The sequence below is a fragment of the Methylobacterium nigriterrae genome (assembly GCF_037106235.1).
Lineage (GTDB): Bacteria > Pseudomonadota > Alphaproteobacteria > Rhizobiales > Beijerinckiaceae > Methylobacterium > Methylobacterium nigriterrae.
Map to the genome: position 1 here is coordinate 57672 of NZ_JBAWTG010000001.1, position 54255 is coordinate 111926.

The 54255-nt window shown below is 70.7% G+C and carries 58 protein-coding genes (2 of these 58 running past the window's edge); 38 read left to right on the plus strand and 20 right to left on the minus strand.

Going from position 1 to position 54255, the window contains the following annotated elements:
• The 3 genes from WDW90_RS00245 to WDW90_RS00255 form a co-directional block, all read left to right on the plus strand.
• Window positions 1–50, plus strand: partial view of a hypothetical protein gene (locus WDW90_RS00245; RefSeq protein WP_336485242.1) — the 3' portion only. The gene continues 598 nt to the left of window position 1, outside the view; only the last 50 of its 648 coding nucleotides appear in the window; its start codon lies beyond the left edge, outside the window; its stop codon occupies window positions 48–50.
• Between the two features lie 79 nt (window positions 51–129).
• A complete protein-coding gene (locus WDW90_RS00250; RefSeq protein ID WP_336485243.1) occupies window positions 130–981 on the plus strand; it encodes an AAA family ATPase in 852 nt (283 codons plus the stop codon).
• Between the two features lie 81 nt (window positions 982–1062).
• Window positions 1063–1584, plus strand: coding sequence for a SixA phosphatase family protein (locus WDW90_RS00255; RefSeq protein ID WP_336485244.1), 522 nt, complete (start codon window positions 1063–1065; stop codon window positions 1582–1584).
• A gap of 8 nt (window positions 1585–1592) precedes the next feature.
• Here the strand turns inward: WDW90_RS00255 and WDW90_RS00260 are convergent, their stop codons facing one another.
• Complete coding sequence (locus tag WDW90_RS00260; RefSeq protein ID WP_336485245.1) at window positions 1593–2579, minus strand: alpha/beta fold hydrolase; 987 nt, start codon at window positions 2577–2579, stop codon at window positions 1593–1595.
• A 181-nt stretch (window positions 2580–2760) separates the two neighbouring features.
• Between WDW90_RS00260 and WDW90_RS00265 the strand changes: the two genes are divergently transcribed.
• A complete protein-coding gene (locus tag WDW90_RS00265) occupies window positions 2761–3234 on the plus strand; it encodes an Hsp20 family protein (protein WP_336485246.1) in 474 nt (157 codons plus the stop codon).
• A gap of 63 nt (window positions 3235–3297) precedes the next feature.
• Here the strand turns inward: WDW90_RS00265 and WDW90_RS00270 are convergent, their stop codons facing one another.
• Window positions 3298–3594 carry a hypothetical protein gene (locus WDW90_RS00270; protein ID WP_336485247.1) on the minus strand — a complete coding sequence of 99 codons (297 nt, stop codon included), beginning with the start codon at window positions 3592–3594 and terminating at the stop codon, window positions 3298–3300.
• A 68-nt stretch (window positions 3595–3662) separates the two neighbouring features.
• Window positions 3663–4115 (minus strand): RNA polymerase subunit sigma-70, encoded by a 453-nt coding sequence (locus tag WDW90_RS00275; protein WP_336485248.1) that lies wholly within the window; start codon window positions 4113–4115, stop codon window positions 3663–3665.
• 222 nt (window positions 4116–4337) lie between these two features.
• Here WDW90_RS00275 and kdoO point away from each other — a divergent pair, with 222 nt between their 5' ends.
• The 5 genes from kdoO to hemC all read left to right on the plus strand — a co-directional run bounded on the left by kdoO (window position 4338) and on the right by hemC (window position 7495).
• Window positions 4338–5204: a Kdo hydroxylase KdoO gene (kdoO, locus tag WDW90_RS00280; protein ID WP_336485249.1), complete on the plus strand. Its 867-nt coding sequence runs from the start codon at window positions 4338–4340 to the stop codon at window positions 5202–5204.
• Between the two features lie 18 nt (window positions 5205–5222).
• Window positions 5223–5522 carry an antibiotic biosynthesis monooxygenase family protein gene (locus WDW90_RS00285; RefSeq protein ID WP_336485250.1) on the plus strand — a complete coding sequence of 100 codons (300 nt, stop codon included), beginning with the start codon at window positions 5223–5225 and terminating at the stop codon, window positions 5520–5522.
• A 105-nt stretch (window positions 5523–5627) separates the two neighbouring features.
• Window positions 5628–5816, plus strand: coding sequence for a hypothetical protein (locus WDW90_RS00290; protein ID WP_336485251.1), 189 nt, complete (start codon window positions 5628–5630; stop codon window positions 5814–5816).
• Window positions 5817–5970: 154 nt separating this feature from the next.
• A complete protein-coding gene (locus WDW90_RS00295; RefSeq protein WP_336485252.1) occupies window positions 5971–6510 on the plus strand; it encodes a DUF4188 domain-containing protein in 540 nt (179 codons plus the stop codon).
• 61 nt (window positions 6511–6571) lie between these two features.
• On the plus strand, window positions 6572–7495 hold the full coding sequence (gene hemC, locus WDW90_RS00300; protein ID WP_336485253.1) for a hydroxymethylbilane synthase: 924 nt from the start codon (window positions 6572–6574) through the stop codon (window positions 7493–7495).
• Between the two features lie 197 nt (window positions 7496–7692).
• On the opposite strand, the gene WDW90_RS00305 is transcribed toward hemC, so the two are convergent.
• A complete protein-coding gene (locus WDW90_RS00305; protein WP_336485254.1) occupies window positions 7693–8760 on the minus strand; it encodes a GSCFA domain-containing protein in 1068 nt (355 codons plus the stop codon).
• Between the two features lie 104 nt (window positions 8761–8864).
• Here WDW90_RS00305 and WDW90_RS00310 point away from each other — a divergent pair, with 104 nt between their 5' ends.
• Complete coding sequence (locus tag WDW90_RS00310; protein WP_336485255.1) at window positions 8865–9908, plus strand: WcbI family polysaccharide biosynthesis putative acetyltransferase; 1044 nt, start codon at window positions 8865–8867, stop codon at window positions 9906–9908.
• Between the two features lie 21 nt (window positions 9909–9929).
• Here WDW90_RS00310 and WDW90_RS00315 read toward each other — a convergent pair whose 3' ends face one another.
• Entirely contained in the window at window positions 9930–10325 is a 396-nt protein-coding gene (locus tag WDW90_RS00315; protein WP_336485256.1) for a response regulator, read from the minus strand.
• 71 nt (window positions 10326–10396) lie between these two features.
• Here WDW90_RS00315 and WDW90_RS00320 point away from each other — a divergent pair, with 71 nt between their 5' ends.
• The 6 genes from WDW90_RS00320 to glmM all read left to right on the plus strand — a co-directional run bounded on the left by WDW90_RS00320 (window position 10397) and on the right by glmM (window position 17626).
• Window positions 10397–10780 carry an Hpt domain-containing protein gene (locus tag WDW90_RS00320; protein WP_336485257.1) on the plus strand — a complete coding sequence of 128 codons (384 nt, stop codon included), beginning with the start codon at window positions 10397–10399 and terminating at the stop codon, window positions 10778–10780.
• Window positions 10781–11067: 287 nt separating this feature from the next.
• Window positions 11068–11568, plus strand: a complete 501-nt coding sequence (pal, locus tag WDW90_RS00325; RefSeq protein ID WP_336485258.1) for a peptidoglycan-associated lipoprotein Pal — start codon at window positions 11068–11070, stop codon at window positions 11566–11568.
• Between the two features lie 119 nt (window positions 11569–11687).
• Window positions 11688–12650 carry a tol-pal system protein YbgF gene (ybgF, locus tag WDW90_RS00330; RefSeq protein ID WP_336485259.1) on the plus strand — a complete coding sequence of 321 codons (963 nt, stop codon included), beginning with the start codon at window positions 11688–11690 and terminating at the stop codon, window positions 12648–12650.
• A 117-nt stretch (window positions 12651–12767) separates the two neighbouring features.
• Window positions 12768–13937, plus strand: a complete 1170-nt coding sequence (gene tilS, locus WDW90_RS00335) for a tRNA lysidine(34) synthetase TilS (protein WP_336485260.1) — start codon at window positions 12768–12770, stop codon at window positions 13935–13937.
• A 26-nt stretch (window positions 13938–13963) separates the two neighbouring features.
• Window positions 13964–15886, plus strand: a complete 1923-nt coding sequence (ftsH, locus tag WDW90_RS00340) for an ATP-dependent zinc metalloprotease FtsH (protein WP_336485261.1) — start codon at window positions 13964–13966, stop codon at window positions 15884–15886.
• A 399-nt stretch (window positions 15887–16285) separates the two neighbouring features.
• On the plus strand, window positions 16286–17626 hold the full coding sequence (gene glmM, locus WDW90_RS00345; RefSeq protein WP_336485262.1) for a phosphoglucosamine mutase: 1341 nt from the start codon (window positions 16286–16288) through the stop codon (window positions 17624–17626).
• A gap of 13 nt (window positions 17627–17639) precedes the next feature.
• Here the strand turns inward: glmM and WDW90_RS00350 are convergent, their stop codons facing one another.
• The 3 genes from WDW90_RS00350 to WDW90_RS00360 all read right to left on the minus strand — a co-directional run bounded on the left by WDW90_RS00350 (window position 17640) and on the right by WDW90_RS00360 (window position 18594).
• Window positions 17640–17912, minus strand: a complete 273-nt coding sequence (locus tag WDW90_RS00350) for a hypothetical protein (protein WP_336485263.1) — start codon at window positions 17910–17912, stop codon at window positions 17640–17642.
• A 99-nt stretch (window positions 17913–18011) separates the two neighbouring features.
• A complete protein-coding gene (locus WDW90_RS00355) occupies window positions 18012–18350 on the minus strand; it encodes an MmcQ/YjbR family DNA-binding protein (protein WP_336485264.1) in 339 nt (112 codons plus the stop codon).
• 1 nt (window position 18351) lies between these two features.
• On the minus strand, window positions 18352–18594 hold the full coding sequence (locus WDW90_RS00360) for a hypothetical protein (protein ID WP_336485265.1): 243 nt from the start codon (window positions 18592–18594) through the stop codon (window positions 18352–18354).
• Window positions 18595–18829: 235 nt separating this feature from the next.
• Between WDW90_RS00360 and WDW90_RS00365 the strand changes: the two genes are divergently transcribed.
• The 3 genes from WDW90_RS00365 to WDW90_RS00375 all read left to right on the plus strand — a co-directional run bounded on the left by WDW90_RS00365 (window position 18830) and on the right by WDW90_RS00375 (window position 21434).
• Window positions 18830–19807, plus strand: a complete 978-nt coding sequence (locus WDW90_RS00365; RefSeq protein ID WP_336485266.1) for an outer membrane protein — start codon at window positions 18830–18832, stop codon at window positions 19805–19807.
• A gap of 335 nt (window positions 19808–20142) precedes the next feature.
• Entirely contained in the window at window positions 20143–21054 is a 912-nt protein-coding gene (locus WDW90_RS00370) for an outer membrane protein (protein ID WP_336485267.1), read from the plus strand.
• A 53-nt stretch (window positions 21055–21107) separates the two neighbouring features.
• Complete coding sequence (locus WDW90_RS00375) at window positions 21108–21434, plus strand: hypothetical protein (RefSeq protein WP_336485268.1); 327 nt, start codon at window positions 21108–21110, stop codon at window positions 21432–21434.
• A 4-nt stretch (window positions 21435–21438) separates the two neighbouring features.
• On the opposite strand, the gene WDW90_RS00380 is transcribed toward WDW90_RS00375, so the two are convergent.
• A complete protein-coding gene (locus WDW90_RS00380) occupies window positions 21439–21987 on the minus strand; it encodes an HNH endonuclease (RefSeq protein ID WP_336485269.1) in 549 nt (182 codons plus the stop codon).
• A gap of 681 nt (window positions 21988–22668) precedes the next feature.
• On the opposite strand from WDW90_RS00380, the gene WDW90_RS00385 reads away from it, so the two are divergent.
• Both WDW90_RS00385 and WDW90_RS00390 read left to right on the plus strand, forming a co-directional pair.
• Window positions 22669–25443: a DUF3772 domain-containing protein gene (locus WDW90_RS00385; protein ID WP_336485270.1), complete on the plus strand. Its 2775-nt coding sequence runs from the start codon at window positions 22669–22671 to the stop codon at window positions 25441–25443.
• A gap of 26 nt (window positions 25444–25469) precedes the next feature.
• Window positions 25470–25985, plus strand: a complete 516-nt coding sequence (locus WDW90_RS00390; protein WP_431310948.1) for a CAP domain-containing protein — start codon at window positions 25470–25472, stop codon at window positions 25983–25985.
• 21 nt (window positions 25986–26006) lie between these two features.
• On the opposite strand, the gene WDW90_RS00395 is transcribed toward WDW90_RS00390, so the two are convergent.
• Both WDW90_RS00395 and WDW90_RS00400 read right to left on the minus strand, forming a co-directional pair.
• Window positions 26007–26837, minus strand: coding sequence for an OmpA/MotB family protein (locus WDW90_RS00395; RefSeq protein WP_336485271.1), 831 nt, complete (start codon window positions 26835–26837; stop codon window positions 26007–26009).
• A 29-nt stretch (window positions 26838–26866) separates the two neighbouring features.
• On the minus strand, window positions 26867–27640 hold the full coding sequence (locus tag WDW90_RS00400) for a motility protein A (protein ID WP_336485272.1): 774 nt from the start codon (window positions 27638–27640) through the stop codon (window positions 26867–26869).
• A 259-nt stretch (window positions 27641–27899) separates the two neighbouring features.
• Between WDW90_RS00400 and WDW90_RS00405 the strand changes: the two genes are divergently transcribed.
• Window positions 27900–29672 carry a glucan ABC transporter ATP-binding protein/ permease gene (locus WDW90_RS00405; RefSeq protein WP_336485273.1) on the plus strand — a complete coding sequence of 591 codons (1773 nt, stop codon included), beginning with the start codon at window positions 27900–27902 and terminating at the stop codon, window positions 29670–29672.
• A gap of 171 nt (window positions 29673–29843) precedes the next feature.
• Here WDW90_RS00405 and WDW90_RS00410 read toward each other — a convergent pair whose 3' ends face one another.
• The gene (locus WDW90_RS00410) at window positions 29844–30728 is read right to left on the minus strand and encodes a YihY/virulence factor BrkB family protein (RefSeq protein WP_336485274.1); all 885 of its coding nucleotides are present in this window, start codon (window positions 30726–30728) and stop codon (window positions 29844–29846) included.
• Between the two features lie 212 nt (window positions 30729–30940).
• Here WDW90_RS00410 and WDW90_RS00415 point away from each other — a divergent pair, with 212 nt between their 5' ends.
• The 4 genes from WDW90_RS00415 (at window position 30941) to WDW90_RS00430 (ending at window position 35860) form a co-directional block, all read left to right on the plus strand.
• Complete coding sequence (locus WDW90_RS00415; RefSeq protein ID WP_336485275.1) at window positions 30941–31825, plus strand: DMT family transporter; 885 nt, start codon at window positions 30941–30943, stop codon at window positions 31823–31825.
• A gap of 118 nt (window positions 31826–31943) precedes the next feature.
• A complete protein-coding gene (locus WDW90_RS00420) occupies window positions 31944–33626 on the plus strand; it encodes an acyl-CoA dehydrogenase family protein (RefSeq protein WP_336485276.1) in 1683 nt (560 codons plus the stop codon).
• A gap of 299 nt (window positions 33627–33925) precedes the next feature.
• Window positions 33926–34633, plus strand: a complete 708-nt coding sequence (locus WDW90_RS00425) for a C1 family peptidase (RefSeq protein ID WP_336485277.1) — start codon at window positions 33926–33928, stop codon at window positions 34631–34633.
• Window positions 34634–34666: 33 nt separating this feature from the next.
• Window positions 34667–35860 carry a hypothetical protein gene (locus tag WDW90_RS00430; RefSeq protein WP_336485278.1) on the plus strand — a complete coding sequence of 398 codons (1194 nt, stop codon included), beginning with the start codon at window positions 34667–34669 and terminating at the stop codon, window positions 35858–35860.
• A gap of 74 nt (window positions 35861–35934) precedes the next feature.
• Here WDW90_RS00430 and WDW90_RS00435 read toward each other — a convergent pair whose 3' ends face one another.
• A complete protein-coding gene (locus tag WDW90_RS00435; protein ID WP_336485279.1) occupies window positions 35935–36120 on the minus strand; it encodes a hypothetical protein in 186 nt (61 codons plus the stop codon).
• A 99-nt stretch (window positions 36121–36219) separates the two neighbouring features.
• Window positions 36220–37491, minus strand: a complete 1272-nt coding sequence (locus tag WDW90_RS00440; RefSeq protein WP_336485280.1) for a glycosyltransferase family 4 protein — start codon at window positions 37489–37491, stop codon at window positions 36220–36222.
• A gap of 111 nt (window positions 37492–37602) precedes the next feature.
• On the opposite strand from WDW90_RS00440, the gene WDW90_RS00445 reads away from it, so the two are divergent.
• The 4 genes from WDW90_RS00445 to WDW90_RS00460 all read left to right on the plus strand — a co-directional run bounded on the left by WDW90_RS00445 (window position 37603) and on the right by WDW90_RS00460 (window position 42337).
• Window positions 37603–38889 (plus strand): glycosyltransferase, encoded by a 1287-nt coding sequence (locus tag WDW90_RS00445; protein WP_336485281.1) that lies wholly within the window; start codon window positions 37603–37605, stop codon window positions 38887–38889.
• A 308-nt stretch (window positions 38890–39197) separates the two neighbouring features.
• Window positions 39198–39551: a phasin gene (locus WDW90_RS00450; protein WP_336485282.1), complete on the plus strand. Its 354-nt coding sequence runs from the start codon at window positions 39198–39200 to the stop codon at window positions 39549–39551.
• 177 nt (window positions 39552–39728) lie between these two features.
• Window positions 39729–40742: a phasin family protein gene (locus WDW90_RS00455; RefSeq protein ID WP_336485283.1), complete on the plus strand. Its 1014-nt coding sequence runs from the start codon at window positions 39729–39731 to the stop codon at window positions 40740–40742.
• 134 nt (window positions 40743–40876) lie between these two features.
• Entirely contained in the window at window positions 40877–42337 is a 1461-nt protein-coding gene (locus WDW90_RS00460; RefSeq protein ID WP_336485284.1) for a Do family serine endopeptidase, read from the plus strand.
• A 12-nt stretch (window positions 42338–42349) separates the two neighbouring features.
• On the opposite strand, the gene WDW90_RS00465 is transcribed toward WDW90_RS00460, so the two are convergent.
• Complete coding sequence (locus WDW90_RS00465; protein ID WP_336485493.1) at window positions 42350–43267, minus strand: M48 family metalloprotease; 918 nt, start codon at window positions 43265–43267, stop codon at window positions 42350–42352.
• Window positions 43268–43421: 154 nt separating this feature from the next.
• Here WDW90_RS00465 and WDW90_RS00470 point away from each other — a divergent pair, with 154 nt between their 5' ends.
• The 8 genes from WDW90_RS00470 (at window position 43422) to WDW90_RS00505 (ending at window position 51601) form a co-directional block, all read left to right on the plus strand.
• Window positions 43422–44735 carry a replication-associated recombination protein A gene (locus WDW90_RS00470; protein ID WP_336485285.1) on the plus strand — a complete coding sequence of 438 codons (1314 nt, stop codon included), beginning with the start codon at window positions 43422–43424 and terminating at the stop codon, window positions 44733–44735.
• Between the two features lie 8 nt (window positions 44736–44743).
• Entirely contained in the window at window positions 44744–45073 is a 330-nt protein-coding gene (locus tag WDW90_RS00475) for a GlpM family protein (protein ID WP_336485286.1), read from the plus strand.
• 73 nt (window positions 45074–45146) lie between these two features.
• Window positions 45147–46394, plus strand: coding sequence for an Hsp70 family protein (locus WDW90_RS00480; RefSeq protein ID WP_336485287.1), 1248 nt, complete (start codon window positions 45147–45149; stop codon window positions 46392–46394).
• Window positions 46395–46453: 59 nt separating this feature from the next.
• Window positions 46454–47845, plus strand: coding sequence for an RluA family pseudouridine synthase (locus tag WDW90_RS00485; RefSeq protein ID WP_336485288.1), 1392 nt, complete (start codon window positions 46454–46456; stop codon window positions 47843–47845).
• A 138-nt stretch (window positions 47846–47983) separates the two neighbouring features.
• Complete coding sequence (locus WDW90_RS00490; protein ID WP_336485494.1) at window positions 47984–48391, plus strand: hypothetical protein; 408 nt, start codon at window positions 47984–47986, stop codon at window positions 48389–48391.
• Between the two features lie 22 nt (window positions 48392–48413).
• Entirely contained in the window at window positions 48414–49112 is a 699-nt protein-coding gene (locus WDW90_RS00495) for an HAD-IA family hydrolase (protein WP_336485289.1), read from the plus strand.
• 50 nt (window positions 49113–49162) lie between these two features.
• On the plus strand, window positions 49163–49957 hold the full coding sequence (locus tag WDW90_RS00500; protein WP_336485495.1) for an ATP12 family chaperone protein: 795 nt from the start codon (window positions 49163–49165) through the stop codon (window positions 49955–49957).
• A gap of 111 nt (window positions 49958–50068) precedes the next feature.
• A complete protein-coding gene (locus tag WDW90_RS00505) occupies window positions 50069–51601 on the plus strand; it encodes an acyl-CoA carboxylase subunit beta (RefSeq protein WP_336485290.1) in 1533 nt (510 codons plus the stop codon).
• A gap of 46 nt (window positions 51602–51647) precedes the next feature.
• Here the strand turns inward: WDW90_RS00505 and WDW90_RS00510 are convergent, their stop codons facing one another.
• The 5 genes from WDW90_RS00510 to WDW90_RS00530 all read right to left on the minus strand — a co-directional run.
• Entirely contained in the window at window positions 51648–52109 is a 462-nt protein-coding gene (locus WDW90_RS00510) for a hypothetical protein (RefSeq protein WP_336485291.1), read from the minus strand.
• Window positions 52076–52516 carry an ABC transporter ATPase gene (locus tag WDW90_RS00515; protein WP_336485292.1) on the minus strand — a complete coding sequence of 147 codons (441 nt, stop codon included), beginning with the start codon at window positions 52514–52516 and terminating at the stop codon, window positions 52076–52078. Before WDW90_RS00515 ends, WDW90_RS00510 begins: the two co-directional genes overlap by 34 nt.
• 73 nt (window positions 52517–52589) lie before the next feature.
• A complete protein-coding gene (locus WDW90_RS00520; protein ID WP_336485293.1) occupies window positions 52590–53519 on the minus strand; it encodes a metallophosphoesterase in 930 nt (309 codons plus the stop codon).
• A 231-nt stretch (window positions 53520–53750) separates the two neighbouring features.
• Window positions 53751–53960 carry a hypothetical protein gene (locus tag WDW90_RS00525; RefSeq protein ID WP_336485294.1) on the minus strand — a complete coding sequence of 70 codons (210 nt, stop codon included), beginning with the start codon at window positions 53958–53960 and terminating at the stop codon, window positions 53751–53753.
• Between the two features lie 252 nt (window positions 53961–54212).
• Window positions 54213–54255, minus strand: the final stretch of a protein-coding gene (locus WDW90_RS00530) for an aminotransferase (protein ID WP_336485295.1). Its footprint extends 1355 nt past the window's final position; only the last 43 of its 1398 coding nucleotides appear in the window; its start codon lies off the right edge, out of view; its stop codon occupies window positions 54213–54215.

Below are 54255 nucleotides of genomic sequence, written 5' to 3' on the forward strand. Positions count from 1 at the left end.
TCGCGATCCTGGCCTCCAACTGCGTGTGGTTCGACGGGAAGTCGCTCTGAGGCCGGCCCGGCTTCGCCCTTGCGAGCTGAGGCGCCGCCGCGTAACTCGGCGGCTCGACCGATCAGCCCCGAGACGCCGATGCGCTTTTCCGGAACCGATTCCTACGTCGCGACGCCCGATCTGACGATCGCGGTCAACGCGGCGATCGTCCTCGAACGGCCGCTCCTCGTGAAGGGCGAGCCCGGCACCGGGAAGACGGTGCTGGCGGAGGAGATCGCGAGGGGCCTTGGAGCGCCGCTCCTCACCTGGAACGTCAAGTCGACCACCAAGGCGCAGCAGGGGCTCTACGAATACGACGCCGTCTCGCGCCTGCGCGATTCCCAACTCGGCGATCCACGTGTCTCGGAGATCGGCAACTACATCCGTCGTGGCAAGCTGTGGGAGGCGTTCACGGCGGCCGAGCGGCCGGTGCTCCTGATTGACGAGATCGACAAGGCGGATATCGAGTTCCCGAACGATCTGCTGACAGAACTCGACCGCATGGAGTTCCATGTCTACGAGACCGGCGAGACCGTTCGGGCGGCGCGGCGCCCGGTGGTGATCATCACGTCGAACAACGAGAAGGAATTGCCGGACGCATTCCTGCGCCGGTGCTTCTTCCACTATATCAAGTTTCCGGACGCCGAGACCCTGAAGGCGATCGTCGACGTTCACTATCCGGGTATCAAGCACCGCCTCGTCGAGGAGGCGCTGCGCATCTTCTTTGAGGTGCGCGAAGCGCCCGGCTTGAAGAAGAAGCCTTCGACGTCCGAGTTGCTCGACTGGCTCAAGCTCCTCGTTTCCGAGGATATCGGGCCGGACCAATTGCGCGAGCGCGATCCTCGCAAGCTCATACCGCCGCTGCACGGGGCGCTTCTCAAGAACGAGCAGGACGTGAGCCTTTTCGAGAAGGTCGCCTTCATGATGCGCCGGGAGAACCGAGGCAGCTGACGCGGCCGCGGTCGGTCGGGCGCCGAGGCCAAGTCGCAGACAGACCGCCATCCCCTCATCGGCTTCAGCTAAGGCAATCCCATGCTCCGCCTTCTGCTCTTGCGCCACGCCAAGTCCGATCGCCCGGCCGGTGTCGCCGATCTTGATCGGCCGCTGAACCCGAGGGGCCGCAAGGCGGCTCCCCTGATGGCGGCCTACCTGGCAGAGCAGGAGCTGAGGCCGGACCTCGCCCTCGTTTCCCCGGCAAGGCGCACGCGGGAGACCTGGGAGCCTGTCGGGCAAGCGATCGGGCAGGCCCGCGTGGAACTCGTGGACGGCATCTACGAGGCGCCGGCTTCCGCGCTTCTCGCCGTGATCCGCGACGCTTCGGACGCACGCAGCCTAATGCTCGTCGGGCACAATCCGGGCCTGCAGAACCTCGCGATCAGGCTTGCCGGGGCAGGGTCGCGCGAGGATCGCGCGCGTCTGCGCACGCAGTTCCCGACGGCGGCCCTCGCGGTGATCGATTTCGAGGCCGACGCCTGGAGAGAGATCGGATGGGGCGGCGGCCGCCTCGAACGCTTCCTCGGGCCGAGGGACATCGCGCGCGGCTCCGACGACTGAGTCCGATCTCAGCCCGTCGCCGCGAGCTGATTCTGGGCAGCGTCCTCGAGCACGGGGCTTCCCGGCATGAAGGCGTCGAACGCCGCCCAGAAATCCTCTCGGATCGCGTCGCGTTCCGAGAGGATCTCGTGCCGGGCATCTGGCAGCACGAGGATGTGGCCGGCCTTGAGGCGTGCCGCGAAGCGTTCCGTGACGGGCGTCCCGCAGACGGGGTCGGCACCGGCCGCCACGATCAGCGTCGGAACGTCGATCCGCGGCGGCACGCGCGGATCCCGCAGCCGCGCCATCGCCCGGAATGCGCTCGCGAGCCAGGCGACGGTCGGATCCCCCACGGCGCCCGCGCCGACCGCGTTGGCGGCAGCGGCGTTGCGCGCGTAGCGGGCAGGGTCGCGTGAGAGGCGATTGCCCGGATAGGGCTTCGTCGCAATCGACACGGCGCTGCCGAACGGCACGTAACGGCGGCCGAGCCGCAACCGATGCAGCCCCCGCGAGAGGACCGAGACGGCCGTGGGCCACTTGACCATGCGGATCGACAGCATCGGCGCGACCGTGACGATGCGCCGGAAGGGCAGCCAGCCTTCGAGCGCGCCGGTGAAGGCGACGCAGCCGCCCATCGAGTGGGCAAGGCAAAGGTGCGGGTGCGGCATGAGCGGCACCAGGATCGCGTCCTCGACCGCCTTCAGATCGAGCCTGTAATCGTCGAAGCGGGCGACGTGGCCCTTGTGCGGGTCGTCGACCTGCCGGGCGGACTCGCCCTGCCCGCGCCAGTCGAATGCCACGACGGCAAAGCCCCGCTTCCGCAGATCGCCGATCGTCTCGTAATATTTCTCGATGAATTCGGCCCGGCCCTGCAGGAGGCAGACCGTGCCCTTCACGGCCCGGCTCGTCGGGCGCCAATGAGCGGCGCGCAGGTCGCAGCCATCCGAGGTGCGCACGGGGACGAGAACGCCGCCGGGCGGGACGGGATTGTCCGGGGTCGAGCGCAGGGTGAGCATCGGCGGTGCGGCCTCAAGAGGAAATTCGAAAATCTGGGTGCCTCAGCAGCATTCAGGGCCTTGAACCGTCTTAGGGCCGTTCCGATATCCAGTCTGCGCCGGCCATCAGGCGGCGCGACACTGGTCCGGCCCATGGGCGGACCTGTCGTGAATGCATGTTGCTTCTTGCGGAGGATATGTCATGCGTCAGTTCGATCTTGCTCCCCTCTACCGCTCCACCGTTGGCTTCGACCGCCTGTTCTCGGCCCTCGACCAGTTCGTGAGCGCCGAGACAGCCCCCAGCTACCCGCCCTACAACATCGAGCGCACCGGCGAGAACGCCTACCGGATCACGGTCGCGGTCGCCGGCTTCACCGAGGCCGATCTCTCTATCGAGGTCAAGGAGAATGCGCTGACCCTGAAGGGCGATCGCAAGCCGGATGCGACGAAGCGCACCGAAGTGCTGCATCAGGGCATCGCGGCCCGTGGCTTCGAGCGTCGGTTCCAGCTCGCCGACTACGTCCAGGTGACGGGCGCGGTGCTCGAGAACGGCCTCCTCCACATTGATCTCGTCCGCGAGATTCCGGAGGCGAAGAAGCCGCGCCAGATCCAGATCGCGACGGGTCGACCCGCCGAGGCGCCCGCGATCGAGGGCTCGGTGCAGCAGGCCGCCTAAGTATCCCGCGAAACGGGAAACGGAGCGCCCCGGCCAGTGGTCGGGGCGTTTTCATGTGCGATGTCAAAAATCTCCGAACCAGTCGGTCGCGCTTGGCTCGAAGCAGGTGTAGCCGATGAAGCAGCGCGGATCGTCGCGCGTCGGCGCGAAGGCGGCGCGGGTGAACTCGGTCGGCTCGCAGAAGCTGCGGTCGCGCACGAAGCGGTCGTAGGTCTGCCCGCCGGTCCCGAGCACGATGGCGCCGGCACGGCTGACGACGCTGCGCGCCTGCTGGCAGGTCAGGGCCGTCGTCGAGGGCCGCTGAGCCTGCACCGCGGTGGCGGCGAGGATCAGCGCGAGGGCGGGGAGGTGAGGGCGCATCGTCGATCCCGAGCGAAAAGTCTCGGCCAGACAACGCGTTGTGGGGCATTCACGCCCCTGCCTGCCCGTCAGAGGTCACCGAACGTGAGCTGGCCCTGGCGGGAGGCGCGGCGCTGGGCCGGCGCGGTCTTGTCCTTGCCGGCCGCCGCCTTCGCTGCGGGCTTACCCGCCTTGCGGGGCCTCGGATCGCCGCGCATCCGGGCGAGCGCCCGATCGCGCGCGACCGCCTCCGGTGCGTGAGGATCGTCCGTCAACCACTTGCCGCGCTTGATGACTTCATTGACGCGGCCCTGATTCACCCCGACCTTGAAGGCGATCTCCTGCTGGGTCATGCCCGTCGTGGCGTGCAGGTCGAGGATGGCGCGGGCGAGGTCCGGGGTCATCTTCTGGCCGGTGAGGCGGCGGGCCGGCTTGACGGTGCGGGTCGCCCGATCGCGCTCGCGCAGGCGCTCGAGGAGGGCGAGCGCCATGTTCATGCCGTGCTCGCGCAGGGCCTCCTCGAATTCCTTGAGCGTCGCCATCGGCGGCCAATCCTTCGCGGGCCGGACGCAATCATCCGGAACAAACCATGTCATGGTGCCGACGCGAACGGGTTGCGCCGGCGCGTTGGCCGATGTTGGTTTGTTCAATGGCCGGCTGACAACCCCGCCGCTGCCTCATCCACCGCGAAAACCGGCTCGCTTGGCAGGATGCCGGGCCCTCGGCTACACCGCGCCCGAGCTTTGCGGCGCGAGGAATCCTGCATGATCAGCCCGATCGTTTCCGTCTCCCGCGAGGGCAGGGCCCCCGGCGTGGCCTCGCTGGTCGAGGCGCTGGAGGGCGGCGCGGTCCTGATGTTCCCCGGTCTCGACTTCCCCTTCAGCCCGTTCGAGGAGCGCTTCGTCGAGCGGCCCTTCGCGGACGGCAAGGCGAAGAACGTGAACATCCGGGGCGGGGCAGCGGAGCTGCGCGGGGCGTCCGGCTCGGCCGAGGAGCAGGAGGCGCTGCGCCAGCTTCTGATCCGCTACCGGCGCTTCGCCGAAGGTCTGATCGACCGCTACCTGCCGGCCTATACCGGCAAGGTCGCGCTCGCCGGCACCTCGTACCGGCCGTTCGACGTGGACCGGCGAAAGCTCAGCTGGCGGCGCGACGACACGCGGCTCCACGTCGACGCCTTCCCGTCGAACCCGATCGGCGAGAAGCGCATCCTGCGGGTGTTCCGCAACATCAACCCGAAGGGCGAGCCGCGCCGCTGGCGGGTCGGCGAGGATTTCGGCTCGATGGCCGAGAAGTTCCTGCCGCGCCTTCCCGGCTACTCGCCGCTCTCCGCGCGGCTGCTGGCGGCGCTGCGCGTCACCAAGGCGCGCCGCTCCGAGTACGACCACCTGATGCTCCATCTGCACGACGCGCTGAAGCGGGACATGGAGTACCAGGCGAAGGCGCCGCAGGCCGACGTCCATTTCGCGCCGGGCCAGACCTGGGTGACCTTCTCGGACCTCGTGATGCACGGCGCCATGGGCGGTCAGTACATGCTGGAGCAGACCGCCTACCTGCCGGTTGCCGCCCAGGTCCATCCCGAGAAGAGCCCGCAACGGATCCTCGCGGCCAAGCTCGGGCGGCCGCTGCAATAACCCCCAAGGAAACGCGCCATGATCCTCGAAATCGCACAGATCGACGTGAAGCCCGGCTCGGAGGCCGAGTTCGAGGCCGGCATCGCCAGGGCCGCGGACATCTTCCGGGCCGCCAAGGGCTGCCGCTCCTTCGCCGTGCGCCGCTCGGTCGAGAAGCCGCAGCGCTACCGCCTGCTCATCGAGTGGGAGACGCTCGAGGCCCACACCCGGGACTTCACGGGCTCGCAGGCCTGGAAGGATTACCGCGCGATGGTCTCGCCGTATTTCGAGAGCCCGCCGAGCGTCGAGCACACCGAGCTGACGCTGAAGGCGTTCTGACGGAATGCCGCGGAACCCGCCTCTCCCGGCGGCGAGGGAAAGGACCGAAGGTTCCCGTTGAACTCATCCCGTCCGCGCCCGTTCTGCTCGGAAACGGAGCGAGCGATGGCCGACGAGCGCGAGACGAAGCCGACGGACGACCGCGAGGGGCTTGCCGACCTCAGCGTCGGCACGAGCCGCAGACCGGCGGGGTCGCCGCCCGGCGGGCCGCCCGAGGGGCGGGCGAGCCGGGAGGGCGCGGCCGGCACCCCCGGCGGTGAGCCCCTGGAGGACCAGCAGGCTCCGCGCGAGTGATCCGGCGGGACCCGCCTCGTCGCGCTGCCACGGGGGTCAAGACCGGCGCGTGACGCCCCGCGTTGCTTCACAAAAGGCAACGACGAACGGCGTGGCCTCGGCGCGGGGCGTCGCCCTATGCTGGCGGCGTCCTGAGGTGCTGCCGGAGGCGTCGATGCAGAACCGGAAGAAGACCCAGGTCGTGCCGGGTTTCTCGCGATATCCGGATCTCGTTGTGATGTATCTCGGCATGCGGGTGCGCGCCCTGTCCGGCGTCAAGACGCTGCTGGGCTTCGGGCCGCCGATCGAGCGAGCCGGCGCCGACCGGCCGGACGGCCTTCTCCACTACGAGAACGGCGTCATCTTCTCGCTCTTCCCGCTCCATGTCGGCATGCGCTGGTACTGGCGCGACATGGCGAGCCTCGAGGCCTGGTCGAGATCCGAGCCGCACCGGCAATGGTGGAAGGACTTCCTGAAGGATACGCGCGGCGCCGGCATCTGGCACGAGACCTACCACATGCGCGGCGGCATGGAGGCGATCTACGTCGACGTGATGAAGCCGGTCGGCTTCGGAGGCTTCATGCCCCTGCAGCCCGCACGGGGAAGCATGGCGACACGGCACGGGCATCACGGCGCCTCCGATCTGAGCGCGCTGCCCGCCGAGCCGAACCTGCCGGATGCGCGGGAGCCGGCCGATCGCGCCGGCGCAGCTTGAGTGACAGGGGCCCGGCAAGCGGCTAGGACAGCGGGGTATCCGCAGGACCGCTCGCCTCCTCATGATCCAGCGCCCTCTCCGCATCGGCACCCGCGGCAGCCCGATGGCTCTTGCGCAGACCGGCATTGTCCGCGACCGGATCGTCGCGGCCAATCCAGGCCTGGAGACCGAGATCGTCGTCATCACCACGGTGGCCGACAAGGTGCTCGACCGTCCGCTCTCAGAAATCGGCGGCAAGGGGCTGTTCACCAAGGAACTGGAGCAGGCTCTCCACGCCGATCAGATCGACGTCGCCGTGCACTCGATGAAGGACGTCGAGACCTGGCTGCCCGAGGGCCTCGTGATCGGCTGCATCCTGGAGCGGGACGATCCGCGCGACGCCTTCCTGTCGAGGGAGGCCGCCGGCCTCGACGACCTGCCGGCTGGGGGGCGCGTCGGAACCTCATCGCTCCGGCGCGGCGCGCAGGTGCTGATGCGGCGGCCGGATCTGCGCATCGTGCCGCTGCGCGGCAACGCCAACACGCGCATGCGCAAGCTGGAGGACGGCGCGTGCGACGCGACGCTGCTGGCGCTCGCCGGGCTCCAGCGCCTCGGGCTCGAAGGCATGGCGCGAAGCGTTCTCTCCGTCGACGAGATGCTGCCCGCCGTGGCGCAGGGGGCGCTCGGGATCGAGTGCCGCGAGGCGGATGCCGACATCCGGGCGCTGCTCGCCCCCGTCGCCTGCGCCCGCACGACGACCGCGATCGCGGCCGAGCGGGCGCTGCTGGCCGAGCTCGACGGCTCCTGCCGCACCCCGATCGCCGCGCTGGCGCGGATCGAGGGGGAGACCCTGACCCTCGACGGGCTGCTGTTCCTGCCGGACGGCAGCGCGCACTGGGCCGCCTCGCGCACCGGCGCGGCGGCGGATGCCGAGGCGCTCGGCCGCGAGGCCGGGGCGGAGCTGAAGCGGGCCGCTGGCGAGACCTACGCGCGGCACCTTCAGTAGGGCCGGGAGGAAGGGGTCGTCAGCGGACCCTCGGCCTCATCCCGAGGCTCTGCCGCGGGCCCCGGCCTCGAAGACGGCTTCCGGCCCGTGCCGCGATCTCCGCAGGGCTCCTTCGAGCCCCGCTCGCGAGCGGGCGCCTCGGGATGAGGTCGCGATCAGGCCGGCCGCACATCCGTTGCCCCGCGCGGCGGCCCCGCTCACGCCACGCTGCGCTCGATCTGCTCCTCGTCGCAGATGACGCCGGCCGTGCCCTCGAACTCGGCCGAGATGTCGGACACGGCCCGGGCCGGGGCGGGGCCGGCGCGATCCTGCGCGAAGGTGGCGAGGAAGGAGCGCATGACGTGGCGCACGCCCGCATCCGTGATGGTGCGCTGGTCCTCGTTGTAGTAGCGGCCCGCATTCACGTTGCTGGTGACGATGTCGTAGGCCGGGAAGTAGACGAGGCGCGGGTCGCCGCAATCGCAGAGCTCGCCCGCCGCGACCCGCAGGACCGACTTCGAGTAGCTGTTCGACACCATCACGTGGCGGTCCATGTAGGTGGCGATCATGGGCACGGGCGAGACCGTGAAGATCAGGCGCGCCTCCGGGTTCACGCTCCAGAGCCGGTCGACGAAGCCCTGGAGGTCGCCCAGCACCTCACCCGCGCCCGCATTGACGCACGTGTAGAGGTCGGGGTCGAAGGTGCCGCCGGCGACCCCGGGCGCGAGCGGCAGCGCCGCCCCGTCGCCGCGCCAGCGCCAGCCCTCGGTCAGCCCGAGCGTGAGCACGAACACGTCGAGGGTCTTGAACAGATCGCGCACCTGGGCGAGGTGCTCGTCGCGCGCGGCCGCGACCTCGGCCTCGCTGGCGAATCCCGCGGGCTCGATCGTCGGGCGGAACGGGTCGACGTAGCGCCCGTCCTCGCGCCGCCACGCCGTCAGCTCGGGCACGAAGGTGCCGAAGGCGCGGTCGAAGAGCTGCGTGAACTGGCGCGTGTAGTAGAGGTTGCCGTAGCGGGCGGAGAAGGTGCCGAACTGGCGCGCATCGGCCTCCTGGCGGCTCGTGCCGGCCGGCGCCGTCTCGGTGACGTAGTAGTTGAAGCCGGCCTCCCGGAGCGCGTCGGCGACGCGCTGCGCGAAGCAGGAGCCGCCGGTGGCGACCCGCGTCTCCCGGCCGATCGCGAAGGTGTCGCGCGGGCGCGGGTCCACCGCGAAGGGCGGCACGTTGGTGACGACCTTGCGCCAGAACCGCTCGGTGGGTAGACCGCTATAGGGATTTGACGGCATTCCCTGACCCTCTCTCAATCCGCTCGCATTCCGCTCGAATGGCCGCGACACGGCAATCGCCCACGCTTTCGACGGATGCAATCCCGCGAGGCCCGGCGCGTCCCTTGGTCCCCACCCTGGCCCTTCGTAGCCTGCCGCGGCGCGCGCTGAGCGCCCTGACCTTGTCGGCGCCATCCTGGGCGACACCGTGGCGCAAGCCCGGGGCGGAGGAGTCCGGCCGCACCGGCCCGAGGATCGCCGTGATCGGAAATTGCCAGGCCCGCGGCGTCGCGCAGGCGATGCGGCTCCTGGCGCCGACGAGCCCGGTGCGCTTCATCCAGATGGCGTGGCTGAAGCGCGAGCACGGCCATATCGACAACCTCGCCAGGACGCTCGCCGGGTTCGATCACGTCTATTCCCAGCAATTCCCCGGCGGCCTGATCCCGGGCGGCGACGTAACGGCCCTGAAGGCGCTCGAGCCGCGCCTGCGGCTGTTCCCCACCATCGTGTTCCCGGCCTTCCATCCGGACATGGTCTATGCCGGCGCCATCTCCGATCTCGCGGCGCTCAAGCTCGCGCCGTCCCCGATGGGCCAGTATCACTCGGCGATCGCGCTCGCCGCCCACCGGGCCGGCCTCACCCCGGCACAGGCGGTGGCGCTCTACCGGGAGGACGTGTTCGCCCGGCTCGGCTACCTCGACCTGTGGGAATCTTCGGTGCGCGATATGCTGGCGAGCGCCGCCCAGACCGGGTTCGGGCTCGAGCGCGAGATGACCCGCTGGGCCCGGCGCGGCAACTTCATGTACGTGCTGAACCACCCGAGGGCCTTCGTGATCGGCGACATCGCCCGGCGCCTCCTCGAGGAGAGCGGCCTGCGGCCGGAGCCCGTCGAGATCGAGGATTACATCGGCGACGAGCTCGCCCGCGACGTGGTCTGGCCGCTCTATCCGCCGGTGGCGGAGGCCTACGGGCTGACGGGCGCCTACCTGTTCAAGGCCAAGCCCCGCGGCAAGGCCTTCCCGCGGCTCTACGACCTGCCCGGCTTCGTGGCCGCGAGCTTTGCCATCTACGACCGGCTGACGCCGCAGGACATCGCCTCGCAGCGCGTCGATTCCTGGCTCGCCGACCCCGAGATCGCCGGGATCTTCGCGCCCGCTGGGACCGGCTGAGCCGGGTCGGTCGCGGCGGCCTCAGCCGGCGGCCCGGCGGGGTGCGGGGCTGAGCGCCCGCGCCATCATGCGGGCGAGGCCGATGATCTCGTGGACCTGGTAGGGCTTGCGCACGAACAGGCTGCCCGGAACCGTGCGCCGCTCGACCGTCGCACCGGTCGAGGCGTAGATCACGGGCCGGTCGGGATGGATCGCCCGGTAGGCCTGCGCGACGCTCCAGCCGTCGATGAGGCCGGGCAGGCGGATATCCGTGAAAAGCCAGTCGATATCCGCCCCGCGCCCGCGCAGGAGCGTCAGCGCGGCCTCGCCGCTCGACGCCTCCACCACCCGGATGCCCTCCTGCTCGCAGAGCGTCGCGAGCATTTCCAGGAGAACGTAGCTGTCCTCCACGATCAGGACGCTGGGCGGGGTGAACATCGGCGTGATCCGGTTGTCGATCAGCCAAGTCAAGGTTAGCGTGGTTAATATTCCTTGAAGCGACGACCCGAATGGCCGCTCCGCCCCCTGCCGGCGAGGCTCCCGACCCGCCGGACCCGGCCGGCGCGAGCCCGATCTACGAGCCGGAGACCGTGGCCGAGCTCGAGGCCGTGTTCGGCCGCGCCCGGCTGATGAGCCTGCTCGCGGGCCTGAGGGCGGAGATCGGCCGGCGCCTCTGCGCGCCCGGTGCGCCGCGCGAGGACCTGTCGCGCGACGCGCACGCCCTCGTCTCGGCGAGCGGCACTCTCGGATTCCAGGCCCTGTCGCGCGCCTGCGCCGCGCTGGAGGAAGCCTGCCACGCGGGCGAAGAGCCCGGCCCCGCGCTCGCGGCGGCGCGGCGCGCGGGCGCCGCCACGCTGGAGGCGATCGACCGCCTGCTGGCCGAGCCCCGCTGAGCCGGAGTGGCGCCGTGGCAGCGGCGCAACAGGCGCCCGCAAATCTCGCCCGCGCGGGCCTGCCGCGTCCCCGCCCCATTGGCGGCGCGATGAGCCGCATCGGTCCGGTTCCGGACAGGTGCGCTGCGGCACGGCAGGCGCGCCCGCACGATGCTCGATACCGCCCGTCAAGGTTGACGGAACCTTCGCTTAACCCGGCAGGCCTAGAACAGGCCGACACCTGAACGCGGAAGGGCCTCGGAGACCCGCAGCCGGCCTCCGGCACCGCTCGAGGAGAATGGAAGATCATGTCCAGACCCGCGCGCCTCCGCGTGCTCCCGCTCGCCGCGGCGCTGATCGCCGCGCTCGGCCTCGCCGCCTGCAGCAACGACAAAGACCTCGCCGACGCCTCCGCCTTTGGGGCTGGCGCCGCCACGCCCGGCAGCGCGCAGGACTTCGTGGTGAATGTCGGCGACCGCGTCTTCTTCGAGTCGGACTCGACCGACCTGACGCCCACCGCCACCGCCACCCTCGACAAGCAGGCCGCCTGGCTGCAGCGCTACCCGCGGTACACCTTCATCATCGAGGGCCATGCCGACGAGCGCGGCACCCGCGAGTACAATTACTCGCTCGGCGCCCGCCGCGCCCAGACGGTGAACGACTATCTCGCCTCGCGCGGGATCGCGTCGGGCCGGATGCGGACCGTCTCCTACGGCAAGGAGCGCCCGGTCGCGGTCTGCAACGACATCTCGTGCTGGTCGCAGAACCGCCGCGCCGTCACGGTGCTCGACCGCGGCGCCGGCGCGTAGCGGTCCCGGCGCCGGTCGGTCCGGCGCCGTACTTTTGCCGCGAGGCGGAGCATCTGCTATCGGCGTCGCGTCGCCGTGGTTCGCGGCGCACCATCGCCGCCAGAACCGGTCCCGACCCCATGCTCCGCCGCCTCCTCCTCGCGACCTGCCTGACCCTGCCGCTCGCCGCGCCCGCGGCCGCCCAGGACGCCGCGGACTTCGTGGTGCGCCTGAACCGCCTGGAGAACCAGTCGCGGATGATGGCCGGGCAGATCGAGACCCTCCAGTACGAGAACCGCCAGCTCAAGGAGCAGCTGCGCAAGTTCCAGGAGGATGTCGAGTTCCGCCTTCAGGAGGGCAAGGGCGGCGGCAAGCCGGCGCCGGCCGTCAACGGTGGCAATCCGGGCGGCAGCCCGGGGGCGGGCAAGCCGCAGAAGCGGGGCGACGCCTTCGATCCCGGCCAGAACCCAAGCGCCCCCGGCACCCCGATGCAGCTCGGCACCACGACGCCGTCGGCGCCGGTGGCAGCCGCGCCCGCGACGTCCGCCCGGCCGCTGCCCTCCGGTGCCATCGACGAGGCCGAGGAGGCCGAGGGCGAGGCGGCCCCGCCCGGCCTCGGCGGGCCCGTCGACCTGACCCCGCCCTCGCGCATCGGCACCACCGGCGCGCTGCCGGCGCAGCGCCCCTCGGCCAGCGTCGCCGCCACGGGCACGGGCGACGCCCGCTCCGACTACGAGGCGGCCTACGCCCTGGTGCAGCAGCGGCAATACGAGCAGGCCGAGATGAGCCTGCGCCAATTCATCCAGTCGCACCCGCGCGACGGGCACGTCCCGGCCGCCACCTACTGGCTCGGCGAGAGCTACCTGCAGCGCAACCGCAACCGCGAGGCGGCCGAGCAGTTCCTGAAAGTCTCGACCGACTACGCCCGCTCGCCACAGGCTCCGGAAGCGATGCTCAAGCTCGGCGCCTCGCTCAACGCGCTCGGCGCCCGGGAGCAGGCCTGCGCGACGCTGGCCGAGCTCGAGCGCAAGTTCCCGAGCGCGACCCCGAGCGTCCGGCAGGGCGTGGCGCGCGAGCAAAAGCGCGCGCGCTGCGCGGCCTGAGGCACCGGGCGCGTGTGACGCGGCGGATGCGTTGCCGTGCGCATCCGCAAGTCGCACAAGGGGCGGAGTAGTGAGCCGGTGATCGGCGCGTCCGATCGGCGGCCGGGATTCGTGACCATGCAGGCGTCGCGCGGGGAGGGGATGTCGGGGCCAGTCGCCCGCGCGCTCGCCTGCGCGCTTGCCCCTTGGCTCGAGCCGGCCCGGGTGCCGGGCCGCATCCTGCTCGCGGTCTCGGGTGGGCCCGATTCGACGGCTCTGATGCACGCGGTCGCCGAGGCGCGAGCCGAAGTCCCGGTCGAGGTCGCGACCGTCGACCACGGGCTGCGCCCGGAATCCGCCGCCGAGGCGAGGGCCGTCGCCGAAGCCGCGGCGCGGCTCGGCTTCCCGCACCATCACCTGCGCTGGGACGGCCCGCGGCCGGCGACCAGTCTGCCGGCGGCGGCGCGCGCGGCGCGCTACCGGCTGCTCGCGGCCTGCGCGGCAGGGATCGGCGCCCGCTGCGTGCTCACCGCCCATACCCGCGACGACCAGGCCGAGACCGTGCTGATGCGCCTCATCGCGGGAAGCGGCCCGGGCGGCCTTGCCGGGATGCGTCCCGAGCGTGCCCTCGGGGAGGGCGTGATCCTCGCCCGGCCGTTCCTCGGCATCCCGAAGATCGACCTGATCGCCTGGTGCGAGGCCCGCGGCCTGCCCTTCGCCAGCGACCCCTCGAACGCCGACGAGGCCTTCGCGCGCGCGCGCCTGCGTCGCCTGCTGCCGCGCCTCGCGCGCGAGGGCCTCAGCACCGAGCGCCTCGTGCGCCTCGCCGATCGCGCCGCCCGCGACGAGGCGGCCCTGCGCGCGGCGGCCGAGCGGGCCTGCGCAGACGTGGTAGGCCGGAAGACCCGGGAATGTCTCCACCTCGACGGCGCGGCCTTCGCGGCCCTGCCGGAGGCCGTGGCGATCCGCGTGGCCGACCTCGTCCTCGACCAGGCCGGAGGGGAGGGACCGCGCCGGCTCGAGCGCCTGGAGCGGCTGATCCTCGACGCTCTGCTGCCGGCTCTGCGCGCCGGGACGCCCCTGCGCCGGACGCTGCGCGGCCTGCTGATCGAGGCCGGCCGCGACCGTCTGGTCACCGTCCGGCGCGCCCCGCGCCGCCGCGGGGGAGGCCTCGCCGCGCCCGACCCGCCCGGCGCGTCGCGCGACACGCCGCTCGGCGAGTTACTTGGCAAGGGTGGGCCCGCCACCTACATTGGAGCGGAGTGCGCGGACGGTCCCGCCGCCTCGGGCAAGGGGCCCGGGGCATGAGGCCCGCGCGCCCCAAGGATTGATCGATGAACCCGAATTTCCGCAATTTTGCTTTGTGGGTCGTCATCTTCCTCCTCGTCCTCGCGCTCGTGACCCTGTTCCAGAACCCGGGTCATCGCGGCGGCGGGAGCGAGATCGCCTACAGCCAGCTCCTGAACGACGCCGATGCCGGCAAGATCCAGTCCGTCGTGATCTCGGGCCAGGATGTCAGCGGCACCTACGTGGGCGGCGGCAACTTCACCTCCTATGCCCCGAACGATCCGAGCCTCGTCTCGAAGCTGCAGGGCAAGGGCGTGCAGATCACGGCGCGGCCGCCGTCGGACAACACGCCCTGGTTCATCCAGCTTCTCGTCAGCTGGCTGCCGATCCTTGTCTTCATCGGCGCCTGGATCTTCCTGTCGCGCCAGATGCAGTCGGGCGCCGGCCGCGCCATGGGCTTCGGCAAGTCGAAGGCCAAGCTCCTCAACGAGGCCCACGGGCGCGTCTCCTTCGAGGACGTGGCGGGCGTCGAGGAGGCCAAGGAGGATCTGCAGGAGATCGTCGAGTTCCTGCGCGACCCGCAGAAGTTCCAGCGCCTCGGCGGGCGCATCCCGCGCGGCGTGCTGCTCGTCGGCCCCCCCGGAACCGGCAAGACCCTGATCGCGCGCGCCGTCGCCGGTGAGGCCAACGTGCCCTTCTTCACGATCTCGGGTTCGGACTTCGTTGAGATGTTCGTCGGCGTCGGCGCGAGCCGTGTGCGCGACATGTTCGAGCAGGCCAAGAAGAACGCGCCCTGCATCATCTTCATCGACGAGATCGACGCGGTCGGCCGCCATCGCGGCGCGGGGCTCGGGGGCGGCAACGACGAGCGCGAGCAGACGCTGAACCAGCTCCTCGTCGAGATGGACGGGTTCGAGGCGAACGAGGGCGTGATCATCATCGCGGCCACGAACCGTCCCGACGTGCTCGACCCGGCGCTGCTGCGCCCCGGCCGCTTCGACCGCCAGATCATGGTGCCAAATCCGGACGTGACCGGCCGCGAGCGCATCCTGCGCGTCCATGTCCGCAAGGTGCCGCTGGCGCCGGACGTCGACCTCAAGACCATCGCGCGCGGTACCCCCGGCTTCTCGGGCGCCGACCTGATGAATCTCGTCAACGAGTCGGCGCTGCTGGCCGCGCGCCGAGGCAAGCGCATCGTCACGATGCACGAGTTCGAGGACGCCAAGGACAAGGTCATGATGGGCGCCGAGCGGCGCACCCTCGTCATGACCGAGGACGAGAAGCGGCTCACCGCCTACCACGAGGGCGGCCACGCCATCGTGGCGCTGAACGTGCCGGCGACCGATCCCGTCCACAAGGCGACGATCATCCCGCGCGGCCGCGCGCTCGGCATGGTCATGCAGCTTCCAGAGCGCGACAAGCTCTCGATGAGCTACGAGCAGATGACCTCGCGGCTCGCCATCATGATGGGCGGGCGCATCGCCGAGGAGATGACCTTCGGCCCCGACAAGGTGACGTCGGGCGCGCAGTCGGACATCGAGCAGGCGACCCGGCTCGCCAAGATGATGGTGACGCGCTGGGGCTTCTCGCCGGAGCTCGGCACCGTCGCCTACGGCGACAACAACGACGAGGTCTTCCTCGGCATGTCGATGGGCCGCCAGCAGACGGTCTCCGAATCCACCGCCCAGAAGATCGACGCGGAGGTTCGCCGCCTCGTCGAGCAGGGCCTGGAGGAGGCGCGCCGCATCCTGGGCGAGCACAAGGACGACCTCGAGGCGCTCGCCCAGGGCCTGCTCGAGTACGAGACGCTGTCGGGCGAGGAGATCCGCAACCTGCTCGCCGGCCGCCCGCCGGTCCGCGACGGCGGCGACGTGCCGCCGACCCCGGCGCGCGGCTCGCCCGTCCCCACCGCCGGCCGCGGCCGGCCGCGGGAGAACGACGGCGGCCTCGAGCCGCAGCCGCAGGCCTGACGAGGACGCTTCGCGCCATCGCGCCCCGCGCGACGGTGGCAGCACGCGACGGCCTCGCTGCGTCCCGGCCGGTTTCCGGATCATGCGCAGATCCCCTCTCCCGTGCGGGAGAGGGACAGGGTGAGGGGTGCGACCTCTCCGGACAGGGCGAACCCAAACCCGGCCCGCTGGCGTGGACTCGACCTCTCCCGCACGGGAGAGGTCGAGGTGCGCTCGATCCGCGCCTGGGATTGGCCGGCATCGCGGTGCCTTTCGGCGGGCTGGACGGCCGCGGCAGGAGCCGTGCCCTCTCGGGCCATCGATAGCCAGATTCACTAATACCGAATCTCTCCGCCCGGCTTTCGCGGAAAGCTGCTAGGCTGGCCGAGGGATCATTCGTCCGGAACGGCGGGGACGCGCGTGCGCAAGTATTTCGGGACCGACGGCATCCGGGGCCGCGCCAACGGCGTCATCACGCCGGAACTCGCCCTCAAGGTGGGTCAGGCGGCGGGCCTCGTGTTCCAGCGCGGCGACTATCGGCACCGCGTCGTGATCGGCAAGGACACGCGGCTCTCCGGCTACATGATCGAGACGGCGCTGGTCGCCGGCTTCACCTCGGTCGGCATGGACGTGCTGCTGCTCGGGCCGATGCCGACGCCGGCCGTTGCCATGCTGACCCGCTCCATGCGGGCCGATCTCGGCGTGATGATCTCGGCCTCGCACAATCCTTACGAGGATAACGGCATCAAGCTGTTCGGCCCGGACGGGTTCAAGCTCAACGACGATGTCGAGCGCGGCATCGAGGCCCTGCTCGACGGCGAGCTGCACAAGCGGCTCGCCGGCTCGCGCGATCTCGGCCGCGCCAAGCGCATCGAGAGCGTGCATGCCCGCTACATCGAGTTCGCCAAGCGCACGCTGCCCCGTCACGTCACCCTCGACGGCCTGCGGGTCGTCGTGGATTGCGCCAACGGCGCCGCCTACCGCGTCGCGCCCGAGACGCTGTGGGAGCTCGGCGCGGAGGTGATCGCGATCGGCACCGAGCCGGACGGCTTCAACATCAACCGCGACGTCGGCTCGACCGCGCCGACCGCCCTCGTCAGCAAGGTGCGCGAGCTGCGCGCCGATATCGGCATCGCCCTCGACGGCGACGCCGACCGGGTGCTGATCGTCGACGAGAAGGGCCAGATGGTCGACGGCGACCAGCTGATGGCGGTGGTCGCGCGCTCCTGGAAGGAGGACGACCGCCTGACGAGAGCCGGGCTGGTGGCGACGATCATGTCCAATCTCGGCCTGGAGCGGTATCTCGGCGGGATCGGCCTGACGCTCGCCCGCACGGCGGTCGGCGACCGCTACGTGCTGGAGCACATGCGGGAGCACGGCTACAACCTCGGCGGCGAGCAATCCGGCCATATCATCATGTCGGACTACGCGACGACCGGCGACGGGCTCGTGGCGGCGCTCCAGCTCCTCAGCGTCGTCAAGCGCCAGGAGCGGCCGGTGAGCGAGGTCTGCCACTGCTTCGACCCGCTGCCGCAGATCCTCAAGAACGTCCGCTACCGCTCGGGCGAGCCCCTGCGCCAGGAAGCCGTGGTGACGGCGATCGAGAACGCCCGCGAGCGCCTCGGCGATTCGGGGCGCCTCGTGATCCGGCCCTCCGGCACCGAGCCGGTGATCCGCGTGATGGCGGAGGGCGACGACCGCAGCCTCGTCTCGGAGGTGGTCGACGAGGTGGTCGACGCGGTGACCCGGGTCGCGGCCTGACGCTGGGCGCCGCTCAGGCGGCGCTGCGCGTCAGCAGCGGCAGGAGGGCGCCCTTCAGCGCCGCCATCTGCTCCTCGGTCTCTTCCCGTGCCCGCGCCTCGTCGGGCTGGAGGAGCGCGCGCAGGCGCGCGACCTCGGCCGCGAGCGCGTCGTTCTCGGCGACCAGCAGCGCCACCTTCTCCTCGGCGACCCTGGCGCGGGCCAGCGCCTCGTTGCGCTCGTGCTCGCGGACCTGGACGCGGTCCCGCCACAGGCGCGTCGCGACGGATTCGGTCTCTTCGCTCATGGGCCGCCTCGCGTGCTGTCGGATCGGCTGCGACCCTGCCACGTAAGGGTTCATTAAGTGTAACCGGGAGTTGCTTCGTCCCGAACCGGACGCCGGCACTCACGCCGGCTCTTGGGCCGCCACCAGCGCCGCCGGGGCGGTCGTGCGCCAGGCAGCCAGCAGCGCGCCGCGCAGCGCCTCCTCGTCGGCGTCGGGGAGGTCGAGATTCGTCCAGCCCCGCCGGCCCCAGGCGCCGGGCACGGGCGAGAACAGGTCCGGCCCCGACTCGACGAGCATGGCCTGATGCTCCGGTGCGAGCCGCAGGACGGCGCGGTCCTCCTCGGTCCAGAGCGTCGCGAAGATGCGGCCGCCGACCCGGAAATCGGCGTTGCCCATATGAGCGCCCTCGACGACCTCCGGCAGCATCAGCGCGAGCGCCCGCACGTCCTGCGGCCGCATCCTAGGATCCGCTGCCCGCAGGCGCCTGCCAGGAGACGCCCGGATGCTCGCGGATGTCGCCGGCCTCGCTGCCGGTATCGGCGTCCGAGATCCACTCGCCGGGCTCGACGACGGCCCCGATCGTGTCGTCGGGATAATGCGCCTCGAGGAAGAGGCGCGCCTCGCCTTCCGCCGCGGCCCGCACGGTCACGAGCGGGCGCGGACCGGTCGGCGTATGGACCTGCGCGATGAAGAGCTGCGTCATTCCGCCTCCGGGCCGCCTGGGGCGCGGGCGTCCGAGCCGCGCCGCTCAAGCCAACGCGCCAGCGGCGGTTTCGTCCCCGCCGGATGGAGGGTGCCGGGCCGAGATCGACCAGTAGAGCGGCCCGCCAAGGGTAAGATTTAACGTTAAGTACGGCTTAATACCTTTCGCGGATGATCAATCCGTCATTCGAGCCGGCACGACAAGCTTCCGGCACCGACCCAGTGAAGGAATTCTCATGGCCCGCTCCAAGCTCAACGCCTTGGTGCGCTCCCTCACGCTCGTCGCGAGCGTGGGCGCGCCCTGCCTCGCCGAGGCCGCCGACCTGCTGCCGCCGCCGCCCCCGCCGCCCATCGCCCCGCCGGTCGAGGTCGGCGGCGGCTGGTACCTGCGCGGCGACGTCGGCGCGAGCGTCTACCAGGCCAAGAACTTCGCGGCCTACGGCGAGAAGGATGCGAGCGGCCGCATCAACGAGCGCTATTACCAGAACGAGGTCGGCGGCGGCGCCTTCGCGGGCGTCGGCATCGGCTACCAGTTCAACCCGTTCCTGCGCGGCGACATCACGGGCGAGTACCGCTTCTCGACCGGGATCAGCGGCCAGCACCGCTACGAGTACGCGACCGGCTTCTTCGACGGCGGCGGCAACGAGTTGCGCGGCCGCGTCGACGAGCAGACCCGCGGCAACTTCGACTCGGCCGTCGTGCTCGCCAATGCCTATTTCGATCTCGGCACCTGGTACGGCATCACCCCGTTCGTCGGCGGCGGCGTCGGTGTCGCCTTCAATCACACCTCCGGCTTCCAGAAGTCCGGCTCGGTGAGCGAGCCGACGCTTGTCTACGCCTACGAGGGCTGCGGCTGCGGGCCCTACCCGGCCTCCATCGGCGGCGCGGCCGTCTACAACAAGACCGTGTCCTCGTACTTCCGCGCCAACACCTCGGCGAACTTCGCCTGGGCGCTGCATGCCGGTCTCGCCTACGACGTGACGCCGAACTTCAAGGTCGAGCTCGCCTACCGCTACCTCAACCTCGGCAGCGTGAAGACCGGCGCGGGCTTCGATGCCTGCTGCTCGACCACGGTCGGCTACTACAAGGAGAAGAGCCTGGAGGCGCACGACGTGAAGATCGGCCTGCGCTACCTGCTCGGCGGCTTCGCCCCGGCGCCGCTGCCCCCGCTCGTCGCCGACTATCAGCCGGGCCCGCTGGTGCGCAAGTACTGAGACCTCCTCTCCCGACGGGTTCGAGCGGCGCGGATCACATCCGCGCCGCTTTGCTTTTCACGGCATCGCGACAGCAGATTTGCATCGATCACCACCGGCATGATCGGCAATATTTGCCGAGTTCCGGTGTCGACCGCGCACCGCAAGTAACACCTGAACTCGCACTCGATCGAACCGGGCGAAAGCTCCGAATGCGCCACCATTCTGCTTGTGGATGCCTCGAACCGATTCGGTATGAAACGGAACATTAAGGTTACCGCGCTATCAAGATCGCATGGGCAAGATCCCATGAGTTTGGCAGTCCAACGCGTGTTGCTGCCCCGAGGACGATCCCGATGCGTATCGTTACTTTCGCTGTCCTGGCCGGGCTGAGCCTGTGTGGTGCCTCGGCTGCGGTCGCCGCCGATCTCGACTACGGCGTTCTGCGCGGACCGGACTACGAGCCGGCCGTGCCGGTGGTCGATTGGAGCGGTATCTATTTCGGCGCGCATGCGGGGTACACATCGGCCGCGCTTGGATTCAAGCAGCCGTTTCAGCCGATATTGGCGCAGTATTTTCGAGCACGTGACATCGAGAGCGAGTTCGGTGTTTCATCGCTCCTCATCGCAAACGCCAAGCGCGCCAGCGGATCGAGCTTTGGCGGCTTTGCCGGTGTGAATTTCCAATTCGATGAAATGGTACTCGGCCTCGAAGCCGACTACACCCAATTCCAGCGCGGGGCGACATCGTCGAACTCGATCGGTCGATACTTCATTACCAGCGCTGGAAACTATGAGTCCGTCTATCTCGATGGGACATCATCAACGAAAGTCGAGGATTTCGGCACATTCCGCGCTCGCGCCGGATACGCGATGGGCAACTTTCTGCCGTTCGTGACGGGCGGCCTTGCGATTGGCCGCGCCCGTATCGTCGATCAGGTCAATGTTCAAAATTACGGCTATGACAAGAAGACTTACGATGCCAACCAGCAATTGACGAGCGGAAATCTGGCATACGTAAACTTCCACGATTACAAAATATTCTACCAGAATGATGTCGGCCGATCGATCCCGAACGGCCCGATCGCGCTGCCGACCGTGGCCAAGACGAAGGTTGTCGGCGGCGTCGCGCTGGGTGGGGGCCTGGAATATGCACTGACGCAGAACATCATTCTGCGCGGTGAGTACCAATACGTTCTGCTCAACGATTTCGATGGGCACAAGGTCAACCTCAACACCGTGCGAGCCGGCGCCGCGGTGAAATTCTGAGATCGATCAGCAATTCTTTGCCGCAATTTCGTACTGTTGAGCGCGAGGTCTCCATGAGCTGGCCGGTCAATCTCACCTGCGCGGCGCTGGGCCTTGCCTGCACGGTGGTTGCCCTCGGCCCGTGCTCAACGCTGGCAGCCGCCCGCGAGCGGTTCGACGGGGATCGGAGGATAGAGCGCGCACCGGCGGCGCATCGCCAGAAGTCTCACGCCCATCACCGTCCCCGCCGCCACCTCCCGCCCGAGATCGCCTACCGCGATCCGGCCTACCGCCCTCAGGTCCCGCTCGGACCCCCGGCCGTGATCGTGCGCGGGTACCTGCCGCGCAACCACGCCGTGCCGATGTACAACGAACCGCCCGCCCCGCTGCCGCGATACTGACCGGTCAGCTGTCGAGCTCGCTGTCCCAGTAAAGGTAGTCGAGCCAGGTGTGGTGATACTGCCGGTGATCGAATTCCGGCTGGCGGTGGTGCAGCTCGTAGCGGGTGGGGCGGCGCGGCTCGTGGAGGAGCGGCATGTCCGCCTCGTTCGGCGTGCGGTTCGCCTTGCGCAGGTTGCAGGGCGAGCAGGCTGCGACGACGTTCTCCCAGGTCGACAGGCCGCCGCGCGAGCGCGGCACCACGTGGTCGAAGGTCAGGCCGCCCGAGGGCAGGCGCAGGCCGCAATACTGGCAGGAGAACGTGTCGCGCAGGTAGATGTTGTAGCGGGTGAAGGCCGGCGTGCGCGCCAGCGTGACGTAGTTCTTGAGGGCCACGACGCTCGGCACCCGGAGCGAGCGGCTGGGCGAGCGGGCCTCGACGTCGTAGCTCGCCACGAGCGTGACCCGGTCGAGGAACAGGGCGGTGAAGGCGTCCTTCCAGGACCAGAGCGAGAGCGGATTGTAGGAGAGCGGCCGGTAATCCGCGTTGAGGACGAGGGTTTGGAGGTCCATCATCGGCGCAACTCTCGGAACGGATCTGTCAGGGGACAACGCGGCGGAATCGGCCGGCGCGCTGTCCCGGCGCGGTGAAAGATGAGCGCCCCGGACGGCCCGGATCGTCCCGGGCGGCGTTGACCGGGCCCGGCGCGAGCGGGGCCGGCCGGGCTTGGGCGCGGTGCGATCGGGACGGGGAGGGACGGCGGATCGGGGCGCTCACGGCGGTCGCCGCGGGCGCGGACGCCCGGTGCGTGGCGGGGCTGAGCGACGGGCTCGATCAGCGCCACCTCCTCGCGTGAAAACGAAAAGGCCCTGTCCATCGAGGCTTAGTCTAATATCAGCGTGACATGCTTGTGAAGGTTGGCGTACGACCCGAGACGCCGCACCCACAGGCATGCCTTGCGCTGGGCGCGTGGCGGCCGCCACGCGGTCCGTTGTCCCGGCAACCGGGTGGGCAGGAGTAACCTTTCGCCCTATTGATCGGCCATGGGGCAGGTTTAGGACGGGGCCTTCGGCCAAGCCGGGGCCCCGGCGGGACCGCGAGGGGCGTCGAGCCCGGCGCCTGCTGCCCGCGTCGCCGGGAGCGGCGCTGCGCCCCGAAATCATCTCAGCGCCGCCCGGCCACGACTCCGAGCGGCCGCGCACGCCCGGATACGCCGGACCCGGCGAACCCGGGCGGCGCCCGACGAAAGGACGTTCATGAGCCGTCGCCCGCTCACGCGCAGCCCGCGCCTTTCCGCCCTCGCCGCCGCCGTGCTCGGCGCGCTGCTCCTCGCGCCGCTCGGCGCCGCCGGCCAGGCCGTCACGGCGCCCGCCACCGAGCAGCCGAAGCCGGCCGCGCCGGGAGGAGCGCCTGCCAAGCCGCCTCAGGGAAGCGGCGCGGAGGGGAAGGCCACCGGGGCCAAGCCGGCCGACGCGAAGGCCGGCGAGGCCAAACCCGCTGAGGCCAAACCCGCTGAGGCCAAGCCCGCTGAGGCCAAGCCGGCGCCGCCGAAGCCGGAGGTGCCGGAGGCCCTCAAGAAGGTGCGCGCCAAGCTTGACGCGGCCAAGGCCGACCTGACGCAGCGCGAGAAGGAGCTCGGCCGCCAGGATCTGACGCCGGTCGATCTCGCCCGCATCCGCGACGGCATCGGTCCCGTGGCCGACGAGATCCGGACCATCATCGGCCGGCTCGACGCGCCGCTCGAATCGGCGCGCGAGCGACTGACCCAGCTCGGACCGAAGCCGAAGGACACCGAGGAGAGCCCGGAGGTCGCGCAGGAACGGCTCGAGCGCGAGGCCTCCGTCGTCAGGCTCGACGAGACGCAGCGCCTCGCGCGCTCGCTCCTCGTGCAGAGCGATCAGATCGTCGACCGCGTCTCGAACCGGCGCCGCGAATCCTTCACCAGGGGCCTGTTCGAGCGCTCTCAGGCGCTCGTCACCCCGAGCCTGTGGTCGAAGGTCGCCGCCGACATGCCCCGCGACCTGCGGGCCCTGCAGAGCGCGCTCTCCGACATCGTGCTGCTGTTCAACCGGAACGGCACACTCGCGAACCTGCTGCTGCTCGGCCTCGCCTTCGGCGTCTCGGCGGCCCTCTATTTCGGCCGCCGCAACATCGCGCCGCGGCTCGGCCGTCGCGACGCCAGCAAGGTCGACCCGTCCCGCCGCCAGAAGCTGCTCGGCGCGTGGCGCGTCATCCTGCTCGGCACGGTGCCGGCCGTCCTCGGCAGCTACGCCATCTACTACGCCCTCGACGCGACCGATCTGCTGCCCTCGCGGCTCCTGCCGGTGGCGGGCGCGATCGTCAGCGGCTTGGCCTTCATCGCCTTCGTGGAGGCCCTCTGCGACGCCCTGCTGTCGCCCGACAAGCCGGCCTGGCGCCCGGCGCCCGTGAGCGACGCGGCGGCCTCGCGCGTGACCCGGCTCGCGGTCGGCATCGCCACCGTCATCACGGTGGTGAAGTCGATCGAGGCGCTCAATTCCGGCATCTCGGCGGCCCTGCCGATCTCGATCGCGACCCGCGGCATCGGGGCGCTCGCCATGGTGCTGATCCTCGCCATCGGCCTGCACCGGTTCGCCGACCGAGAGGAGGAGGAGGAAGCCTGCCTCGGCCCCTACGTGCCGACCCGGACGACGACCGGCATCGGCGGCCCGGCCCGCCTGTTCGGCTGGGTCGCGGTCGTCGTGATCGCGGTGGCGGACGTCGTCGGCTACGTGGCCTTCTCGGCCTTCCTGATCGATCAGCTCGTCTGGACCACGAGCCTGCTGGTGCTGCTCTATCTCATGGTGCAGAGCGCCGATGCCTTCATCGGCGGCTCGCTCAGCGGCGAGACCCGTATCGCCACGACGCTCCAGGCGAATACCGGCCTGCGCAAGCGCTCACTCAACCAGATCGCGGTGCTGGCGACCGGCGCGGCCCGCGTCTTCCTGTTCCTGGTGGTGGCGCTCCTCGTGCTCGCGCCCTGGGGGCTCGACTCGACCGACATCTTCTCGTCGGTCCGCACGGCCTTCTTCGGCTTCAAGGTCGGCGACGTCACGATCTCGCTCTCGACGATCGTGCTGGGAATCGGGATCCTGGTGCTCGGCGTGATCATCACGCGGGCGATTCAGCGCTGGCTGGAGCACACCTACCTGCCGGCCACCGACCTCGATGCCGGCCTGCGCAACTCGATCTCGACGGTCAGCGGCTATTGCGGCTTCCTGCTCGCGCTGGCGCTCGCCTTCTCGTATCTGGGCCTCAGCCTCGAGAAGCTCACGATCGTGGCCGGCGCCCTCTCGGTCGGTATCGGTTTCGGCCTGCAATCGATCGTCAACAACTTCGTGTCCGGCCTGCTGCTCCTGTGGGAGCGGCCGATCCGCGTCGGGGACCAGGTGCTGATCGGCGACAGCGAGGGCATCGTGAAGCGGATCTCGGTGCGCTCCACCGAGATCCAGACCTTCGACCGCTCGGCCGTGATCGTGCCGAACTCGAACCTTATCTCCGGCGTGGTGAAGAACCGGGTGCGCGGCGACCGCACCGGCCGCGTCTCGATCACGGTCGGCGTCCTACGCAACCAGGACCCGGTGCTGGCGGCCGAGCTGATCGCGGGCTGCGCCAGCGCCCATCCGGACGTGCTCAAGGAGCCGGCGCCGCGGGTGGTGTTCCGCAAGATCGGCGATACCTACCTCGACTTCGAGCTGATCGCCATGATCGTCGACGTCGGCCTGAGCCTGAAGGTGCAGACGGACTTGAACTTCGCGGTGTTCAGGACCTTATCAGAGGCCGGTCTGATCCCGCCGATGGGCCCGGGCGCCAGCATCGTGACGGTGCAGGGGCTCGACGGGATGCAGGATGCGCTGGGCGAGATCGCGGGCAAGTTCGGCCGCGCCCCGCCCGACCGGCGCGACGCGCCGGCAGTCGAGGATGCGCGCCCCGCGCCCGAGACACCGGAGGAGCCCGAGCCCATGCGCTCGGTCGCACCCCGGGACCTCGGCCGCCGGAGCGCCGGGGGATAGGGCGAGGAACAGTGGACGAGGTGAAGGTGGGGCGTCGACGGTTGCGTGCGGGTTGTCTCGCGAATGGCCTCGCCGGCCTTGCGGCCGCGGCCCTGCTGGCGGGTTGCGCGGGCGAGCCGCGGGCGAACTCGGCGCTGCCGAGCCTGTACTGGCCGCTCACCACCAACACCGCGCATCTCGACACCGGTGCGGCGCGCGACATGATCTCGGCCTACCGGCGCGGCAAGGGCGGGACGGCGCTCGCCCTCGATCCAGAATTGCAGCGGCTCGCCGAGACCGAGGCCGCCGCCATGGCGGTCGCCGACCGGCCGAGCAAGGCGCAGACCGTGAAGGCGGCCGTGGAGCGGCTCGGCTACGGCTCGGCCGAGGCCAACCTCTCCGCGGGCTACCACACCCTGGCGGAAGCCTTCTCGGGCTGGCGCGACAGCCCGCCCCACAACGCCGTGATGCTCGATCCCGCGGCGACCCGCATGGGCATCGCCACCGCCTACGCGCCGAATTCCAAGTACAAGGTCTACTGGGCGCTGCTGGTGGCCAAGTGAGCCGGTTCGCGCGATTCGCCCTCAGCGCAGGCCCTTCAAGGGGGTCGGCGGCGCCTCCTTGAGGAGCGTCACCGTCACCCGGCGATTGGCCGCGAGGTAGGGATTGTCGGGGAACAGCGGCTCGGTGTCGGCCTTGCCGGTGACCGAGGCGAAGCGGTCATCCGGCACGCCGGCGCCGGCCAGGATCTCGCGCACGCTGATGGCGCGGCTCGCCGAGAGCTCCCAGGGCGGGGCAGGGGGGCGCGTGCCGGGCCGGTCGGTGGCCGTGAAGCCCGAGATCGCGACCCGGTTCGGGAGCTGGCGGATCGCCGGGGCGAGCCGCTCGAGGAGGCGCCGCGTGCGGTCGTTCGGCCGGCTCGAGCCGTCCGGGAACATCGAGCGGCCGTCCTGGTCGACGATCGACACCTCGAGCCCCTTCGTGCTCGGCGCGATGACGATGTTCTTCGACAGCTCCGCGATCTCGGGCATGTCCTGCAGCGCCTGGCGAAGGGAGGCGGCGGCGAGGCCGAAATTCTCGGCCTCACCGCGGTCGGTCAGGCCGATCTCGGCGCTCTGCTCGAGGGAGGGCGGGGTGGTGCGGTCGCTCGCGCGCTCGGGCGGCACGTCGCGCAGGTACTTGACGTGGTCGGCGGTGGGCAGACCCATCGACTCGATGATGCCGGCGAATTTCGAATCCTTGTTCACCCCGAAGGCGTCGCGCATCGAGCCCGCCACCACCTGCATCTTCTTCTGATCCTGCGTGGAATACGCGGCGATCATCACGAAGAAGCTCATCAGGAGCGCCATCAGGTCGGCGAAGGTGACGAACCAGCCGTGGCCGCCATGGGCGCCGCCGCGCTTCTTCTTGGCCACCGGGCGGCCCTCCTATCGCGCGCGCGGCCTCACGCGGCCTCCGCGGCGAGCTCGTCGCGGTGGTTGTGCGGCAGGTAGGCGATCAGCATCTCGCGCACGAGCGACGAGCTCTTTTGGTCGCGGATCAGCAGGATGCCGTCGATGATCAGCGAGCGGGAGACGTCCTCCTCCTCGAGCTTCACGTGAAGCTTGTCGGCGAGCGGGAGGGTGATCATGTTGGCGATGAGCGCCCCGTAGAGGGTCGCGAGCAGCGCGGTCGCCATGGCGGGGCCGAGCTTCGAGGGATCGGACATGTTGGCGAACATCGTCACCATGCCGAGGATCGTGCCGATCATGCCCCAGGCCGGCGCACAATCGCCGAAGGCCCGGTAGATCTTCGAGCCTTCGTCGAGATGCATCAGGAAGTTGTCGCGGTCGCGCTCCATCGTGTCGCGGATGAACTCGCGGTCGTAGCCGTCGGCGATGTAGCGCGCGCCCTGCGCCAGGAACGGGTCCGAGATCTCCATGTTCTCGAGCGCCATCGGGCCGCTCTTGCGCACGACGTCGGCGATCTTGGTGATCTCGTCGATGAGGTCGCGCGGCTTCACCGAGCGCATGGTGAAGGCGAATCGCAGGCCCATCGGCAGGCCGTGCATGATCGTCGAGAAGGGAAAGCGCATCATGGTGGCGGCGGTGGCGCCGCCGAAGATCACGATCAGCGCGTGCTTGTCGAAATAGGCGGCGAAGTTGCCGCCGTCGATCATGATCAGCGTGAAGACCACGCCGAGGCCGCCGAGCAGACCGACACCGGTTGCGAGATCCATGACGAGGTGGCCTGACGGTGGGCGGAACGCGGGAGCGCGGCCTTGAGCGAAGTCCGTCCCGATCGATACGGAATCTCGCTGAACGAACCGTAAAAATGGCCGTCCGCCCGGCCCCGCCCGTCATGCGGCGTTCAGGCAGGATCGCGCATAAGCCGTTCTGCGATCGGTGATTGTCGGCTCTCGGAGAGGTCCGAAGCCGAATCGCGGCGAAGGGCCCGGCGCACAGGGCCCGCGCCGGGGGCTGGTTTCGGAGCTTTTGATGTCGATGGTTCGTCTCTACGCGCGGGTCATGGGGCTTCTCGGGGCCGACAAGCGCCTCGCGCTCGGGCTCGCCTTCGCCAACGTGGCGCTGGCGGTGGCGGCCTTCGCCGAGCCGCTTCTGATGGGCCGCATCATCGACCAGCTCACCCATCTCACCCGCGGCGCCAACGCCTTCGCCGCCATGGTGCCGCTGATCGTCGCCTGGGTGGCCTTCGGCTTCTTCACGATCGTGGCGGGCGTCGCCATCGCGCTCCACTCCGACCGGCTGGCCCACCGCAACCGCCTCTCCACCATGGCGAACTACTTCGAGCACGTCCTCGACTTGCCGCTCGCCTTCCACTCGTCGAACCATTCGGGCCGCGTGCTCAAGGCGATGCTCGAGGGCACGAACGGCATGTCCTGGCTCTGGCTCGGATTCTTCCGCGACCACTTCGCCGCCCTGGTCTCGCTCGGCGTTCTGCTGCCGCTGACGCTGTTCGTGAACTGGCAGCTCGGCTCGATCCTGGTCGTCCTCGTCGTGGTGTTCACCGCGCTCACCACCTTCGTGATGCGCCGGACGGAGGCCCTGCAGGGCCAGGTCGAGCACTATCATTCGGGGCTCGCCGCGCATGCCTCGGACGCGCTCGGCAACGTCGCGGTGATCCAGTCCTTCACCCGCGCCAAGGCCGAGAAGGAGGCGATGCACGGCATCATCCGCAACCTGCTCGCCGCGCAGATCCCGGTCCTGTCGTGGTGGGCGCTCGCCGCGGTCGCCACCAAGGCCTCGGCCACGCTGACGATGACCGCCATCTTCATCACCGGCATCGTCCTGTACCAGGCCGGTTCGACGACGGTCGGCGAGGTGGTGGCCTTCATGAGCCTCGCGACCATGCTGGTGGCGCGCCTCGACCATGTCGTCAGCTTCGTCAACGGCCTGTTCCAGCAGGCGCCCAAGATGGCCGAGTTCTTCGAGATCGTGGACACCGTGCCGGCCGTGCGCGACCGCCCGAACGCTAAGGCCGTGGCCCGGTTCGAGGGCGAGGTCAGCTTCGAGGATGTCGGCTTCAGCTATGACGGCCGCCGCCGGGCGCTGGAGGGCGTGTCTTTCACCGCCCGTGCCGGCGAGACGGTGGCGCTCGTCGGCACCACCGGCTCGGGCAAGTCGACGACGCTCGGCCTCCTGCATCGGACCTTCGACCCGCAGAGCGGCGCGATCCGGATCGACGGCACCGATATCCGCGACATCGGCCTGGCATCGCTGCGCCACAACATCGGCGTCGTCTTCCAGGAGCCGATGCTGTTCGCCCGCTCGATCCGCGAGAACCTGCAGGTCGGCCGCCCCGACGCCACCGACGCCGAGATGCTCGACGCGCTCGAGCGCGCCCAGGCCAGCGAATTCATGGCGTGCCAGCCCGATGGGCTCGACACCGTTATCGGCGAGCGCGGCCGCTCGCTCTCGGGGGGCGAGCGCCAGCGCCTCTCGATCGCCCGCGCGCTCCTCAAGAACCCGCCGGTGCTGATCCTCGACGAGGCCACCAGCGCCCTCGACGCCGCCACCGAGCGCAAGCTTCAGGGCGCGCTCGAGGCCGTGATGGAGGGCCGCACCACCTTCGTGATCGCCCACCGCCTCGCCACGATCCGCGACGCCGACCGCATCCTCGTCTTCCACGAGGGCCGGATCGTCGAGGCAGGCACCTTCGACGCGCTCGTCGCCGAGGGCGGCCGCTTCGCCGAACTCGCCCGGGCGCAGTTCATGGCGGCGGAGGCGGAGGAGATGCCGCTCGCGGCCTGAGGCGGGCCGTCTCCGGCGGGGTGATCCACGCAACAAAGCGGCCCGCCCCCTTTCGGGAAGCAGGCCGGTGAAGGTGGAAACATCGCATGGAGCATAGGGCAAAGTCACCGAACCGTCATTCGGTTCCGGGCGCGGGGACGCCGAGCGTACGATCCCTTCCCGAAGAGGCGCTCAGAGCAAGGCGGCCCGGTCGTGCCGCGCCTGCATGCGGGCCTGGAGGCGCCGACGCTTGGCCGCGATCACGGTGCCGTTGATCTCGCCGCCGAACAGGAACATCGCGGCGAGCCAGTAGAGGAAGACGAGGAACACCATCGCGGTGGCGAGGCCTCCGTATGTGGAGGCGTACGCGTTCGAGAACCGGTCGAGGTAGTAGCCGAAGCCGAGGCCCGCGAGGAACCAGAGCAGCAGCGTCACGCCGACTCCCGGCAGAACCGACCAGACCGAGCGCCGCCCCGCCGCCACGAATTTGTGGGCGATGATCAGCACGCTCGCGATCAGGAAGGCCGTGACGCCGATCCGCCCGATCGCCACCGTGAGGCTGAGGGGCTCCAGCCCGGGGGCCACGCTGAGGACGTTGCGCCAGATCAGCGGCCCCAGCACCACGAGAAACGCGAAGGCCAGCATCGCGAAGGCGCCGCAGATCACGTAGCCGATCGATTCGAGGCGCGTCAGCCACCAGGGCCGCACCTCGCGCAGGCCATAGGCACGGTTGAGCCCGACCCGCAGGCTCTCGACCCCCGAGGACGAGAAGTACAGGGCCAGCACCGCGCCGATCGTCAGCACCCCGCCGCGCTGCTCGGTGAGCACCCGGTGCATCTCGTTGACGATGGGCTTGGCCACCTCCCGGGGCCAGGCCTCGAAGATCAGGACGCCCGCCTCGTCGGCGAGCGATTTCGTGCCGAACAGGCCGGCGAGGGCCGCGAGCAGGATCAGGAACGGGAACAGCGAGGTCAGGATCGAGAGCGCGATGTGGCTCGCGATCGCCCAGCCGTCATGGGCAACGAAGCGCTGCGCGGCGATCCCTGCGACTTCGAGGCTGGTACGGAGGCGTCTCACGACAGGGTCGGGTCTCGCTCGAACGGCGCGGCGTGCCGGCCGGATACGAGGGTGGCGGGCCGCCTTCGTCAACGCGCCATGCCGGCGGGCGCGCAGTTCCGGCCCACATGCCGCACGATGTGAAGGATCCGGGCAACGCTTCGCGCGCCGCATGGGTCCCGCACGCGATTGTCGATTGTGCTCGCGGCCCCACCGTGGTGCCTGCGGCGGCCATGTCCCAGAGCAACGCCGTTCCCGCCGCGCGCCTCGTCCCGAGCCTGTTCGTGGTCATCTGGGCGACGGGCTTCATCGCGGCCCGGTTCGTCGCGCCCTACGCGGAGCCGCTGAGCTTCGTGGCGGCCCGCGTCGCCGGCGTCGCGCTCGTCCTCGCCGGCATCGCCTGGGCGGCAGGCGCGCGCTGGCCGCGCGGGGTCGCGGGATGGCGCGACCCGCTCATCGCGGGCGTGCTGATGCAGGGCCTCTACGTGATCGGCGTGTTCTGGTCGGTGCATCGCGGCCTGCCGGCAGGCATCGCGGCCCTCGTCGGGAGCCTGCAGCCGCTGCTCACCGCGATGCTGGCGCGCCCCCTGCTCGGAGAGTTCGTGAGCCGGCGGCGCTGGCTCGGCATCGGCGTCGGCTTCGTCGGCGCGGGTCTCGTGCTCGCCCCGAAGGTCGGCGCGGCCGGCGCCTCCGGCATCCCGCCAATGGCGCTCGCCGCCTGCCTCGGCGCCATGGCGGCGATGACGCTGGGCACGCTCTGGCAGAAGCGCACGACCGCCGGCGTCGACCTCCTCACCAATGCCTGCGTGCAGTTCGTGGGCGCTGGATGCCTCGCGATCCCGATGGCGCTCGCCTTCGAGGCGGGCCGCTTCGAGCCGGTCCTGCCGCTCGCCCTCGGCATGGCCTGGTCGATCCTCGTGAACTCGGTGGCTGGAATCCTGCTCCTGCTCTGGCTGATCCGGCGCGGGGCGGTGGCGGGCGTCGCCTCGCTGCTGTTCCTGGTGCCGCCCGTCTCGGCCGCCATGGCCTATGCGCTGTTCGGCGAGGCGCTGACGGGCCTGCAATTGGCGGGCATGGCGGTGGCCGCCGCGGGCGTGGCGATCGCGAACCGCGGCTGACCAAAAGTATAATGCATTCAGGGGTGATGGAGGCTGGGGGGCGGCAAGAAACCACTACTGTGCCGGCGATCCTGCCTATAATGACCCTCAGCACCGAACATTTCTGAGAGTTTGATACATGTCCGCATCCCCCGCCGTCTCGCACGCGCCGCAGGACCTCGTCGCGCTGGGCCGCGACGCGGCCGTCTCCGCCGGGAAGCTCGTCGCCGAGGCGACGCGTCGCGTCCGCGCCCGGGTCCTGTCCGCCGACGGCAAGATCGATCCGGCCAAGCTCGAGGCCGAGCAGCACGCCGCGCACGGCCTCGCCTGGCTCGCGACCTACGGCGAGGCCGTGCGCGAGCTCACGCAATACGCCGCGACCCTGCAGGAGGCCGGCCGTCTCGGCGAGACCGAGACGCTCCTCGTGAAGATCGGCCTGGGCGAGTATCTCGACCAGATGTTCGGCGGCATCCCGATGAGCCAGGGCGAGATGGTGCGCCCGACCACCTCGCTCGGACTCTCGGCGCGCGAGCTCGCCCAGTTCCGCACCGACGCGGTCGAGGCGGTGATCGCCGAGGGCAACACCCCGGAGAACCGCGCGGCGCTCGTCTCGAGGATCCGCGACGGCGGCGGCTCGGCCACGGTCGGCGATTCCGGCCTCGACGAGGACATGGAGGCGATCCGCTCCGAGATGCGCCGCTTCGGCAAGGCCGAGGTGGCGGACAAAGCCCAGGAATGGCACCGCGAGAATGCCTACATCCCGATGCAGATCATCGAGAAGATGGCCGAGCTCGGCGTGTTCGGCCTGACGATCCCCGAGGAATACGGCGGCATGGGCCTGCCGAAGATCTCGATGTGCGTGGTCTCCGAGGAGCTCTCCCGCGCCTATATCGGCGTCGGCTCGCTCGGCACCCGCACGGAGATCGCAGCCGAGCTGATCCTCTGCGGCGGCACCGAGGAGCAGAAGCAGCGATTCCTGCCGAAGCTCGCGAGCGGAGAGATCCTGCCCACCGCCGTCTTCACCGAGCCGAACACGGGCTCGGACCTCGCCTCGCTCCGGACCAAGGCGGTGAAGGACGGCGACGTCTGGAAGATCTCGGGCAACAAGACTTGGATCACCCATCCCGTGCGCGCCGACATCATGACGGTCCTCGTGCGCACGAAGCCGGAGGAGAAGGGCCACAGGGGCCTCTCGATGCTGATCGCCGAGAAGCCGCGCGGCGACGATTCGGACCCGTTCCCGGTGCAGGGGCTCTCCGGCGGCGAGATCGAGGTGCTCGGCTACCGCGGCATGAAGGAATACGAGCTCGCCTTCGAGAATTTCGAGGTGCCGGCCGCGAACCTGCTCGGCGAGGTCGAGGGCAAGGGCTTCGCCCAGCTCATGCAGACCTTCGAATCGGCCCGGATCCAGACGGCGGCCCGCGCCATCGGCGTGGCGCAATCGGCTCTCGACGTGGGCCTGCGCTACGCCGAGGAGCGGGTGCAGTTCGGCAAGGCGCTAGTGAACTTCCCGCGCGTGGCCGACAAGCTCGCCATGATGGCGGTGGAGATCAACATCGCCCGCCAGCTCACCTACTTCTCCGCCCGCGAGAAGGACGAGGGCAAGCGCTGCGACCTCGAGGCGGGCATGGCCAAGCTTCTCGGCGCCCGCGTCGCCTGGGCGGCGGCCGACAACGCCCTGCAGATCCACGGCGGCAACGGCTTCGCGCTCGAATACACGGTGAGCCGCATCCTCTGCGACGCCCGCATCCTCTCGATCTTCGAGGGCGCGGCCGAGATCCAGGCCCAGGTCATCGCCCGCCGCCTGCTCGAGCAGGCGTGAGTCGAGGCCGGCGCGGAACACACCAACCGCGGGTCTTCGAGCCGGGGCGCACGCGCCCCGGCCCAATGTCTCGCATCGCGTCCTCGCGCATCGGCGGCAGGAAGTCGGATTGAAATTCAATATACGGCCGTGCAGCCTGAAACAAAACCGGTCGATCGGGCCGCCCGGAGCGGTCGCAACCTTCCGTCCCGCATGATCTCCTGTGAAATGATGCGTGGATGTGTTCGGCCTGAAACTATCATTCTCCCGTCCGGAACGAGACGCGACTGATTCGCGCTCGCGACGCCTGGGAGGGTCCGATGGCGAGGCCGAGGAAAGCGCCCGCGCGCACGTTCGATGCGCTGCCCGATACGGTCGACTTCCGGGACACGCTCTACATCCCGGCGCTCGTCGCGGTGAGCGCGATCTCCGACCTCGCGGCCTACCGGAAATTCGGGATCCCGGTGCTGGATCAGGGTCGCGAGGGCGCCTGCACGGGCTACGGCCTCGCGACCGTGGCGAATTACCTCCTGCGGGCCCGCGGCAAGGACCCGAGCGCGGATGAGGTGAGCGCCTGGATGCTCTACACCATGGCCAAGCGCTACGACGAGTGGCCGGGCGAGGATTACGACGGCTCGAGCGCCCGCGGCGCCATGAAGGGCTGGCACAAGCACGGGCTCTGCGCGAAGCGGCTCTGGGAGGATGGCGCCCGCGACCGCACGCTGACGGAAGCGCGCTCGGCGGACGCGCTCCTGCGGCCGCTCGGCGCCTATTTCCGGGTCAATCACCGGGACCTCGTCGCGATGCACGCCGCGATCAGCGAAGTCGGGGTACTCTACGCGACGGCGAGCGTCCACGAGGGCTGGCAGCAGCTGCGCCCGGGCGACGAGCGCATCGCCTACCAGCCCGGAGCCGTCCCGATCGGCGGACACGCCTTCGCGATCGTCGGCTACGACCGGGATGGCTTCTGGATCCAGAACAGCTGGGGGCGCGACTGGGGCGCCGACGGCATCGCCCTCGTCACCTAGGCGGACTGGCTCGCGAACGGAACGGACGTGTGGGTGGCCGCGCTCGGCGCGCCGATCCAGTTCGCGCAGCCCGTCGCCTCCGCCGCGATGCTGTCGGTCGCGCCCCGCAGCTACGAGAGCCGGATCTATTCCGAGCTGCGTCCGCACATCATCACCGCGACGAACGACGGCATCCTCGATGACAAGGGCGCCTACGGGCTCACGGAGGCCGGGCTTCAGGAGATCGTGACGCAACGGATGCCGCGCCGGATGGCGGCCTGGACCCGGAAGCGCGTGGTGCTCTACGCCCATGGCGGGCTCGTCGCCGAGGACGCCGCGATCCAGACCGTGGCCAGCAACCTCGACGCCCTCATGATGGCGGAGGTCTATCCGCTGTCCTTCATCTGGCGCTCCGACGCGCTCTCGACGCTCGGCAACATCCTGCGTGACGCCTTCGCGCGCCGCCGCAGCGAGGGAATCCTCGACGCGGCGAAGGACTTCATGCTCGACCGGATCGACGACACCTTGGAGCCGCTCGCCCGCTTCCTCGGCGGCAAGGCCCTGTGGGACGAGATGAAGGAGAACGCCACGCGCGCCACGACCCGCGCGAAGGGCGCGGCGCGCCTGACGGCCGGGCACCTCGTCGCGCTCGAGAAGGCCGGGACGATCGACGAGATCCACCTCGTCGGCCACAGCGCCGGTGCGATCTTCCAGGCGCACCTCGCGAGCCACCTTGCCGGTCAGGGCGTCCCGATCAAGAGCGTCACGCTCTGGGCTCCGGCCTGCACGATGGCGCTGTTCGACGCGCTGTACAGGCCGCTGATCGAGGGGAAGCAGATCGAGGCGTTCGACCTCTACACGCTCGACGACGCGACCGAGCAGGACGACGATTGCGCCAATATCTACCACAAGTCGCTGCTCTACCTCGTGCGCGCCGCGCTTGAGGAGACGGCCGGCATCTTCGGGGGCACGCCGCTACTCGGCCTCGAGCGGGACGCGAGATCCATCCCGGCCGCATTCTGGCGGACGAAGCGCGCCATCTGGCATCTGGCGCCGGGGCCCGACAGCAAGGCCCTGCACCACGGCGATTTCGACAACGATCCGACGACGCTCCTGTCGACGCTCCGGCGCATCACCGCGCAGGACCAGCCGGTGGCCGTCGTGCAGGCGGCGGTTTCGGACCGGACGCGGTCCCGGGGCGCCAACCGGCAGCTCCGGAGGAGGCTCGACCTGGTGCCGGCGCGCTGAGATCCCGGGGCGCCGCGCCATCGACGCCCGGTGAGACGGAACCGCGCCCCGCCTCACCGGCGAGGCGCGTCGTCCTACTTGGTCACCTTGACGGAGACCGGATCGCTCGAGGGGAAGGTCTCCTCCAGCGCCTCGTCGAGGCGCTCGCTCAGGGCCTCCTGCCGGTTCTCGGGGTTCTGCTTGTCGCCGGGCTTGGCGCTGCCCTGCTGGAAGCCGGGCTTGTCGGCGTTCGTCTGCTTCGTCTTCGCGTCCTCGGGCATCCTGCCTCTCCCTGATGACGGGGCACCGGAATGCGGCGCCGATGCCCGTCAACGCGAAGCGGCTCGGGTGTTTCCGCCTCGTCCGCGAGGCAGCGCCTCTCAGGCCGGCGCCACGGCGCGCGGACCGGCGGCGCTGCCGGCGCGGGCGCGCCCGAGCGCGGCCTCGCGCAGAACCGTCTCGTAGACGGCGGCCAGTCGGTCGAGATGGGCGTCGAGGCTGAGCGGCGCCGCCCAGTAGCGCGCATGCGCGGCCCGGCCGAGCCGGTCGGCGGTGGCGTCGTCCCGCAGGCGGGTGAGATGCGCCGCGAGCGCGTCCGGATCGCCCGAGCGGAACCAGAACCCGGTCTCGCCGTCCTCCACCGCCTCACGGCCGGCGCAGGCGTCGCTGACGATGACGGGGGTGCCGCAGGCGAGCGCCTCGTAGACGGTGAGGGGCTGGCCCTCGTACCAGACGCTCGGGAAGACGAGGGCGCGGGCGCCGCGCATCAGCGCCTGCACGGAGGGCGCGTCGCGCCAGCCGAGCAGCGTCGCCTCGGGGTAGCGCGCCTTCAGTTCCGCCGCCCGCTCGCCGTCGCCGACGAAGACCGCCCGCACCCCGGCCCGGCGCGCCGCTTCCGCGAAGATCGGCGCGCCCTTCTCGGTGGAGATGCGGCCGACGAACAGGAAATCGCCCGGGGGCGCCTCGCGGGGCGGCGCCTGCGCGACAGAGATCGGGTTGTCGACGCGGTGGAAGGTGGTGCCGCGGGGCAGGTGCTGGGCGACGACCCGCTCCTGCAGGTCGCTGATCGTGACGACGTGGCGGAACAGCTCGGGCAGGCGCGCCACCTGCGCGAGGCCGACATGCCGGGCGACCCGGGCGAGCTTGCGCGGATATGACTGTGCGTCGCAGTTCGCGGCGAGGCAGGCGCGCGACATCGGCGTGCGGTGGCAGATCCGGGCCGCCGGGTACTCGTAGAAGCCGCCGTTCGGACAGACGAGGAAGAACTCGTGCATCGTGTACAGGCAGGCGAGCCCGGAGGCCCGGATGGCGGTGCCGATCGCGGGCGAGAGCGCCTTGGCGAAGGCGTGGACGTGGACGAGCGTCTCGCGCGGGTCGAGCCCGGCGAGCTCGCGCGCCAGCGCCGCGGCGGCGCGCCCGTTCCAGATCGCCTGTGCGGCGAAGGCGAGCTTGCTCCGCGCCGTGGTGACGTCGTCCTGGTTCAGGCAGATCACCCGCACGCCGCCACCGGCGAGGCGCGGGTCGACCGGGCCGACGGCGGCGAAGAGGGTGACACGGTGCCCGCGTCCCGCGAAGCCGAGCGCCGAGTCGATCGCGACCCTGGCCTGCCCGCCGTTGACGTGGGCGTGATCGGCGACGATGAAGACGTGCACGGCGAGGCTTCCCGTCCCGAGGATCGGCCCACCCGTTTACCGGACGGCAGTTGATTGCCCGTAAACCGGGCCGATGCTCCCGCACCTGCGGTTGAGCGGACGGGGTCCGCCATGCACGTCGTCATCCTGGCGGAGTTCGCGGTTCCGAGCGGCGGCGCCGAGAAGGTCGCGCTCGAATCCGCGCACGGCCTCGCGGCGGCGGGCCACGAGGTCACCTATATCCAGGCCGTCGACGGGGCGGTCGACCCGCTCCTCGACCACCCGCGCCTGCGCCGTGTCTGCCTCGGCCTCCACGACGCCTGGACGCGTCCAGCGCTCGCGGCGGCGCTCTCCGGCATCTGGAACCGAACCGCCGCCGAACGCCTGGCACGCGCGCTCGCCGGACTGCCGCGCGCGCCGGACTGCATCCACCTCCACCAATGGACCCGCAGCCTCTCGCCCAGCATCTTCCCGGTCCTGTTCGGGACCGGCGCGCCCGTCGTCCTGACCCTGCACGATTACTTCCTGGCCTGCCCGAACGGCGTCCACTACCGGTTCGACCGGGACGAACCCTGCGGGCACGCGCCGCTGTCGGCCGGCTGCGTCGCCGCCCCTTGCGATTCGCGCAGCCGCGCTCACAAGCTCGTGCGGGTCGCCCGCACGGCCGCCCTCCGATGGGCGATCGGCCCGCGCCGGCTTCACGTCGTCCACATCTGCGATGAGAGCCGGGTTCGGATGGGTTCCATGCTCGGCGGCTATGCCCTGGAGCATCACCGCGTCGACAATCCCGTGCGCGTGACGCGCGAACCTCCGGCAAGCCCGGCGGCGGGCGACGCTCTCGTGTATGTCGGCCGCATGACCCGCGAGAAGGGTGCCGACCTCGTCGCCGAGGCGGCTCACGGCGCCGGGCTGCGGGCGCTCTTCATCGGGTCCGGCCCGCTCGAGGCGGAACTGCGCGGGCGCCCGGGAGTCGAGGTGCTCGGCTGGCAGACGCCCGAGGCGGCGCGCGCCGTCCTCCGGCAGCGCGCCCGGGCGCTCGCCGCCCCGTCGCGCTGGTTCGAGACCGGTCCGCTCACCGTCTACGAGGCGCTGGCCGCCGGTATCCCGGCAATCGTCTCGGAACGATCCGGTGCGTCCGAGAAGGTGCGCCACGGCGCCGGCGGCTTCGTGGTCGCGCCGGATCCGGACGCGCTCGCGGCGGCCGTCGCGGCGCTCGCCGACGAGACCCGCGCCGCGGCGATGGGAACCGCCGCGTATGCCGACTTCTGGGCGCGGCCGATGACGATGGCCGCGCATGCGCGCGACCTTTCCCTGCTGTACGACAGCATCGTGCCCAATCGTTCGTGTGCGGCGCAACAATCCCGGGGGCCGGCACCGGTCGGTGCGGTACCGGACACGCGCGATCTGAATATCGCCTAAGCTTCAGCGTCCCAAGCACAGACCGCGAGAGGGCCTGTTCGCGAAACTTGCGACCCGCTGCGCCGCATCGCCGACCTTTTTTGAAGGCTGTTCAGGAAAACTGTCATCAAATTGACGACTGACAGGCCTATGTCCTAGACTGATCCGAGGCGATTTGAGGCCGGCGGGCCTCCCGTGTCGACTCGTTCGAGCTTTGCTTCCGAGCGGCCTCACCCCGCCTTGACTTTCATGTTGCAATGCAACATAAGTCCGGTCGTTGCCCGCGGCCCCAGGCGCCGCGCCCGACGCAAGACGTTCGAGGAGACGACATGACGACCCAGACCTTCGAGATTCCGACCGAGATGCGCGATTTCGCCGAGAAGTCCGTCGACCAGGCGCGCAACGCCGTCGGCACCCTGATGAGCAATGCGCTCAAGGCTGCCGAGCAGGCGCAGAGCTCGAGTCAGACGTTCCAGTCGACGATGCAGGCCGCCGTCGCGAAGGGTTTCGACCACGCCCAGACGAACGCCAACGCGACCTTCGACTTCGCTCAGAAGCTCGTTCGCTCGAAGGACCTGCGCGAGGCGTTCGAGTTGCAGACGGAGTTCGTGCGCAGCCAGATCGCCGCTCTGCAGGCCCAGGCCAAGGATTTCGGCAGCCTCGCGCAGAACGCCGCTCGCTGAACGCGGAGCGACGGCCCGCCGCGCGGCGGGCCTGACACTGGAGTTCCGCTTCGCCAGCGAGGCGGAATTCCGACCATTGCCTCGAGCCCCCAAACACGGTCGGCCGGAGGCTGACGCCCGTCCGGACCCTCGGCACGAGCCGGGGCAGGATCAAGCGACGTGAGGGAGAACGTTTCAATGGTGCAGCGGAGGACACAGCGGACCACACGGGGTGGGCACCGCGGAGGGACGAAGCCGGCAAGCCCGCAGCCGGCGGCCGAGGCGCGCACGGCGCCGACGTCGCCGCAATCCCGGGTCGACATCTCTGCCAAGCCGCCCGCGAAGCAGCCCGCCGCGCCGGCCGCTTCCAAGCCGGACGCCGTGAAGGCGGCCGCGCCGCAGCCCACCTCCGCCAAGCCGACGCCGCCGAAGGCGGAACCGGCCAAGGCCGCCGTCAAGGCCGCGCCCGCCAAGCCGCTGGCCAGGGACGCCGAGGCCGCCGGGCACAAGGCCGCGCCGGAGCCGCTCCAGGGCCAGCTTCTCGGGACGGTATCTTCTGGGGCGCTCAAGCCGGCGCCGGTCGAGCCCGCCGGCAAGCCCGCCGTCGAGACTTCGACGGCTCCGAAGGCTGCCGAGACCAAGCCCGCCGAGACCAAGCCCGCCGAAGCCAAACCCGCTGCGGCTGCCGAGGTGAAGCCTGCCCTGGCCAAAGCCCCCGAATCGAAGCCCGCAGCGGCCGAGTCGAGCCCGGCCAAGCCGGAGGCGAAGAAGCCCGAGGCCGATCCGGTGCAGGACAACGTCGCCCGCCCCGGGACGGCCAAGTCCGCGCCGCCCAAGTCCGCACCGGCCAAGACGGCGCCGGCACCGGATCCCGTGGCTCTCGTGGCCGGGGAGGCCGCCGCGCCGAATCCGATCGCGGACCTCGCCGCAGCGGCCGTGGCCGCGCCCGTCTCGACCCTCGGCCGCCTCGGCCTGAGCCTCTCGCCGCAATCCCTCGATATCGGCGGCATCAACGCGACGCTCGTCGCCTTCCTGCGCAGCGAGAGCGCGGCGGCGATCGCGCACCTGCAGGCGCTCACGGCGGCGAAGTCGCCCGCCGAGCTGATCCGCCTCCAGGTCGGCGAGATGCAGCGAGCGGCCGACGCATCGCTGACCTGCTGGAACGACCTCGCCCGCAAGGCGAGCCGGGTCGTCGAGTTCCGTCGCCACTGAGCGAACGGACTCTCGCGCGCCGCATTTGGCGGCGATAGAAGGCGCCGGAAAATCCGGCGCCCGCCGTACCGGCCGCCCTCGGGCGCGGCCGGGCGGGAGCGGCCCGGACGAGATCTGATTTCCGGGAGCCCCCTATGCCTCGCTCGCCCCTTCCGCTCGCCTTGAGCGCCGCGGTCGCGTTCCTCGCCGCCGTCGGCCCCGCGCCGGCCCAGATGGCGAAGACGCCGGACGCGGCGTCCGCCAAGGCGGTGCCGCAGGGCCGGGCAGAGATGCAGCTCTCCTTCGCGCCGGTCGTGAAGCGCGCCGCACCCTCCGTGGTGAACGTCTATGCCTCCCACGTGGAGAAGCGCTCGACCGCGCGCAGCAGCGCCATGGACGAGTTCATGCGCCGCTTCTTCGGTGAGGATGGGCGCGGGCGCGGCCCCGGTGGCATGCCGGGCGAGCGCGCGCAGAAGTCCCTCGGTTCCGGCGTGATCGTCGACGAATCGGGCCTCGTCATCACCAACAACCACGTCATCGACAACATGAACGAGGTGCGGATCGCGCTGGCCGACCGGCGCGAATTCGAGGCCAGCATCGTGCTGCGCGATCCCCGCACCGATCTCGCCGTGGTCAAGATTAAGAGTCCGACGGGGGGCCTCGTGCCGATGCCGTTCGGCGATTCGGAATCCCTCGAGGTCGGCGACTTCGTGATGGCGATCGGCAACCCCTTCGGCGTCGGCCAGACGGTGACGCAGGGCATCGTCTCGGCGCTGGCGCGCACGCAGGTCGGCTCCTCCGACTACCAGTTCTTCATCCAGACGGATGCGGCGATCAACCCGGGCAATTCCGGCGGCGCCCTCGTCGACCTCGAAGGCCGGCTCGTCGGAATCAATACGGCGATCTACTCGCAGTCGGGCGGCAGCCACGGCATCGGCTTCGCTGTCCCCGCAAGCATGGTGAAGGCCGTGGTCGAGACGGCCAAGGGCGGCGCCAGCACGGTGCGCCGGCCCTGGCTCGGCGCCCGCGTGCAGAACGTGACGCCCGACATCGCCGAGAGCATGGGTCTCGACCGTCCGACCGGCGTTCTCGTGGCCAGCCTGCAGGGCAAGAGCCCGGCCGAGGAGGCGGGGCTGAAGCGCGGCGACCTGATCCTCAGCATCGACGGCCAGGGCGTCGACGACCCCGAGGCCTTCGGCTACCGCTTCGCCTTGAAGGGCATCTCGGGCCAGGCCAAGTTCGGGATCCTGCGGGGCACCGGCAAGCAGGTCCTCAACGTCAAGCTCGGCCCAGCACCCGAGACGCGTCCGCGCGACGTCCTGAAGGTGCGCACCCGTTCGCCCTTCCTCGGCGCCACCCTCGTGAACACCTCGCCGGCCATCTCCGAGGAGCTCCAGGTCGATTTCCCGGCCGAGGGCGTCGCGGTGCAGGCGGTCGATGACAACTCGATCGCCAACCGGGCTGGTCTGCAGAAGGGCGACCTCATCGTGGCGATCAACGGCGTGGCGATCACGAGCACCAAGGACCTCGACCGGGTGACCCGCAACACGCTGAACATGTGGGAGGTCTCGATCAACCGCGGCGGCGAGGTGCTGACCTCGGTCTTCGGCGGCTAGGCGGGGCCCGGCTCAGCCCCACGGCCCCGGACCGCCCCGCCGCGGCGGCCCGGCCCCGGACGTGTCGCTAGACCGGCCGGTCCGATCCTGCGCCGATCCGCGCATCTCGGCGGCGAGCCCCTCCAGAGCCGCGATGCGGTTGCGGGTGGCGGGATGCGTCGAGAACAGGTTGTCGATGCCCCGTCCCGCCAGCGGGTTGACGATGAAGAGCGGCGCGGTGGCCGGGTGGCTCTCCGCCGAGGGGCTCGTGAAGCGCCGCACGCCGGCCTCGATCCGCTCGAGCGCCCGAGCGAGCGACAGCGGGTCGCCGCAGATCAGGCCGCCCTCCCGGTCCGCTGCGTATTCGCGCGATCGGCTGATCGCGAACTGCACGATCATGGCGGCGATAGGCCCGAGGATCGCGGTTGCCATCGCGATGAGCGGGTTCGGCCGCGCATCGCCGCGGCCGCCGAACAGGAAGCCGAACTGGGCGAGCGTCGCGATCGCCCCGGCGAGCGTGGCCGAGACCGTCATCGTCAGCGTGTCGCGGTTCCTGATGTGGGCGAGCTCGTGCGCCATCACGCCCGCGACCTCGTCGCGGTCGAGCGCCGCGAGGAGCCCGGTGGTCGCCGCCACCGCGGCGTTGGCGGGGTTGCGCCCGGTCGCGAAGGCGTTGGGCTGCGCGCTCTCGATCACGTAGACGCGCGGCGTCGGCAGGCCGGCCCGCGCGGCGAGATCCGCCACCATCGCGACGAGATCGGGGGCCGTGCTTCGATCGACCTCGCGGGCACCGTGCGCCGCGAGCGCGAGATGGTCCGAGCGCCAGTAGGCGTAGAGATTCGTCAGAACCGCGATCCCGAGCGCCGCGCCCATGCCGCGCGGCCCGCCGAGGACGAGGCCGACGGCGCCGAACAGGGCGGTGAGGCCGGCCAGAAGCACGGCGGTCTTCATCACGTTCACGGGCGGCGCTCCGGCGGAGGACCTTGACAAGGTGGGAAACGTGGCGGCGGGCGGGAAGGGGCCCGGGTCGGACGGTGCGGCGACGATCGTGGATCGCGCCGGGGCCGGGCTTGCCGAGAGGCGGGGGCACAGTGTTGATGGGCCGATGTCCGACCTCTTCGCCTCAGCCCGGCTCGAGACCGAGGCGCCGCGCCCGCTCGCCGACCGCCTGCGCCCGCAGGTCCTCGCGGAGGTGGTCGGCCAGGAACACCTGACGGGTCCGGACGGGGCGCTGACGCGGCTCCTGCGCTCCAAGTCGCTCGGCTCGCTCGTGTTCTGGGGGCCGCCCGGCACCGGCAAGACCACCGTGGCGCGGCTGCTCGCCAACGAGACGAGCCTGCATTTCGAGCAGATCTCGGCGATCTTCTCCGGTATCCCCGACCTCAGGAAGGTGTTCGACGCCGCCCGCAAGCGCCGGGCGACGGGGCAGGGGACGCTGCTCTTCGTCGATGAGATCCACCGCTTCAACAGGGCCCAGCTCGATGCCTTCCTGCCCGTCATGGAGGACGGCACAGTGACGCTCGTCGGCGCCACCACGGAGAACCCGTCCTTCGAGCTTAACGCCGCGCTGCTGTCGCGCGCCCGGGTCCTGCTGTTCCGGGCGCTCGACGACGCGGCCATCGCCAAGCTCCTGGTGCGGGCCGAGGCGCTGAGCGGCCAGCCGCTCCCTCTCGACGAGGAGGCCCGTTCCGTGCTCGTGCGGATGGCCGACGGGGATGGGCGCGCCGCGTTGACGCTCGCCGAGGAGGTTTGGCGCTCGGCCAAGCCCGGCGAGACGATCGGGGCCGAGACCCTCCAGGCGATCATCCAGCGCCGCGCGCCCATCTACGACAAGGCGCAGGAGGGCCACTACAACCTCATCAGCGCCCTGCATAAGACCGTGCGGGGTTCGGATCCCGACGCGGCGCTCTACTATCTCTGCCGGATGCTCGATGGCGGCGAGGACCGCCTCTTCATCGCGCGTCGCCTCGTGCGCATGGCGGTCGAGGATATCGGGCTCGCCGACCCGCAGGCGCTCGGCATCGCGAACGCCGCCAAGGACGCCTACGACTTCCTCGGCAGCCCGGAGGGCGAGCTGGCGCTGGCGCAGGCGACGATCTACCTCGCCCTCGCGCCGAAATCGAACGCTGTCTACACCGCCTACAAGGCGGCGACGCGGGCCGCCAAGGAGCACGGCTCGCTCGCGCCCCCGCGCACGATCCTGAACGCCCCGACGAAGCTCATGCGGCGGATGGGCTACGGCGAGGGCTACCGCTACGACCACGACGAGCCGGACGCCTTCTCGGGCCAGGATTACTGGCCCGAGCGCCTCGGCCGGCAGCATTTCTACGAGCCGACCGACCGGGGCATGGAGACGCGCTACGCCGACCGCATCGCTCACTGGGAGCGGCTGCGGCGCGAGCGGCGCGGCGAGGATTGAGCGCCGCGATGGACGTGCTCTGGAAAGGTCTCGTCGGCGGCCTCGTGACGGTCGCGATCGTGCTGGCGTCCCGTCGCGGCAACGTCCTGCCGGGCATCCTGCCGCTGGCGCCGACCTTCGCGATCATCGCGCTCCTCGCCGTCGGCGCGAAGGGCGACGCCGCGGGCTTCCGCGAGACCTGCCTGGCCGGCATGCGCACGATCCCCGCCTATCTCGCCTTCCTCGGCGTGACCTGGTGGCTCGGGCAGGCCACGGATTTCCGCCTCGCCATCCTCGGCGGCCTCGCCGCGTGGCTCGCCGTCGCACTCGCGATCTTCCTCGGGCCGCGCTGGCTCTGAGGCGGAGCGTGCCGCTGGACCGCGGGGCGGGGAGCCTGTAGGGGAGCCGCCCCTCCCGGAGATCTCGGCGACGATGGCGGCCTGCGGCCTCGATTTCGGCACCTCGAACACCACCCTCGGCCGCATCCGCGACGGGCGCCCGGAACTCGTGCGGCTCGAGGGTCCGCACGTCACCATCCCCAGCGCGATCTTCTTCGCGCCCGCCCGCGAGCCGGTGGTCGGGCGCGCCGCGATGACGGCCTATGTCGAGGGCCTGCCCGGGCGGCTGATGCGCAGCCTCAAGTCGGTGCTGGGCTCGAGCCTCCTTGAGGAGACGACACCGGTCGGGCGCCGGCGCGTACGCTTCCGCGAGGTCATTGCGCGCTACCTCGCCGCCGTGAAGGCGCATGCCGAGAGCGCGGTCGGCGACAGCCTCGACACGGTGGTGCACGGCCGCCCCGTGCATTTCGTCGACGGCGACCCCGACGGCGACCGCCGCGCGGAGGATGCCCTGCGGGAGATCGCGCGGAGCATCGGCTTCCGCCACGTCTCGTTCCAGTACGAGCCGATCGCCGCGGCCCTCGACTACGAGCAGCGGGTGCGGGCGGAGGAGATCGCGCTCATCGCCGATATCGGCGGCGGCACCTCGGATTTCTCGATCGTGCGCCTGTCGCCCGAGCGGCACGCTCGCTCCGACCGGGCCTCAGACATCCTGGCCAATGACGGCGTGCGCATCGGCGGCACCGATTTCGACCGGATGCTGAGCCTCGGCAGCGTGATGCCGCTCCTCGGCCTCGGCAGCCCGATGAAGCGGGGCGACCTCGCGGTACCGAGCGCCTACTTCCACGACCTCGCCACATGGTCGAGCATCAACCGCCTCTACAACCCGAAGACCCTGCGGGAGATCGAGGAGACGCGCCGCGACGCCAGCCGGCCCGAGCTCCTCGACAGGCTCTGCGCGGTCATCGAATCGGAGCGCGGCCACAGCCTCGCCATGGCCGTGGAGGGGGCGAAGATCGCCGTCTCGGAAAGCGGCGGGGCCCGGCTCGACCTCGACTGGATGGAGCCGGGGCTTTCCACAGAGATCGACCGCGGACGCCTCGTCGCGCAGACCGGCGACCTCAGCCGGCGCATCGCCGAACGGATCGGCCGCTGCCTGCGTCAGGCGGGCATCGACGCTGCCGAGGTCGACGCGCTCTTTCTCACCGGCGGCTCGACCGGCCTGCCGCACCTGCGCGCCGCGCTCACGGCCTGCCTGCCTGCGGCCCGCGTGGTCGAGGGCGACACCTTCGGCTCGGTCGGCACCGGCCTGACGCTGGAGGCGGCGCGGCGCGCGGCCTGACCGGGCGATGCTGAGCACGCGAATTGTCGTTCCCCCGGCCGGGTGCTAGCAGCGGCATCATGACAGGCAAGCCTCCACATCGCGGCGGGTCGAAGGGCGGGAAGCCCCCGGGCCGTGGATCGAAGCCGCCCGCGCGGGGCCAGCGGCCCGGCGCCCCGGCGCGGTTCGGCGGCCCTGCACGGCCCGACCGCGCCCGCACCGGCCCGCGCACGAGCGCCCTCGACGCGGCGCAGCGCGCGGCCCGCATGCGCGGCGACGACCCGGTCGATCGCGCGCCGTGGGAGCAGGGGGACGAGGCCGCTCCGATCCGCTCGCCGCGTGCGCGCCCGGCCGGACGCGGCCCAGGGCGAGCGGGCGAGGGGGCGCCGCCGCGCCGTCCGCCCGCCCGCGAGCCGGCGCCCGCCGAAGGTCCGACCCGGCGTCAGCAGCGCGCGGCCGCCTCCGCCACCCTCGCGAGCGGCGTCCAGACCCTGACGGTCGAGGCGGACGAGGCGGGCATGCGCATCGACCGCTTCCTGACCGCGCGCTTTCCGCAGCTGCCCTTCACCCGCGTCCAGAGCATTGTCCGCAAGGGCGAGCTGCGCGTCGACGGCAAGCGCGCCAAGCCGAGCGACCGGCTGGAGCCCGGGATGAGCGTGCGGGTGCCCCCGCTCAAGCTCGACCAGCCGGCGGATCGTCCGCGCGGCGGCGCGCGGGAGGCGGGCGATGCCGAGTTCCTGCGCTCGCTGATCCTGTACGAGGATGCCGACATGATGGTGCTGAACAAGCCCTTCGGCCTCGCGGTGCAAGGGGGGTCCGGGACGGTGCGGCACGTCGACGGACTGCTCGAGGCGCTGACGGGTCCGGACGGGCAGAGGCCGCGCCTCGTCCACCGCCTCGACAAGGACACGGCGGGCTGCCTGATCGTGGCCAAGACCCGGCTTGCCGCCGCGACGCTGGCCAAGAGCTTCCGCTCGCGCGCGGCGCGCAAGATCTACTGGGCGCTCACGGCCGGCGTGCCGCGGGTGCGCCAGGGACGCGTCTCCACCTATCTCGCCAAGGACGAGCCGACGGATGCCGATGCCCGCATGCGCGTGGCCAAGCACGGCGAGGAGGGCGCGAGCCACGCGCTCACCTACTACGCGATGGTCGATCAGGTTGCGCAAAAGCTGTCCTGGCTGTCGTTCAAGCCGGTGACGGGTCGGACCCATCAGCTGCGCGCGCACGCGGCCCATATCGGCCACCCGATCGTCGGCGACCCGAAATACTTCGCCGTCGAGAACTGGGAGCTGCCGGGCGGCATACAGAACCGCCTGCACCTGCTGGCTCGCCGCATCGTGATCCCGCATCCGCGCACCGGCCAGCCCATCGACGTCACAGCGCCGCTGCCGCCGCACATGGCGCAGAGCTGGAACCTGCTCGGCTTCGACGCTGCGCGCTACGATCCGATCGTCGACGCGCCCGAGGCCTGAGCGACCCGCGGGCGAGGTGAGGCGGGGCGCCTTGGCAAGCTTCGCGCACGCCTTATTCTCTCGCTCGCGGGGATTGCCGGCCCTGCCCGGCAGGCCGGCGCTCGGCCGTGGATCGAACATGCAGCGAGACCCATCTTGATGAAGCTTGCGACGCTGGCCTGCGCGACCGTCCTGAGCCTTCTCGCAGCGGGGCCGCGCCTCGCCGATGCCGCGCAGCCGACGCCGCAGCCGGGCGCGGCCGCGCCCAAGGCCACCCTGGCGACCCCTGCTCCGGCGGCTGCACAGCCCGCCGCCCAGCCATCGGCCCAGCCGGCCGCGCGCGCGGCCGCTCCGCAGCCGAAGGCGGCCGAGCGGCGGCGGCGGAATTCCTATGCGTCCTGCAACCGCATCTCGCACCAGCGCGGCCTGCGCGGGGGCGCACGTCGACGCTTCCTGATCCGCTGCCGCCTCGGCTACGAGCGCAACCGGCAGCCTCCGGCCGCTCAGCCCGCCGCTCCGCCGGCGCCCGCGCAGCAGCCTGCCGCGCCTCCGGTGCGCCGGCCGTGAGGCGGCTCGTCCGCCACCGGCCGTGAAGCTCGTCGTCTTCGACGTCGACGGCACACTCGTCGACAGCCAGCACCTCATCGTCGCCGCGCAGGGCACGGCCTTCGCCGAGCACGGCCTCGTTGCGCCGAGCCGCGCGGTCGCGCTCTCGGTGGTGGGCCTGTCGCTGCCGCAGGCGTTTCGCCGCCTCGTTGGCGAGGACGGACCCATCGCAGAGCTCTCCGAGAGCTACAAGCGCGCCTTCAACGCCCTGCGGCTCGACCCGAACTACGAGGAGCCGCTGTTTCCCGGCATGGCCGATCTCCTGGCGCGGCTTCGCGCCCGCGACGACGTGCAGCTCGGCCTCGCGACGGGCAAGTCCCGGCGCGGCGTCGACCACCTGATCGCGGCGAACGGCTGGGAGGGGTGGTTCTCCACGACGCAGACCGCCGACGACGCGCCCTCGAAGCCCGATCCGGCGATGCTGATCCAAGCCATGCAGGAGACCGGAATCGCGCCCAAGCGCACGGTGATGGTCGGCGACACGAGCTACGACATGGCGATGGCGGTCAGCGCGGGCGCCGCAGCCGTCGGCGTCGCCTGGGGCTACCACACGCCGGGCGCGCTCTACGCGGCGGGCGCCGTGACGGTGGTGGAGACGGCGGCCGATCTCGGCAACCTGTTCTCCGGCCCTCTCGACGGTCCGGAGGCGGGCGCCATCGCGGACGAGCTCGGCCGCGAATGAGGCCGGACGCCGGCCTCGCGCCGGGCGTTCGGATGCACTATCTCGGCCCGATGAGCGACGATGTCACCAAGGACTGGCTCGGCGAGCCCTCCGATGCCCCGCGTCCCGATCCCCTGCGGGCAGCCCGCAGCCAGGGCAAGCCGGCCCTGCCGAAGCGCTTCTACAAGGAGGCGGGGTTCGCCGACGGCGAGGGCGGCTTCCGTCTGACCCTCGACGGGCGCCCGGCCAACACCCCGGCCCGCAACCCGCTGGCGGTGCCCTCGCGCGCCCTCGCGGAAGTCCTGGCGACCGAGTGGGGCGCGCAGGGCGAATCGATCGATCCGGCCCGGATGCCGGTGACGCGCCTCGTCAACACCGCGATCGACGGCGTCGCGCCGCGCCGGGATGCGGTGATCGACGACCTCTCGGCCTATGCGGGCACCGACCTCGTCGCCTACCGCGCCGCCTCGCCCGAGCGGCTCGTCGCCGCGCAGGCTGAGACCTGGGACCCGATCCTCGACTGGGCGCACGAGGCGCTCGGCGCGCGCCTGATCCTCAGCGAGGGCGTGATGCACGTCGACCAGCCCGAGGGCTCGGTGCGCGCCATCCGCGGGGCCGTCGCGGCGACCGAGGGCCCGTTCCGGCTCGCGGCGCTCCACACGATGACGACGCTGACGGGTTCGCTCCTGATCGCCCTCGCCGTTCTCCACGGCAGGCTGAGCCCCGACGAGGCCTGGGCGGCCGCCCATGTCGACGAGACCTACCAGGCGAGCGTCTGGGGGCGGGATGCCGAGGCCGAGCAGCGGCTCGCCTTGCGCCGCGCCGAGTTCGACGCCGCCGCGCAAGTTGCCGCGCTCAGCGCGTAGCGGCGTTTTCGCGGACGAAACTCTCGTGCTAAGGGGCCGGATCTCGCGAACCGCCAAGCCTGTGCGGTTGCAGAGTATTCTGTATTCAACTCAGCCCGGGGCCGTGACGTCATGAAGGATATTCTCGAGAAGCTCGAGGAGCGGCGCGCGCAGGCCCGTCTCGGCGGCGGCGAGAACCGCGTCGTCGCCCAGCACAAGCGCGGCAAGCTGACGGCGCGCGAGCGCATCGAACTCTTGCTCGACCACGGGTCGTTCGAGGAATTCGACATGTTCGTGCAGCACCGCTCGAGCGATTTCGGGATGGAGAAGCAGAAGATCCCGGGCGACGGCGTCGTCACCGGCTGGGGCACCATCAACGGCCGCACCGTCTTCCTGTTCTCGAAGGATTTCACTGTCTTCGGCGGCTCGCTCTCGGAGGCGCACGCCCAGAAGATCGTCAAGGTCCAGGACATGGCGCTCAAGATGCGCGCGCCCATCATCGGCATCTTCGACGCCGGCGGAGCCCGCATCCAGGAGGGCGTGGCGGCGCTCGGCGGCTACGGCGAGGTCTTCAAGCGCAACGTGCTGGCCTCCGGCGTCATCCCGCAGATCTCGGTTATCATGGGACCCTGCGCGGGCGGCGACGTCTACTCGCCGGCCATGACCGACTTCATCTTCATGGTGCGCGACACAAGCTACATGTTCGTGACGGGCCCCGATGTGGTGAAGACGGTCACCAACGAGGTGGTGACCGCGGAGGAACTCGGCGGCGCCAAGGTTCACACCACCAAGTCCTCGATCGCCGACGGCTCCTTCGAGAACGACGTCGAGGCGATCCTGCAGATCCGGCGCCTGCTCGACTTCCTGCCCGCCAACAACATCGACGGCGTGCCGGAGATCGAGAGCTTCGACGACGTCGACCGCCTCGACAAGGGCCTCGACACCCTGATCCCCGACAACCCGAACAAGCCCTACGACATGGGCGAGCTGATCCGGCGCGTCGTCGACGAGGGCGACTTCTTCGAGATCCAGGGTTCTTACGCCCGCAACATCATCACGGGCTTCGGCCGCATCGAGGGCCGCACCGTCGGCTTCGTGGCGAACCAGCCCCTCGTGCTGGCGGGCGTCCTCGATTCGGATGCCTCGCGCAAGGCCGCCCGCTTCGTGCGCTACTGCGACGCCTTCTCGATCCCGATCGTCACCTTCGTGGACGTGCCGGGCTTCCTGCCGGGCACCGCGCAGGAATATGGCGGCCTGATCAAGCACGGCGCCAAGCTCCTGTTCGCCTACAGCCAGGCGACGGTGCCGCTCGTCACCATCATCACCCGCAAGGCCTTCGGTGGCGCCTACGACGTCATGGCCTCGAAGCATGTGGGCGCCGACATCAACTACGCCTGGCCCACGGCCCAGATCGCGGTGATGGGCGCCAAGGGCGCCGTCGAGATCATCTTCCGGGCCGAGATCGGGGACGACGAGAAGATCGCCGCGCGCACGAGCGAGTACGAGGACCGCTTCCTGTCGCCCTTCGTGGCGGCCGAGCGCGGCTACATCGACGAGGTGATCATGCCGCACTCCACCCGCAAGCGCATCGCCCGGGCGCTCGGGATGCTGCGCACCAAGGAGATGGAGCAGCCCTGGAAGAAGCACGACAACATCCCGCTCTGAGGAGATCTTCGGGCGGTCGCACCGGATGCCGGCGGTGCGATCCGCCTCAGGGCGGCGCGAAGATCGTGATGTTGGAATTGATCTGATAGGCCGGCGCCGGCGGCGTGTTGACGAAGCGCAAGCGGATCGGGCTCTCGCCGAGCGCGCGGGCGAAGCTCGGCGTGATGGAGACCGGGAAGCAGCGTTCCAGCGCCTGCCGGGCGGCCTCCTCGTAGCGCCGGCCCGCCTCCGCATCACCCTCGATCCGCCGCGCGGTCACGAGCGGCGTGCCTCGGATGGCGCCCGTCCTGTCGAGGCCGAACAGGAAGGCGATGGTCGAGCCCTCGGTGCCCGGCGGGATCTGCCAGCAGCGCGCCAGAGCCGCGCGCAGCTCACTCCAGTTGTTCAGGTACGTGCGCTCCTCGCGCCGGTCCGGAGGCTCCTGGGCGGAGGCCGGTGCCGCGGCCGCGAGCGCCGCCGCGAGGCAGAGGCCGGTCAGCTTCGGTCGCTGTGCTCGATCACCGCGCATAGGGTGAACGGTCCCTTTTCGGACGTCGTCACCGAACAGGTAACGCGCGCGCCGCCCGCGTCGACATTGCTGTGGCGCAGCCGCGTCGCCGCGTCGCGTGCCGTGTGGGCGGCCTGCTCGATCGTCGCCGCGTCGATGCCCGTCACGGCGTGGCCGGCCCGGCCGAACAGCGCGAAATAGGCCTCCGGCGGCTTCTCGCCGCGAAACTGCGCGCCGACTGAGGAGGGCGTCCCGCAGGCGAGCGTCAGCGTGGTATCGGGCGCGAGGGTGAAATTCGCGAAGTCGAGGCTGCGGTTTCCGATCTCGGCCTTCGTTTCCGACGCCACCCGGTCGATCAGGTCGCCGCACTCGTCGGCGAGCGCGGGCGTGCCGGCGGTGAGCAGAAGGGCGGTCAGGATTGCGCGCATGGCTCTCGAAGCTAGCGCGCGACCCGCGTCGCGCGAAGGCGTCGCTCGCGAGGCGTATCGCCGCTCGCCGCGCTCAGCCCGTCGCCGCGGCGGCAACGCGCGGGGGCGAGCCGAGATCGACGAGCACGATCTCCGGAGGGACGCCGAGGCGCACCGGCACGCGGCTGACGCCGAAGCCGCCGGACACGATCATGTGCCGGCCGTCCTTCACGACGTGGCCGTAGGCGAAATCGTTGCCGTGGACCGACGGGATCACGGGTGAGTAGCCGAAGATCCGGATCTGGCCGCCGTGGGTATGGCCCGCCAGCGTCAGCGAGACGCGGTCGGGCACGTCCATGAAGATGTCGGGCTCGTGCACCATAAGGAGCACCGGCGCGTCGTCGGTCACCTTGGCGAGGGTGCCCGGCAGGTCGTCGCGCCCGCGCCAGTCGCCCCAGATCACGAAGGGCTCCTGGTCGCCGATGCCGGCGAGCCAGAACGGCTGCCCGTCCTTCGCCAGCCGCAGGACGTCGTTCTCCATGACGGGGATGCCGACGGCCTCGAGCTCGCGCTGCGACTCGCAGGGACCGCTGCGGGTGCGCTGGGCGACCCGGTCGTCCCACCAATCGTGGTTGCCGAGGATCGCGTGGACGCCGAGCGGCGCCCGGAGTTCGCGGACGACGCGGGCGAAATCCGAGATCGGGACGCGCCGCCGCACCACCTTCGGCCCGCCGGGATAATCGCCGAGCATCAGGATGAGGTCGGGCTTGAGGGCGTTCGTGGCATCGACGATCTCGGCGATGCGATCGAGCGGCATGTAGGGCTCGCCCACGTGGAAATCGGCGAGGACCGCCACGCGCAGGGACAGGCCCGGCGTCCAGCGCGGCAACGTGGGGGCGTAGCGCGTCACCACGAGCCGGTGCAGCGGCTCGATCTCGAAGGCATAGACGCCTGTGGATGCGGTCAGCGCGGCCATGCCGCCGAGACCGGAGAGGAACTGCCGACGACTCGGCAGGATCAGCATGCGGACATCCTTCGGGCGCGGATCGGGTCGCCTACCCTGGCCATCAAGATGGACAGCCTGACGGCACGGGCCGCCGGTACAGGCAGCGACACCCTAGCGCCGAATCCTCCGCCAATCCTTAAGCCTGAAGACTTAGCCGGTCCGCATGGTGCCGATGCGCACTTTCGCGAAACGCGCGCAAAGCGCCGTGCGGGCACCCGATGCGGTGGAGAGCCAGTCGATCGGAGATCCTCAGAGGACGGGCGCATCCTCGTGCAGCATCTCCAGGATGCCGCGGCGCTCGCCCGGACGAACCTCGGGCTTGCGGGCGACTGGGGCCTTCACGCGCACCGCGGCGGCGAGCGCCGGCAGCGCCACGGGCCGGAATCTCTCGCGATCCGGATCCGTCTTCCGGCGCCCGGTCTCGGTCGCCACGGTCTGGGTTTCGCTGGACGGGTACATGGAACGTGTCCTGTTCGGTGACCTGATACGGCCTCTTCGGCCTCGGCAGCGGTCTTGAGGGCCGATCGCGACGCCGCTCGGGCTGGTTCGGGGCCATCCGAAGACAATTCCTCGGCGACCCGCGCCTCATTTGCAGTCAACCAAGCTGAACGCGGGATTAAGGAACCGGCAAAGCTTCCGATTCCGCCGGTCAATGTCAGGGATCGTCCCGACCCAATACAATCGACCGTGTGACGAGCGCCGCCGGCCGGATTAGCGTCCGGGTGCCGGCACCGCCTGGAGCCCTTCGGCCGCG

Coding starts and splice junctions, on each gene's coding strand:
- WDW90_RS00315 (WP_336485256.1), bottom strand. CDS start 10,325: ATGTTCACCCCGCCCAGCGTCCTGATCGTGGAGGACAGCTACGTTCTC.
- WDW90_RS00255 (WP_336485244.1), top strand. CDS start 1,063: ATGCTCCGCCTTCTGCTCTTGCGCCACGCCAAGTCCGATCGCCCGGCC.
- pal (WP_336485258.1), top strand. CDS start 11,068: ATGTCCAGACCCGCGCGCCTCCGCGTGCTCCCGCTCGCCGCGGCGCTG.
- WDW90_RS00400 (WP_336485272.1), bottom strand. CDS start 27,640: ATGGATCTCGCAACCGGTGTCGGTCTGCTCGGCGGCCTCGGCGTGGTC.
- WDW90_RS00295 (WP_336485252.1), top strand. CDS start 5,971: ATGCAGAACCGGAAGAAGACCCAGGTCGTGCCGGGTTTCTCGCGATAT.
- WDW90_RS00500 (WP_336485495.1), top strand. CDS start 49,163: ATGAGCGACGATGTCACCAAGGACTGGCTCGGCGAGCCCTCCGATGCC.
- WDW90_RS00270 (WP_336485247.1), bottom strand. CDS start 3,594: ATGCGCCCTCACCTCCCCGCCCTCGCGCTGATCCTCGCCGCCACCGCG.
- WDW90_RS00350 (WP_336485263.1), bottom strand. CDS start 17,912: ATGAGCGAAGAGACCGAATCCGTCGCGACGCGCCTGTGGCGGGACCGC.
- tilS (WP_336485260.1), top strand. CDS start 12,768: ATGCAGGCGTCGCGCGGGGAGGGGATGTCGGGGCCAGTCGCCCGCGCG.
- WDW90_RS00450 (WP_336485282.1), top strand. CDS start 39,198: ATGACGACCCAGACCTTCGAGATTCCGACCGAGATGCGCGATTTCGCC.
- WDW90_RS00415 (WP_336485275.1), top strand. CDS start 30,941: ATGTCCCAGAGCAACGCCGTTCCCGCCGCGCGCCTCGTCCCGAGCCTG.
- WDW90_RS00385 (WP_336485270.1), top strand. CDS start 22,669: ATGAGCCGTCGCCCGCTCACGCGCAGCCCGCGCCTTTCCGCCCTCGCC.
- WDW90_RS00375 (WP_336485268.1), top strand. CDS start 21,108: ATGAGCTGGCCGGTCAATCTCACCTGCGCGGCGCTGGGCCTTGCCTGC.
- WDW90_RS00515 (WP_336485292.1), bottom strand. CDS start 52,516: ATGCGCGCAATCCTGACCGCCCTTCTGCTCACCGCCGGCACGCCCGCG.
- WDW90_RS00520 (WP_336485293.1), bottom strand. CDS start 53,519: ATGCTGATCCTGCCGAGTCGTCGGCAGTTCCTCTCCGGTCTCGGCGGC.
- ybgF (WP_336485259.1), top strand. CDS start 11,688: ATGCTCCGCCGCCTCCTCCTCGCGACCTGCCTGACCCTGCCGCTCGCC.
- WDW90_RS00510 (WP_336485291.1), bottom strand. CDS start 52,109: ATGCGCGGTGATCGAGCACAGCGACCGAAGCTGACCGGCCTCTGCCTC.
- WDW90_RS00290 (WP_336485251.1), top strand. CDS start 5,628: ATGGCCGACGAGCGCGAGACGAAGCCGACGGACGACCGCGAGGGGCTT.
- WDW90_RS00480 (WP_336485287.1), top strand. CDS start 45,147: ATGGCGGCCTGCGGCCTCGATTTCGGCACCTCGAACACCACCCTCGGC.
- WDW90_RS00470 (WP_336485285.1), top strand. CDS start 43,422: ATGTCCGACCTCTTCGCCTCAGCCCGGCTCGAGACCGAGGCGCCGCGC.
- WDW90_RS00460 (WP_336485284.1), top strand. CDS start 40,877: ATGCCTCGCTCGCCCCTTCCGCTCGCCTTGAGCGCCGCGGTCGCGTTC.
- WDW90_RS00420 (WP_336485276.1), top strand. CDS start 31,944: ATGTCCGCATCCCCCGCCGTCTCGCACGCGCCGCAGGACCTCGTCGCG.
- WDW90_RS00250 (WP_336485243.1), top strand. CDS start 130: ATGCGCTTTTCCGGAACCGATTCCTACGTCGCGACGCCCGATCTGACG.
- WDW90_RS00265 (WP_336485246.1), top strand. CDS start 2,761: ATGCGTCAGTTCGATCTTGCTCCCCTCTACCGCTCCACCGTTGGCTTC.
- WDW90_RS00355 (WP_336485264.1), bottom strand. CDS start 18,350: ATGCGGCCGCAGGACGTGCGGGCGCTCGCGCTGATGCTGCCGGAGGTC.
- WDW90_RS00425 (WP_336485277.1), top strand. CDS start 33,926: ATGGCGAGGCCGAGGAAAGCGCCCGCGCGCACGTTCGATGCGCTGCCC.
- WDW90_RS00305 (WP_336485254.1), bottom strand. CDS start 8,760: ATGCCGTCAAATCCCTATAGCGGTCTACCCACCGAGCGGTTCTGGCGC.
- WDW90_RS00525 (WP_336485294.1), bottom strand. CDS start 53,960: ATGTACCCGTCCAGCGAAACCCAGACCGTGGCGACCGAGACCGGGCGC.
- WDW90_RS00275 (WP_336485248.1), bottom strand. CDS start 4,115: ATGGCGACGCTCAAGGAATTCGAGGAGGCCCTGCGCGAGCACGGCATG.
- WDW90_RS00505 (WP_336485290.1), top strand. CDS start 50,069: ATGAAGGATATTCTCGAGAAGCTCGAGGAGCGGCGCGCGCAGGCCCGT.
- WDW90_RS00405 (WP_336485273.1), top strand. CDS start 27,900: ATGTCGATGGTTCGTCTCTACGCGCGGGTCATGGGGCTTCTCGGGGCC.
- WDW90_RS00285 (WP_336485250.1), top strand. CDS start 5,223: ATGATCCTCGAAATCGCACAGATCGACGTGAAGCCCGGCTCGGAGGCC.
- WDW90_RS00445 (WP_336485281.1), top strand. CDS start 37,603: ATGCACGTCGTCATCCTGGCGGAGTTCGCGGTTCCGAGCGGCGGCGCC.
- WDW90_RS00380 (WP_336485269.1), bottom strand. CDS start 21,987: ATGATGGACCTCCAAACCCTCGTCCTCAACGCGGATTACCGGCCGCTC.
- WDW90_RS00320 (WP_336485257.1), top strand. CDS start 10,397: ATGGCCGCTCCGCCCCCTGCCGGCGAGGCTCCCGACCCGCCGGACCCG.
- WDW90_RS00490 (WP_336485494.1), top strand. CDS start 47,984: ATGAAGCTTGCGACGCTGGCCTGCGCGACCGTCCTGAGCCTTCTCGCA.
- WDW90_RS00360 (WP_336485265.1), bottom strand. CDS start 18,594: ATGACGCAGCTCTTCATCGCGCAGGTCCATACGCCGACCGGTCCGCGC.
- WDW90_RS00475 (WP_336485286.1), top strand. CDS start 44,744: ATGGACGTGCTCTGGAAAGGTCTCGTCGGCGGCCTCGTGACGGTCGCG.
- WDW90_RS00260 (WP_336485245.1), bottom strand. CDS start 2,579: ATGCTCACCCTGCGCTCGACCCCGGACAATCCCGTCCCGCCCGGCGGC.
- ftsH (WP_336485261.1), top strand. CDS start 13,964: ATGAACCCGAATTTCCGCAATTTTGCTTTGTGGGTCGTCATCTTCCTC.
- WDW90_RS00485 (WP_336485288.1), top strand. CDS start 46,454: ATGACAGGCAAGCCTCCACATCGCGGCGGGTCGAAGGGCGGGAAGCCC.
- WDW90_RS00435 (WP_336485279.1), bottom strand. CDS start 36,120: ATGCCCGAGGACGCGAAGACGAAGCAGACGAACGCCGACAAGCCCGGC.
- kdoO (WP_336485249.1), top strand. CDS start 4,338: ATGATCAGCCCGATCGTTTCCGTCTCCCGCGAGGGCAGGGCCCCCGGC.
- WDW90_RS00455 (WP_336485283.1), top strand. CDS start 39,729: ATGGTGCAGCGGAGGACACAGCGGACCACACGGGGTGGGCACCGCGGA.
- hemC (WP_336485253.1), top strand. CDS start 6,572: ATGATCCAGCGCCCTCTCCGCATCGGCACCCGCGGCAGCCCGATGGCT.
- WDW90_RS00370 (WP_336485267.1), top strand. CDS start 20,143: ATGCGTATCGTTACTTTCGCTGTCCTGGCCGGGCTGAGCCTGTGTGGT.
- WDW90_RS00465 (WP_336485493.1), bottom strand. CDS start 43,267: ATGAAGACCGCCGTGCTTCTGGCCGGCCTCACCGCCCTGTTCGGCGCC.
- WDW90_RS00365 (WP_336485266.1), top strand. CDS start 18,830: ATGGCCCGCTCCAAGCTCAACGCCTTGGTGCGCTCCCTCACGCTCGTC.